The following is a 57671-nucleotide window of genomic DNA, read 5'->3' as shown; positions in this document are numbered from 1 at the left end:
ACACGATTAAAGGTCTGTCGATTAGGAAAGGTACAATTATAACAAACAGGAGGAAAAGTATTTCCTCCTGTTTGTTATAATGGCAGAACGAATTAGGACACCAGAACTGTAGTTTCTATTTTAGGTCCTGCTGCGTGCACCGAAGGTGGCATCTCATTATTGAATTTTTCAAAATTCGAAATAAACACCTTCGCCAGGCGTTTTGCCTGCATGTCATAAGCCTCGTCATTGTTCCATAAGCCTCGCGCATCTAAAATTTGTGCAGGAACATGCTCTCCACAGCTCGTCGGATACTCCAGTCCAAAAATATTGTGCTTGTTGAAGTGAGACTCGAGCAGTGAGCCATCCATTGCTGCTCGAATTAGCGATCGCGTATAATTTAGCTTAATACGTCTGCCTATTCCGTAAGGACCGGCAATCCAGCCCGTGTTCACTAGCCAAACTTTGATATTGCGATTTTGCTCTAGTTTTGAACGCAGCAAAGCCGCATATTTTGAAGGATGAAGCGGCAAAAATGCCTGTCCAAAACAGGTTGAAAATGCTGCTGTAGGCTCCTTTACCCCTACCTCTGTACCCGCAACCTTTGCTGTATAACCACTAACGAAATGATATACTGCCTGATCGATGGTCAACAATGAAATGGGAGGAAGTACACCAAAAGCATCTGCCGTCAGGAAAAAAATATTTTCAGGTTCACGACCAATACCGCTCATTTCCGCATTTTCCATGAAATCTATTGGATAGGATACGCGGGTATTTTCCGTCTTGCTAATATCGTTGTAATCAGGTCGATCAAATTCATCCAAAACAACATTTTCAAGCAGAGCCCCAAAACGAATTGCGTGAAAAATCTCAGGCTCTTTGTCCTCCGATAAACCTACACATTTGGCATAGCAGCCACCTTCGAAATTGAATATTCCCTTTTCGCTCCATCCATGCTCGTCATCACCGATCAACTTTCTATTTCTATCAGCTGACAAGGTCGTCTTCCCTGTACCCGAAAGTCCAAAAAACAAAGCAGTCTCCCCTTCTTTCGAAGTATTCGCCGAACAGTGCATAGAAAGCACATTATGCTGGAATGGCAAAATAAAGTTCAATATTGAAAAAATGCTCTTTTTAATCTCCCCTGTATAACCGGTCCCTGCAATCAGTACTATCTTTTTTGTAAAATCAATCGCGACAAAATTTTCGTTGATAATGCCATATTGATGCGGCTCTTCGATAAGCAGCGTCGGGGCAGCTAAAATCGACCAGGCAGGCTGAGCATCCAAATTTGGTTCCGGCCGCAGAAACAGGTTATTGGCAAATATACTTTGATAAGCTGTCTCCGTAACAACACGCAAATCTATTTGATAAGCTGGGTCAGCCCCTGCAGCACAATCTCTTACATAGATGATTTTATTACTTAAGTGAGCAGCTACTTTCGAAAATAGTGCTTCAAAATTAGCCGGAGACATCCGTTGATTGATTTCTCCCCACCAAACGCTATCTTTTGTTAAAGAATCTTCGACCAGAAACCGATCTTTTGGCGATCTCCCAGTAAATTTTCCCGTATCAGCAGCGAGTGCTCCCGTATCAGAAAGTCGACCTTCGTGATTTGCTAAGGCATGTTCGACCAATTCAGAAACAGGCAATTGATAAAATACATTTCTTGTACTATCAATTTTTAAATATTTCAAATCAGGCGCGTTTCCAATGTTACCCTTTTTCATATTTTTTGTTTGTTTTAAAATGTGCCCAAATTTAAAGGCATTTTTCGCTAAAAACAAAACTTAATCATCTAAAAATCAAGCTTATTGTACAAAAAACACAAAAACAAACAACTCATTAACAACAACTTACGCAAGTAAAAAAAAATAAACTTTTTAGCATATTTTTTTAGCACACCAATTTATCACTATCAAAAAATATCACGTATTTTTCGTAAATTGTTCCAACCTTTACAAATATTAATAAGGTAAAAAAAACAGACAGTGTAACGTCCATCAGCCATTGATCATTGAAAGTGGTAGCAATCTCCAGGCCGACGGACTAACATGAGTAAAGATAAAGAGATGAAATAGCTACAATTGTAGCACGAACACGGAAGAGCACAGGGTGGCTTTCATGCTATCTGACAAATAATTGCTTGTGCTTAAAATAAACTGGATATGCTATATAACCATTAAAAGACACATAATCTGCGAATGAAATTACATGCTATAGAAACGGGATTTTTTAAACTCGATGGCGGTGCAATGTTTGGCGTTGTTCCAAAGAGTATCTGGAACAAAACAAACCCTGCCGACTCAAACAATATGTGTACCTGGGGAAACCGCCTGCTCCTCATCGAGGACAGTAATCGATTAATGCTGGTCGATACAGGACTGGGAGACAAACAAAACGAAAAATTCTTCAGCTATTATTATCTTCACGGCGATGCAACGCTGGATAAATCATTAAAAAATATTGGATTTGACAGAAGTGATATCACCGATGTCATCCTTACACACCTACACTTTGACCATTGCGGCGGCGCTATAGTCCGCGAAGGTGAACAGCTGGTTCCGGCTTTTAAAAATGCTCATTTTTGGAGCAATAGTGACCATTGGTCTTGGGCGACCGATCCTAACCCGCGCGAAAAAGCTTCTTTCTTAAAAGAGAACATTTTACCGATACAGGAAAGTGGACAATTAAAATTTGTCGAAGATCATAAGAATCCTTTTGGAAACAATATCGCTGTCCGTTATGCACACGGCCATACAGAAGCTATGATGTTGCCACAGATACAGTATAAAGGCAAAACAATCCTCTATATGGCGGACCTATTGCCTTCGGTGGGACATATTCCCATTCCTTATGTTATGGGTTATGATGTCAGACCCCTCGTGACCATGGAGGAACGCAACAGCTATTGGAATGAGATCGTCGATAATGAATACATCTTATTTTTCGAACACGATCCCATACATGAATGCTGTACACTTCAACGTACTGAAAAAGGTATCCGGGTAAAGGATATTTTCAAACTGGGCGAGATTTAGCTGGTCTTTTTAAAGAAGATCAAATAGGATATGAAAAAGGATAAAAAAAAGGCTACTTTGAATGTAGCCTTTTTTTTCATGAATATGTTTAGAATCTAAAGCCCAAAGCCCAATAATTCTCAAAAAACCATATTTGTTGGGATGCTTTATCTACCCCTCTTCTTCCTGTTGTACGAATGTTTGTTAAATCAGTCCAGCCCGTTTTGAAGTTCCCCTGAAGATAGAGTCCTTTATAAAAACGGTAGTGCAAACCTACTTTTGCCGAAGCACCATAACCCGCAATGTTCCAAAAGTGGTTGGCCCCTTCGCCAAAAAGATGCACGTCGGAACGAGGAATCAATAGACCTACATCCACACCAGATTCCATTGTCAGCACCTGTTGACCTTTGCGATTATTGATGATGTCATCATAACGCTCCAAACCTACTGAGGCAAAGTTATAACCATCTGTATGCTCAAATGTCAGCATGGCAGAGTCTACAGTAATCAATTCACCGTTATATTGACCGGCGCGGTTTCCCGTCGGGATACCAGGATTAGAAATCTCTTCACCGATAAAACCGGAAATTTTCACCTGCTGCGGAATATCGACCACATATTTCATATGATCCCATCCCAATGAAATGGAGTAATTATCCTTGATATAATAACCAAAGTGTAGATTAAATTGTGGAATAGTTAACCGGCTTGGATCAAAATACGTCGAACCAAATTTAGTTGGCCTGTCACCCGCTTTTACATCATGGAGTATAAAGTCATAATTAGGACCCGTAAAATGAATATCTGATTTCGCGTAAGAAGAGAAGTTGTACCCCCAAAAGAAGAAGAATTTGCCCTTGTTACTTTCTGTTCTCAAATTTTTCGGTTTGAAAATGCTTTTTCCTATCTCAGGATTTTCTTGGGCAAATAAGGCAGAAACACTTAATGCAAGTGCTCCAATCGTTAAAAATATTTTTCTCATATCGGTGCTAAAAACGTTGGGCAAAAGTACCCGCATTCTATTTTATAAGCAAATAAAATCAATGGAAATTGGAAAAATATGACGAAGATCACAGAAATGTCATTCCACGCCAGAAACAAAAAAAGCTGCCTTCAAGGAAAGCAGCTTTTCATTTATTTTATTTCCAAGGAATTGTTACCCTTGATTTTTACGAATGATATTCAAAGCCCCACCAGCTTTAAACCATTCAATTTGTTGCGCATTGTAGGTATGGTTCGCCAAAATCTCTTCTTGCGTTCCGTCTGCATGATGTAATACAAGTGTTAAAGGCTTACCTGGTGCAAATGTTGTCAAGCCGATAATATCAATGGTATCATTTTCCTGAATCTTGTTATAATCGTCTTTGTTTACAAAAGTTAATCCCAACATACCTTGTTTTTTCAAGTTCGTTTCGTGAATACGTGCGAAAGATTTAACTAAAACAGCACGAACACCCAAATGACGAGGTTCCATCGCAGCATGCTCGCGGGAAGAACCTTCACCGTAGTTTTCATCACCGACTACAATTGAACCAATACCGTGTGCTTTATAGTCCCGCTGTGTTGCAGGAACAGGACCATATTCGCCTGTGAGTTGATTTTTAACGCTATCAGTCTTCTCATTGAAGAAATTCAAAGCGCCAATCAACATGTTGTTTGAAATATTATCTAAGTGACCACGGTATTTCAACCAAGGACCAGCCATTGAAATATGGTCAGTAGTACATTTACCTTTTGCCTTAATCAATAATTTCAACCCTTTCAAATCCGTACCTTCCCATGGCGCAAAAGGCTCCAACAGTTGAAGACGATCAGAAGTAGGAGCTACATCAACCTCCACCGAACTACCATCAGCCGCAGGTGCTTGATATCCAGGATCATCTACCGCAAAGCCTTTCGTTGGCAACTCATCCCCTACAGGTGGATCTAGCTTCACTTGTTCACCTTTATTGTTTGTCAAGGTATCAGTTACCGGATTGAAGCCCAAATCACCGGAAATCGCGATTGCAGCTACCAATTCTGGCGATGCAACAAATGCATAAGTATTTGGATTGCCATCTGCACGTTTTGCAAAGTTACGATTGAAAGAATGAACGATTGTATTTTTCTCTTGTTTGTCGGCACCTACACGATCCCACATACCGATACAAGGACCACATGCATTGGTAAAAATTGTCGCATTGAGGTCTTCAAAAGTTTTCAGCAAACCATCACGATCAGCCGTAAAACGTACTTGCTCTGACCCTGGGTTAATACCAAATTCAGCTTTTGTAATCAATCCTTTATCAACTGCTTGTTTTGCAATGGAGGCAGCACGGGATAAATCTTCATAAGAAGAGTTTGTACACGAACCGATCAATCCCCATTCCACTTGCAATGGCCAGCCATTCTTTTCAGCTTCTTCGCGCATGCGTGAAACTGGTGTATACAAATCTGGAGTAAAAGGACCATTTAGAGAAGGCTCCAGCTCAGATAGATTGATTTCTATTAACTGATCGAAATACTGCTCAGGATTAGCATAAACTTCGGCATCCGCTGTCAAGTGCTCTTTAATCACATTTGCCGCATCCGCCACTTCCGCACGACCGGTAGCACGTAAATAACGCTCCATGGATTCGTCGTACCCAAAAGTTGAGGTTGTCGCACCAATTTCAGCGCCCATGTTACAGATTGTTCCTTTTCCTGTACAAGATAAAGACTCCGCACCTTCGCCAAAATACTCAACGATAGCACCTGTCCCGCCTTTTACAGTCAAGATACCTGCAACTTTCAAGATCACGTCTTTTGCTGCAGCCCATCCGCTGAGCTTACCCGTCAATTTTACACCGATCAGCTTAGGAAATTTAAGCTCCCAAGGCAAACCTGCCATGACATCACAAGCATCAGCACCACCCACACCGATCGCAACCATACCTAAACCACCGGCGTTCACCGTATGCGAGTCTGTTCCGATCATCATACCGCCTGGAAAAGCATAGTTTTCCAAAACAACCTGGTGAATAATACCTGCTCCGGGTTTCCAGAAACCGATACCATATTTATTGGACACAGAACTCAAAAAGTTAAATACTTCAGAGCTTTCGTTTTTAGCTCGTGCTAAATCTTTGTCTGCTCCTTCTTTCGCCTGAATCAAGTGATCACAGTGTACAGTAGAAGGAACTGCCACCTTTGGACGACCCGCTTGCATAAATTGCAATAATGCCATCTGTGCAGTTGCATCCTGCATAGCAACGCGATCTGGAGCAAAGTCGACATAAGAAACGCCACGTTTGTAATCTTCAGTAGCATTGCCATCCCAAAGGTGGGCATACAAAATTTTCTCAGATAAAGTCAAAGGTTTGTTAACCACTTGACGAGCCGCAGTAATGCGCTCGTCATATTGGCTATAGACCTTTTTAATCATATCTATATCAAAAGCCATATCTCTCTAATTTATGTTGTTTAATTAAGTTACTAAACCCTAATCACTCATTATTTTGTTGGAATAGGCGCAAACTTTGTTAAGTTAATGCCTTCCACAGCAGCTTTATATTCTTCGATATTCGGAATACGGCCCAAGATCGCTGAAAGAACAACAACTGGAGTTGATGCTAATAAAGACTCCCCTTTTTTACCATCCCTGTCTTCAACAACACGTCCTTGGAACAAGCGCGTTGAAGTAGCCATTACCGTGTCACCTTTAGCTGCTTTTTCCTGGTTACCCATACAAAGGTTACAACCAGGGCGTTCCAAGTACATAATGTTCTCGTATTCAGTACGTGCAGTACTTTTTGGTAAAGCATCGCTAAATTCAAATCCAGAGTATTTTTGTAAGAATTCCCAATCGCCTTCAGCTTTCAGTTCATCAATGATATTGTACGTTGGAGCTGCAACGACCAAAGGAGCTTCAAATGTAACGACACCTTTTTGCTGTTCAATGTTTTTCAACATCTTCGATACAATTTTCAAATCGTCTTTGTGAACCATACAAGAACCGACGAAACCTAAGTCTACCTTTTTGTTTCCACCATAGTACGAAAGGTCGCGAATTGTATCGTGCGTATAACGTTTGGAAACATCTGCATTATTCACATCCGGGTCAGCAATCATTGGTTCTTCAATGATATCCAGATCAATAACAACTTCTGCATAATATTTCGCATTGGTATCTGGAGTTAAAGCAGGCTTAGCACCAGATTTAATTTCCTCAATACGTTTATTCGCCTTGTCAATTAAGCCTTGCAAAACGTTGTTTTTGTTTTCCATGCCTTTATCGATCATAATCTGGATACGGTTTTTAGCGATCTCCAATGATTCGATCAATGTATTATCCTGTGAAATACAAATAGAAGCTTTCGCCTTCATTTCTGCAGTCCAGTCAGTAAAAGTAAATGCCTGATCGGCTAAAAGCGTTCCGATATGAACTTCAATAATTCTGCCTTGGAAAACGTTCTCGCCAGCAAATTGCTGCAGCATCTGTGCTTGTGTAGCATGAACCACATCACGGAAATCCATGTGTTCTTTCATACTGCCTTTAAATGTAACTTTTACCGATTCTGGGATTGGCATAGAAGCTTCACCTGTCGCTAAAGCTAGCGCCACCGTACCAGAGTCAGCACCAAAAGCAACACCTTTAGACATACGGGTATGTGAATCACCTCCGATAATGATCGCCCATTCATCAATTGTAATATCATTTAATACCTTATGAATAACGTCTGTCATCGAATGGTATACACCTTGAGGGTCACGAGCTGTGATCAATCCAAAGTCATTCATAAATTTCATCAGTTTTGGAATATTCGCTTGTGCTTTTTTATCCCAAACCGATGCCGTATGACAACCCGATTGATAAGCGCCGTCTACAGTAGGTGCAATTACAGTCGCAGCCATTGCTTCAAGCTCCTGCGCTGTCATCAAACCTGTTGTATCCTGAGAACCAACAATATTTACTTTAACGCGAACGTCAGAACCGGCATGTAACACTTTACCTGGAGTTACACCAACCGCATTTTTATTAAAAATTTTCTCTACAGCAGTCAAACCTTGTCCTTCAATCGTGATTTCTTTTGATGGAGCAAACACTGTAGGTGCCTGAATTCCCAGCGTAGCAGCAGCAAAAGTCTGGATCTTTTTACCGAAAACGATCGCATAAGAACCACCCGCTTTGATAAATTCCATTTTTTGTGGAGTCAAAGCTTTGGAAATATCGATCAGCTCCTGCTCGCCATTATATAATTTTTTAGTCTTAGTATTGATTGTTAAGACAGTACCTGTAGCGACAGAATAAGCTTCTTCAAGGATTGGCTCATTTTTCTCGTTACGGATTACGTTGCCATTTTCATCCACTTTCTTCACCCAGTTTTTAAGGTCTATACCGATACCTCCGGTCACATCCACTGTGGTCAAGAAAATAGGTGAGATACCATTCGTACCGCCTACAATTGGTGCGATGTTCACAAAAGGAACATAAGGACTCGCTTGTTTACCCGTCCATAATGCAACGTTGTTGACACCCGACATACGAGATGACCCCACACCCATTGTTCCCTTCTCAGCAATTAACATGACACTTTTACCAGGATGTTGCGCCTGTAACTCAACGATATGTTGCTGTGCTTCAGGTGTGATCATACATTTTCCATGTAATTCACGATCTGAACGCGAGTGCGCCTGGTTACCTGGCGACAATAAATCTGTCGAGATATCACCTTCACCAGCGATAAAAGTAATCACCTGAATTTCCTCAGCAACCTCAGGCAGTTTTGTGAAAAACTCTGCTTTTGCGTAGCTTTCTAAAATATCTTTTGCAACCTCATTGCCCTGTTCAAAAGCTTCTTTCAAACGAGCGGTATCCGCGTCATATAAGAAAACTTGTGTTTTAAGAACCTCAGCCGCCTGTTTTGCAATAGCTAGGTCTGTACCCAAAGCCAGGTCCAATAAAACCTTGATTGAAGGACCACCCTTCATATGTGACAACAATTCAAAAGCGAAATCAGGTGTAATTTCAGCAACAACTGATTCACCCAAAACAATTTCCTTTAGGAATTGTGCTTTAACACCCGCTGCAGGCGTAGTGCCCGGCAACGTATTGTAAATAAACAATCTTAAAGATTCAGCTCTATTTTCATTGTTTAAATCTTTAATCTGGGCAATTACCTCACTTAGTAATTCTGCTCCGTCAATAGGCTTAGGATGTAATCCTTGGCCTTCTCGTTCTACAACCTCTTGTACGTAATCGTTGTAAATACTCATAGATATCTATCTTTCTATTTTATGGGCAGCATAAAAACACCTATGTCTTTCTACACTACCATGTCTGTAATATAATTAAGCTAATACGCCATCTATCAGGCCCTCCCTGACAAATCACAAATTAGCCCTTCCACTTCATGTTTTGAAGCTGATCTATTTGTCGTAAATCAACTTGTATGACTAATTACAAAAATAGTGAAAATCCAACTTTAAACGCATGCATTCCATTTATTTAAATCAATTTGGAATTGTTCTAAACAGTATTTATGCAATCCTGCCATCTTTTTTTGAAATCCGCTATATTGTATTTATTTCTTTCAAAAAAAAAGGTGATTTATATTATTAAATCACCTTTTTTTTTATATACTTTCTACAGTTATATCAATGTCTTTTAATGCTTTCACGGTTTCCAGAGGATCTGTCGCGTTGAATACAAATGAACCTGCCACCAGCACATCTGCTCCGGCTTTCAATAACTGTGCTGCATTCGCAGTCGTTACTCCCCCATCGATTTCAATCAGCAGACCATCATTCACTCCCTGTGCCATGGTCCTTAGTTCCTGTACCTTGGCATAGGTATTTGGAATAAATTTCTGACCGCCGAACCCTGGATTAACCGACATAATACAAACCAAGTCGAGATCCGCAAGAACATCTTTTAAAAGTGCGACTGGCGTATGTGGATTCAATGCAACGCCTGCCTTACAGCCCAATTCTTTAATAGCAGCCAGTGTACGATGCAAATGTGTACAGGCCTCGTAGTGCACGGTAATGATTGCTGCACCCGAGTCTTTACATACCTGCAGATAACGGTCTGGATCAACAATCATCAAATGTACATCCAAAGGTTTAGCAGCATGTTTTGCAATAGCCTGCATAACTGGGAATCCAAAAGAGATATTTGGAACGAAAACACCGTCCATAATATCAATATGAAACCAATCTGCCTCACTGTTGTTTACCATGATGATATCATCGTATAATTTTGCAAAGTCTGCAGCAAGAACGGATGGTGCAATTAGATGTGATTTTGTTGACATGTTGTATTTTTTTTGCAAAGATAACAAGTATTTTTTGTTCATCACAGCGTTTACCCGATTTAATACCTATAAACGACAATTGGCAGAAGCTACAGAAAATAAATTATAACTACATTTGTATATTAACATTATATCAAAAATATAGCTCGCAGTGGGAAGACTAAAAATAAAGTACAAAAGAGAATTAAATACAACGGAGAACCTCGTCCGAAAAATTGGATTAATACTTATCACCATTATTCTGATCTGTATATTCCTTCCCAAACAACCTCGTTTTCGCTATGAATTCCAAAAGGGAAAAGTATGGAATCATGAGAACCTGATATCACCCTATAATTTTGCCATATTAAAAACGCAGGAGGAATTGAATGCGGACAAGAAAAGTATATTAAACACGATTCAACCGATTTATAATGCCAATACGACAACAAGCAAAGAGCAAATCGATCAGTTCAACACGGATCTGGCCGAAAAGTGGCAAAGCAGCAAATTGGATACAACGCATGAAAATATAGTAGATTATAGAAATGCCGGTAATGCCATCTTAAGCCATCTCTATGGCAAAGGCATTCTGTCATTGAACAATCGGTTTCAGAACCGCAGTAATGACAAATCCCCGGCTTCCAAGCATTACAACTTTACACTGATCCAGGACAAAGTTGCCAGCCAAAAAAACACGGCCGACTGTTACACCATCGAAAGCTCTTATGGTTATATGGATGAGATTATGCCCAAATTGACCAAGATAAAGCAAAAGAGCTGGCTGGAGGAAACTTTAAAAAATTACATTACCATTAACTACATCTACAACGATCAACAAACAGAAGCTTTAGAACAAAATGCCATTGCAAACATATCTGCTACGCGCGGCGTGGTCCAAAAAGGAGAACTGATCGCCGAAAAAGAGAAAATAATTTCCAATGAAACCTACCAAAAACTTGAGTCATTACGCAAGGTATATGAAGATGAAGGCAAGATCAGTGGAAATCAAAACTATGTGACCTTAGGGCAATTTCTGATTATCTCGCTCGCCTTGTCTATTTTGATGGTATTCCTTTTTCTTTTCCGTAAGGACATCTATTTTAACAATAGGTTGCTGGTCATTATCATGATTGTAATCATTGGTATGCTCGCTGTCCTATCTTGGGCGATCAAAATCAAGATTCCTAATCTCTATTACATCCCATTTTGCGCCGTCCCCATTATTATTCGTATTCTATTTGATACACGTGTAGCACTCAATATCCATCTGTTGATGGTTCTGCTGGCAGGTCTTTTTGTACCGAATAGTTTTGAGTTTGTCTTTTTACAATTTATGGCGGGGATAGTTGCGATCTATAGTATTAAAACATTGGTCAAACGAGAGCAGCTGTTCATTTCCTCGGCTATTATCCTCGGTACCTATTGGATTGCTTACATTGGCTTGGTCGTTACGAGAAATGGATCTATAGACACCATTTACTGGTCCGACCTCCTTCCCTTTTTCGTAAGTGTCATGATTACCTTGTTGGCTTATCCAATGATCTATGCATTCGAAAAGTTATTTGGTATTGTATCTGATCTAACACTCATGGAGCTTACCAATAGTAACTCCAAGTTATTGCGGGAGCTCTCTTTTAAAGCTCCGGGAACATTTCAACACTCCTTACAGGTGGCTAATCTAGCGGAAGCCGCTATCTACAAAATTGGCGGGAATCCGCTGTTGGTCCGCGCTGGAGCCCTGTACCACGACATCGGGAAATTGACAAACCCCCAGTTTTTCATCGAGAATCAGAAGACAGAAAAAAATCCGCATGATGAGCTTTCACCGGAACAAAGTGCGCAGATTATTATATCACATGTCATCAAAGGCGTCGATATCGCCAAAAAACATCAATTGCCTGACGTGATCCTTGATTTTATCCGCACACACCACGGAACAACGCGTGTTGACTATTTTTATAACGTTTTTGTCAAGAACAATCCCGATAAACTGGTTGACGAGTCTTTATTTACCTACCCCGGACCTATTCCTTTTTCCAAGGAAACAGCTGTACTTATGATGGCGGATTCGGTCGAAGCCGCATCCCGTGCATTAAAAGAACCATCTGAAGAATCTATCAATAACCTTGTCGATAAAATTATCGAACATAAATTGATGCGGGGGCAGTTCAATAATAGTAACATTACGCTTAAAGATATCACCGAATCTGCAGTTATTTTTAAGGCAATGCTCAAAAGTATCTACCATGTTCGGGTAGATTATGATTTAAGCAAAAAAACAATGTAATTTTAATTGTCAAACAACAAATTGAATTTCAAACGCTTATTGCAACGTTACATTTTTTTTGCATTTTTTTTAGTATTTAGACTTTGCAGAATCAAATAATTGCCTTATGTTTGCAATGTCAAAACGAGGAAGGGTGCCTGAGTGGCCGAAAGGAACAGTTTGCTAAACTGTCGTACTGGAAACGGTACCGCGGGTTCGAATCCCGCCCCTTCCGCAAAATACTCCCTGATAATCAAGCTGGTAAGACCGTACCTGACAGAAAACGGACAGCATTGGTAAACTACAAGAATTTAAGAATGTATGATGCAAATTCCGATCTAACAAAAGATTGGTTTGTATCATATTACTTTTTGAAGCCAATTGAACTTCAAAAAGCTAATGAACCCCAATATCAAAGATTTAAAATTTTTGATTCCATCAACTCTATTAAATCCCTCCGAGAACGCCGTTCACAGCTCAAAATAGTGAATCAGGCGTTATCTGAACTATTAGAGGAAGGATTTTCCCCTTTCGCTAAATTCCAACAGCATAAGCTATCCAAATTCAATATTTGCGAGTGCATTGAAGAATATTTGAAAAATGTTGAAGGAGAATTAAAACCAAAAACCTATAAACTTTATAAAGGGAGGTTGAATTTTTTCAAAAGCTATTTATAAAATGTTGGATTGGGTAATATAGATATATCGAATCTAACCAAACAAGATATTTTTGATTTTGTAAAATATTTCCAAACAGAAAAATCGTGGAGTAATAAAACATACAATCATTATTTGCAAGCTATACATACCTTTCTACAATATTATATTGACAATTACGAGGGTTATCTGGAAAATAATGTTTGTGGAAAGGTAAAAAAACTCCAAGTCTTTAAAAGAGGTAATCGCCCTTTCTCAAATGTCAGTTTCAAGAATACACTAGAATGGTTAAAGGACAATGATCCATATTTGTACAACTTCTGTCGTTTTATATACTATAGTTGCATGCGTCCAGAGGCGGAGCTTAGATTGCTGCAGATAATGCACATCAATCTGCACGCCCGTAAAATTATGGTTCCCTGCAATAATTCAAAAAGCAAAATCACGCAATATATACCGATTGATGATGAATTTTATGAAATAATTAAGTCGATGCGGTTGGAAAGATTTAATCAATTTTTTTTTGTATTCGGATTAAAAGATGCTCCAGCAGAAAAGCCGGTATGTGAAAGATATTTCCGGAAGCGGTTTAATAAAGTACATAAGCATGTTTTTATTGATGATTTGGTAACAATGTATTCCTTCAAACATACAAGATGTATTCATCTAGTAGAAGATGGTGAAAAACTTCACAATATAATTAAATTGACCAGGCATAGAAACTTGGTAGAACTAATGGATTATCTAAAAGACATGGGGGTCATCCTTGGCGATGAAGTGAAATTTAGAAGTAGAAGCATTTAGAGTAAATTATAAAACGCCTAGACGAGATTATTTGGTGCCAGGATTATTGTTTAGGTAACTTTTGTTAAAGTTATTGTTATATTGGATAAAATACTCATTATGCCAAATCTATTTTATGCTCAAGAAGAATTGAATCATGCTAAGGAAGCATTTAAACGATTCAAACAAACAAACGGACCACATCATCCACTTAATAAAGATTTCCAAGATTTTGTAATTCATCTTGACCTGGTTTTTATTAAAGCTGAAAGAGGTTGTCAGGATATAAGAAATAAATTTGAACCATTTCAAGGTCAATACAAAAAACTTAGAAGAGAGGATCCGCTCCTATCATATTTGAAAAACGCTAGGGATGCTATCAACCATGGGATGGAAATTATTTGCGATTTGCAAATTACAAGCGAACGTAAAATAACAAGTTATATTGATATATCACATGTAGATAAAGAAGGTAGTACAATTACTGAAAAAGTTCCCATGTATGCTGCTGAAATAAAACTACAAAAATTCAATATAAATGGTAAAGATTGGCTTCCCCCTATTTCACATTTGGGAACACCACTTTATTGTAAAGGAGATCCTAGCGAAGTTGCAGATTTAGCCTTCCAATTTTACGAGGACTTTCTAAGTGAAATTAAAAGAAAATTTTGTAAATAAATTGATTAAAAGCCTAGGCTAACAATCTAGGCTTTTCTATACCCCTACCCAACACACTTTTGTGTAGAACTTTCCAACCAAACACACTCTTAAACATAAAATTATTTATCTTTCACGCTAATTATATTACCAAGTGAAAAGATATTTAGTATTTGTTGCGCTGCTAGGGCTAGGCTTTGGCGCGTGTAAGAAAGAGCAGGCTGCTGAGTCTGAAAAGCCAACTGTTGAAACTATCAAAATTGCAGGCCACTATTATCCAAAAGACTCCACTTTTACGGTATTTGCCCAATATTCGGGATTACCGAAAGAAGACCTTAAATTCCTTCAGGATGAGGAAGTTTTCATTTATAAGGATTTTTTAAAAGTATTGCCATCGGATTACTTAACACTTAAGAAATAATGAGAAAATTAATTTTATCAGCAATTTATATGTTTATTACCCTTCTGACTTTTGCACAAACTAATCCTGTAAAAGTAGCTGATTTTTTTGCTGATTTTGAAATTAAACCATACAATGGAAATGTTATGGATACGGTGTACAATACAGGTGTTGATGTTGTATTACCCGTTTTTGTGCGATTTAAATTAAAGGGAGCTTATGGAAGTGGCATTTTTAGCATGGTTCCTCAAAAAAGTTACGCCTCAATATTGTACGAGCATGCTAATGGCTTCGATTTTAATCCTTTGCCAAACGGTATTGACCTTAGTCGAAATGAATGGATTCCATCAATTGGCAGTATCTATTCACCATATGTAAAAGTTGATCTTACATTACATAAAGAATATCTAAAATCAGGAAAATTAAAAACTTATTACATGTCAGAATATGACGCAGTTAATAGGGGTTGGCAAAATCGTCTACAAGCCAGTTTTACGAGAAATATCACCGTAATAGACGTTGCCAACTTCATAGGCCCTGATGCGATATGTAATGAAGGTACATTTACAATTGAGCGCCCTGGCACAATTACCCTTGAAAATGCAACTGGTATTGCGACATTAACTGCACTTGGGAATAATCAATGGAAAATTACTAAGACCAATAGCTTGGGTGGTGTAGTGGTATTAAAAAGCCAATCGGGAACAAAATCATTCACTAAAAGCATAAAGATAGATCCTTCCTACCTCGATGGTATAATAAACGGTCCAGTTATGATTAAACAGACAGATGCCGATTTAAACTTTGTATTCGAACCAAGCAACAATGAAGTAGACTTTACTGATCTGATTTGGTCTACGAATAATCCGTATGTTAAGCTTAATAAGGTTAATGAAACTACTGCTACGTTAACTTTCTTACCTGGATTCAACATTCCGAGTGGTCAAACAAACTTAAATTTAGAGATAACAGCGTCTAAAAGTAATTCTTGTGGCGTAATTTCAATTTCGACGATAGTAAAAGTTAGGAAATAAAAACAAACAAGCCTAGACCAAAAATCTAGGCTTTTGTTTTTCTCCTCTCCTTCACAACCCATTTTATTGCCGCGTCCAATTCGTCAGGCCATTGCTTTAATCCTTCTTCCAATATCTTAGCGCCAGTCTCTATACCAACATTTTGCGCAGCCAATAAGGCCGACTCCCTTACGTGATTTACATACCCATCCGGTGGTTGTTTGCTTAGTTTCATAATTCAAATTTAAAATTATTCTTGACAATTTACTAAAAATGTTAGTATTTTTGTTTTATGAAACCTCTTGAAATCTTCTGCCGTAATCGTGTCATGTACGTTCAAATCAGCGTACCAGATAAGAGCATGGGCATGAAAGACTATCATCTTTACAACAAAAACGGTCTTGCTTTTTATGTTTTCAGGAAATCTCAAGGAGTTTGGGAATTAGCTTATGGTGAACTTGCTGATGATATAAAGGAGGCGTGCATTGACGCCCTTATACTTCGCTTTGATACAGATGTACCCGAGCTGTTTTATCATCATGGAAAACGCCAAGTAGTCGAAGTTCGCGCGAAAAAATATAGCCTTTGGCATATCTATCTCAATAATGCCTATGTTGGAAGTATTCAGTATTACAACTTCACCAAGCAATTCAATTACCACCTTGAGGACAAGGGCTTACTGACTGACGATCATATACAAAAATACATTGCAATGATCCAAAGGGGTGAACTAAAGTGGATAAAGGATGATATTCGATAATTTTGAGGTCGATGGTGTGCAGCAAGTAGTTGAGTTCAAACCGTTGTATGGGGGCTATTTTCACGTATATATCAATAGGTACTTCGTAACTAGTATATCTTACACAACCGAAGGCTGGCGAGTTCATTTCAATAATAACTCTTGGTTGACAAAGGATGAAGCGGATATAATGATTGAGTTGATTGAGTCGGGGGAGATTCCTACGTTATAAAAAAAAGGCTGGAACGATCCAGCCGATATATATTGATCCCTTTTCGGGAAAGAATTGTCAAAAATGCAGGCCTGATAAATGCGATAAAATCAAGCCTGCAATCTATTAATTAAATATCCAAAGTAAGTACAACCCAACTTCAGTAATAGTTTACAAAAAAATAAAAAAGGCCGATGACATGAATCCCCGACCTTTATAACTACTAAAACAAACTAACTTACCCTAGTGAAGAACATAATTCTGAAAGAATAGTTCATTATTTTTCAAAAAAAGGACTAATCTTTCGATTAGCCCCTTAACTAAATTATAGACAGATCCATACTGGACTGGAATATACACCAGAAAAAATGACCAGGCCTTAAACCTGACCATACAATTAAAATCACTCAAACAGAACTGATACAGTTTGAACGATATTCAATAAATGGACAATACCTAAAAGGGAATGGTTTGATTAAAATGAAAAAAAGCCTTGAATGGGGGAACTCAAGGCTTTTACCTTTATTAACCTATTTTTGAAACGTACTTGTCTAACAACATAAAAGGACATTTCGTTTTGATTATTTTATAAAATATCTTCCTGCTTTATCTTAATAGCGTCGTAAATTACATTTATAGTTTTAAATCCTTTATTACCCATATCGATATAAAAAGCTTTAATGGTTTGATTTGGCAATGACCAATTTAAGCTTTCCCCAACTAAATGATAATTTCTACCGTATTTCTTTATTAGATTACTTTTTGTAGTTTCCCATAATTTAACGTACGCATTCACCTCATCACGATTCAAAGGAGTGAAATTATACATTCCTCCTATCAATTTACCGTTTTCAAATAAATAAGTGATTTCTAATACTGAGTTATCTATCGTAACGGTTTGTGACATGTATAAATTACCTCTTTTAGATTCATCCAGAATTTCTATTTTGGGCTTTGATAGCTTCTCAGCAGCTTCTACTTGATAAGTTGTCATCCCCCATGTTGTATTCCTAAATTGACTAAAACTTAGGGTGCAAACGAAAACAAGAATAAGTGTTAATATACCTTTCATATGGTCAAAATATGGAGTTAACACTACAAATATAGAGTATTCCATTTATCTACTAAAGGGTCTAATAAACAAAAAAAAGCAGGAACCTCGAGATCCTGCCGATAACTACCAAAACTACTTATATAAAATTCCATCTGGAATGAAAGATTCAAAAATACGGGCCTCATCTATGCAAAATGAAGCCCGAAAAAGGATATTTTGTTTACTATTACTAAGACACCGGTAAACCAAAAACAGTTTTAATAAAATAAAAAAGGCTTTGAGCGGAGAACCCAAAACGTTTAGACCTTTAATTTGAAATTATTATTCAAGAAGTATAGTATATTAAAACTGCTTACTAAAAATATTTTCCAACTCCTCGATTCGTTTAGCTTGATCATCATAAATTCGGAATCTATCTCCCTTAACTAGAAATTCCCCTAAAAATCCGCCTTTCACAGAGAATTTGTACCTTGTGAAATCTACAGATTCATCATTGAACTTAAATACTTCTGTAAAAATTTGAGGATTTCCCGAAACTTGTAGATCATTTTCATAATCGTTTTCAGACAATGCTTTTAAATGGTCTTCTGTTATCTCAAGACTATGAAGTTTTGATCTTTCTTTTAAATGGTCAACTTCATAAAGATAGTTATGAGGTGTAATAAAAAAACACTGTTTGGATGTGTTTAAATACTCTATCGATATGATGCCTTTTTCAATTCGCAGCATTTCATCGTCAAAAACATGATAAAGTTCTATATCTCTTAAATCCATATAAAACTTCTTTTGAAGTTTAAGTTCTTTCCAAGAAACCTTACTAAGGATATGGTTTTGGATTAAATCCGTTATACTAATTATAGCCACCTTATCATAAGAAAACATATCTCTTTCAACCTTTACTTACTTACCAGCTTTATGCGCCATATTTATTACAAAATCAGAATTTAAGATAAAATTATGTATGTAACGTTCAACTTCCACTTTTACTAAAGTTTCCCATTTCCTATTCAATGCAGAGTGAATTGACAAACATTCAATACCATAACTTTTAGCCTTGTTAAGAGCTGCATGACTAAATCCATTCGCGCAAATTAATATTCCTTTATTTGCACCAGTATATTCAATAACTCCGAAATAGAGAAAGGTTCAAAAAACATAACTGAGCGATTTTTATTATCACTTTGTGATAAATACAATATAAGGATGGATTGGCTCCTTACTGGCGAACTTCCCATTTTTCAACCTGAAAAGGAAAATAATGGAAAAGCCATAAGTGACATCTTCCGAGTTGATAAAGAAATCTCACACAATAAATACATTGAAATTGGTGACGGAACAATGTTAATGTTAACCCCTCTTGTTGAGGAGTACGCATATGCGGGATATTTAGCCGGATATTCTGACAGAGAATATATAGAAGAATTACCCACGCGCCCAATTTTTGTGAACAAGTATCATAAAGGAAATTACCAATCATTTCAAGCTGTAGGGGACAGCATGACTAGTTTAGATCCTAATTTAGTTGAATATAATATCTATCACGGCAATATTGTAACTGGCCGAGAAATCATCCGCATCCATTGGCAATCAAGATTACACACTCATGCTTTCCTGGATTATGTTATTGTCCATAAAGACGGGATTCTAATAAAGAGAGTGATCCATCACGACGTTGAAAAAGGCGTCCTTACATTACACTCCCTAAATGAGAATAAGCAAATGTACCCAGACTTTCACGTAAAGCTAGATGATGTATACAAAATATTTTCAATTGTGGAAGTAAGCCAAAAACGAAAAAGATAAATGTCAGATAAAAAGAAAAAGTCCGATTTCGAAAAAACTGGCATATCTGTAATATCCTTTAAGATTAAAAAGGAATTAACATACGAAGATTTAACCAAAGATTTGATAAAAGAAGTAGGTAATAAGATTAATGTTAAAAATGACAAAGGAAGAGAATCAAATAACTGAAGAAGCACGACGCTTCAAAGCTTTTCGAGAAGCCGAAAATTTAACCCAAGAGGAATTCGGGGCATTATTAGGGAAAACTAAATCCCATATTAATAAAATTGAAAAAGGTGTTACTGGTGTTCAATTGAAGGACGTAAAAATGCTACATGAAAAAAAAGCAATGTCCTATGAATGGTTTTATCATGGAAAAGGTAAACGACTTTTTACCAAAGAAGACGTTAATACTTTTGAATTCACTATGGACCTTCGGAACAAAATTGATCTCCTGGTTCAGAAAGTAGCCGAACAAGATCGCGTCATAAAGAAGCTAGTCCGCGATTTTTACGATAAAACAAAATAAATATTCCTGACAATTAACGGACAAAATGAGCAAAAATTCGGCTAAAATAGACCCTTATCAAAACATTAAACACCTGATTATCAATAACAGAAAAAGCATAAAGGACATGTACCGCGGGTTCGAATCCCGCCTCTTCCGCCAAGACAAAAAGGCTTTCTGAGAAATCAGGAAGCCTTTTTTTGTTTTTAGAGCAGGGGCCGCACCAAAAACAACGTCACGTATAAATTCCTACAGAAAGCGGCTCATGAGGACAAGGCAGTTCAAGAACCTGCGGTTCGTCAGGGACGAGATAGATTACCTTTGCCAGGAGTTTGCTACACAAGATACCTTTTTATTCGTACCTGCTTCGTACCTGCTTCGGATCATCAACAGATATTGTACAAATGCTGTACAGATGTTGACCAGTCTCCGAACAGGAAATACCTGTACAATACTTAGTCAACATTCGCATCCCGACTGTCCGTCTCCGAATAAGGTACGAAGCAGGTACGAACAACATACGAACAAAAGGTAAATGAAGTGCCGTAGTCATCTTGCTTACCATTGTTATTTAACCTTCTTTATTTACTTCCGGCCCATAGAACTGCATTCCTGAACATCGTTGTAAAATCTTTAGACGCAAATAAGGATCCGCTATGGCCAATCAGAAAATATACGTTTCTGGCTTTCACTTTAGGGTTGCTCCAAATAATGGGATGGTCGCCCATTTTAATCGTTGAAAGGGGCTGGTAGCTATCTTCATCGACATGCGCCAAGACCTTGACATGAGGTCTTGGATTTTTATCAAAAACATAAAACTCATCATTGGGAATCAAAAAATAAGGATTTACACCTTTCATAACGGGATGCTTTCGATCTTCGACATAAGCTGTCGCAGATGCTGTTTTAGCGATGTAATTTTTAAAGCGTATTCCACCCATAAAGTTGGAAAACCAGTTCCACATCTTGTAGCCATCAAATTCCCCTAACAATGCCGCATGGTGAAAACCGACCCAGCCTCCTCTTCCATTTTCTATGTAATCTATAAACGCCTTTTCAGCCTCTTCTGTCCATCTATAGGGCGGATAATCCAACTGTATGATTACCTTAAACTGCGTCAGGTATTCCGCTGTTATTTTTTCTGTATCATGAATTTCTGTTATGTGAAAGCCGTCTTTCTCCCCTGTATTCTTTAACCATTCCAATCCAGTATCTGTAAATGAAGCATGTTGCCCACCCCTTTCAGTCAGTACGAGTACAGCAAAGGGACTACGGCCTTGAGCAGATAGCGCGCTTATCGTCCCGATCATCATAAAGAAAAGGAGCACGATATTTAAGCATGAGATTGTCAAGTTTCTCGGATTTGACACTTGTGTCATAAGTATGCGGTTTAAGTATATTAAAAAGTTTAAAATTCCGAAGTTAGTGATAGCCACTTCCCTGCTGTTGTCATCCATACCTCCTTATACGTCGCGTTGTTAGCCTGTGGCCAATAAGGAACATCTTCATTGTACCGGGTTTGTATACCTACAGGCATTTCGCCCACCATTTCACCCGGAAGCGGACAATATTGCTGTGCAAAATTTGCGCCCTCACCATAAATAAGTGACTGTCCAAAAGGATTCTTACCAACGGTCCAATAAAGTTGTTCACGTGCGATCTGTAGAAGCGTCTCATTTTTCAGGTATTTACCCAATATCGCTGCAGCCTTGCCCTGGCTCAAATGAATCGCCGCATTTCCCCGGAAAGAAAACCAGACAGGAAAACGCTTTAAATAATAGGATTTATCCAATTGGATACCTTGTTTGAGTTGGGCTACATAATCATCCTTGGCTTTTGCTCCTGCAAAAAGATGCTGCCGTTGAAAACTTACTGAGTCTTGGACTTCGTCAATATGATAGACGCCTGCAGGAGCCATGCCGTAAGGTGCTGTATACTTCATAATTTTTGTTAGGTAACTACCATAATCAAGCAATGCCTGTTGCCATAACCTGTGTTTGACATGCTGTGCTTGTCCTTCGGCGAGGGCAACAAGCGCCTGAGCATAGATTTGCTCACGCGATTGATGGTTGGCATGCACAACGACCTTCTGCGTTCTATCTCGATAGAAAAAACCTTTTAATCCGTCCATATCGCCTAATGGTTCCTTACGCTGCGCCAATAATACCTCATCCATAAAATTAACAGCATGCTGTGCGTATGTTGTATTGCCTGTGAGTTTATACAGCTGACTGGCAGCCCAAGAAGCCGTCGCCATAAATTGACTTTCGGAAGTGCCATAGCTATGTTCCCAAAAAACGGGAAAATGATCATAACCCGTTTCCTTCCATTTGGCAAGCGCAAAATCAAAATCCTCCATCGCTGTCTTTTTCAATTTTTCACTTAGTGCCGGATCTTGAACCATGCTCATGGCCGCATACGCTTCATAGGCTGCAAATAAAAAATTATCAAAAGGGCTATCATGAACACGTGCTTTCATATCATCTTTATTACCGATCAGGCCGTCCGTCCAGATCACAATTCCGGCACTACTGGCCCTGTATCCTTTGCCAAGGCGGGTTTTTAAGATAAAATCTATCCCCCAAGCTGCTTCCTCCATAAGCCGCTGATATAGGGCGGTATTGCTTTTTTTAACCTTATTGGCCATTTCCAGCAGCGAGAATACCACGTCTCCGGTCTGTAAGCTCTGCTGGGAAAGGTCGCCGGCATCATGCCAGCCTCCGTTATAGGCTAAACGAAGTCCTTCAAAGGTCGCACCGATATCGGCATGACATGAACCATGCTTCTCTGAAACAGGATGGCCACAGCGTTCACAAAAAATAAAATTTAGCACACGCCATATGGAGTTTTGCCATATATTTTCACCTATCGCAAAAGGTTGGGTTTCCTGTCCTTCTGTCGTAATGATATATTGCCCGAACTTTGTAAAGTCACTGAAATCCAACACATCAAATTCGCCAATACTGGTAGTTACACTTTTCTTCTTACCGGTATAAACTACAGCCCTATCTTCGGCGCGAAGTAACTTAAACAAATCATCCCCTGCTTTGTTATGCTTCAAAATCGCGGTCTTTTGTCCCTGAAGATCATACCCAGTGGATGAATAGATAATGCGTCCCTCGACGGGTTCCCAGCCCAGCATCCGTTCAGGTTTTTCGACTTCCTGTAATTCAATCCCATCGATATAAAAATTTAACGAATCCCCACTGACCCGATCTTTTCCAAAGCCGGGTACCCCAAATGCGATACCTGTTATACGATCCCTCGGTAAGTCACCAATCTCCAAAAAACAGGTATTCCATGTCCTGTTGACCAGATTTATTTCGTGGGTGCCCTCCCGAAAATATTCATCTGGAATTTTCTGTTTGCCATCATTGTAATAATGTAGGTTGAGATGAATATTTCGGCCGCCTTCACAGTCCGGATAGATACGAAAAACAATACGATTGTATTTTTCCCAATTTTCTCCTGCCAGGTCAAATACCGCAGATGCACCACCATAGTTCGCATAGTCTCCATCCGCAGGCGCTCCAGGAGCCCATTCTTTGCGAACTGTCGGAACCTGCAATTTTATAGTCCCGGCACCTAACTGCCCCTCCTTCTTCGCGAAGAAAATTTTGCCAACCCCCTGTTGGCGCCAACGGGCAAACTCGGTGATTCCTTTGGGTTGATATGCTCGCAAAACTTTCTTTTTCATGCCCAGATTTTCTAAAGACAATGTTGTATCCAATGGTAGCGGACGGTGCAGAATTCCGCTCTGCCAAATTGCTTCATTCAACTTCAGGTCTGAAGTGAGTTTGGGTGTCTGAGCCACAGCTCTGGTTACCATAGCGCAAGAGACCATCCCAAAGAAGAGTAATTGTAGCTTATTCATACCTTTATTTTGCATTGAAAGGGGTTTTGAATTCTTTTCTAAACGTCTGTACGCCTTTGGAGGGAAAATCTTTTGGAATAGCCTGCGTCACCTTGCCCGTTACGGCCCATTCACATCCTCGCAGCAAAGTAACCTGAAAGCCCGTGCATTCCATGGCATAGCGCAGTTCAGGGTCATTGCCCACATGTCCCATTACCGTCACAAATACTCTTCCTTTTCCATAGTTGACAGTCCACATCAGTGGTTCTTCACGACCTAGCCCTTGTGGACGTGTGTCGTCTATGGTCGTTGCCAATACTTCCATATGTTCAGCAGGACCGCGCAGGTATGTATAAAGTTCGTCTTTGAAATGACTCCAGACAGTAGGCAGCCCCTTTAGAATAGGATGATCTGTTGCCTTATGGGTCACATCAAAAGGATGCTGTAATCCATGATGTCCTGCGGGACCGGGGCTGTAATCGTAGACGATTCTATTGTTTTTAAAATAGACATAGGGACCTACCGTCTCATCTCTACCATCCCAAGCACCCAGCGCTGTCATCTTGTTGTATTCGGGCCAGTCGGCCATGGGTACAATGGCTGAATGAATGACGACAAGAGCTCCCCCATTGGCCATATACTGCTCCAGATCCTGTCGGGTTTCTTGACTCCAGGTCGTCCCCCCGTAATTGGAAATAATCAAGCTATAATCACGAAAGTGCGGGCGAAAAGTAGAAATATCCTGACCGTATGGTGGACTTACGGCGACATGCACATCAAAAAGGCCACTGTTTTCAAGTATTTTTTCTATGGCATCGGTACTACCCTTCCACCAATGCGACCCATCTTGCCCCGTGACAATAAGTGCTTTATGTTTTTGTTGTCCCATCAGTGTTGTCCAGCCTGAAAGAAGGGTGAGAATCAGTAGCAACACTTTCATATTATTTTTCATTATTTTTATATTCTACGCGATCAAATCGCCATTCTGTCTTTAAATTATTCCCATTTTTATCCACGGAAAATTTACCATCTTTCATATAGCGCCTGTACAATTCAAATTTTCCGTCGTTGTTCCGGTCCTCTAGGAGCAGTTCACGCTGATCAGAAACGGTAACTTCGGAGATATACTTTACGTCCTTTGAATAATAGCCAATGATCACGTAATAACATTTGAAAAGATCAAAATAAGGATAGTGGCCATTGTCTGACGCGAAAAGTAATACGTCCTCAAGCTCGCTTGAATCGTCCATCTGCACACGTTGGCTTTTATGGAGACCAAAACCCGGCTTTTGAACCTCCGCCGGATAGCGATCCCAATTCGTTGCTTCTGTAACCCTAAACTGCGCATATCCTGTATTTGTTAAAAACAGAAACAGGAATACGTATAAAATATAGTTAATGTTCATATTCCATCTTTATAATTAATCCTCATTTTTCGCTTTGTCATTTATTTAAAAAATCGTTCTAATTTTTATGTAAAGGCTCCGATCTCCTTCACGCGTCCTTCAAAATCTTCCCTTGATACACGCGATCTATTCTTCATCTTTGTTCGATAATTATAGATCGTATTAATAGAATATCCAAAAAAGTTGGCAATCTCCAGGCTATCTACAATACCCAAACGAATCAAAGCAAAAATGCGCAACTCCGTATTCAGCACTTCACCTTTCTTCAAAACAATTTGTTCTTCTTTGGACAACAACGAATTTACCTGATCAACAAAATCAGGGAATAGATTAATGAACATCTTATCAAAATTTGCAAACAATTCCTTCAATTCTTCATCTTTCAACGAGTTGTCACGTGTCATCCGGGCGAGCTCTTCGTATTGTCTTTCTTGCATTTTCTTGTTGACCATCTTCCGATAGTTATCTAACTTGGTTATATAGATTGAACACTCGCCCAGAAAATAGGCAATATATTCTTCTTTGAGATGATTTGCTTCCGCTACCTCGAGGTTACGGCTGGCCAGTTCCTGATTCATATCATGCAGTTTACTGTTAAAGCTCGCCAGTTCCTGATTTGCATCAGCCAGCTTATTCGCATAGGCTCGTCCTTTCTTCAACTGTTTGTACACATACAGAACAGAAATCACCAGCATTACAGACAAAATGGAAACAAGCAGCAGCAGTCCTTTTAGCTGCTGACTTTTCTGTTCGTTTTTACGCTGATATTCCCGATCAATAATAGCTTGAATATTGAGAATCTCCGAGCTGCGAATCCGGGTATTGTAAGCTTTAATATTGTCCAATGAAAAACAGATGTAATGGTAAGCCCTATTGATATCATCCTCCTGCATTAAAATATTGGCCAAAACCGAGATAGAGGCATTATCTCTGATCGCAAGCTGTATATCCGAAAGCGCGGAAAGCGCTAGATATTTTTTTTCATTTTCCACGTCTCCCTGCTCTCGGTAAATCAATGAACGATGGAATGTAACTAATGCATAACCAAGTTGGTTGGGCGACGTGAGTCTGAGGCGTTCATCGTTCACTTTTAGGGCATCCATATATTGCTTTTGCAGGCGAAACTTCTTTTCTACGATCCGTAAATGCTCTTCCGACATTGCCGGTGCCAAATTGCGTACCATATCGTTAAAACGGTTTGCCTGGGTCCAATAGCTATTTCTAGCCTGCGTATGCTGCGTATATTTACCCATACCAAGATAAAGCTCCCGATAGGCAATTGCATAAGGCAATCTTAGATCATTTTCCAGCGTGGCCGATTGTATACTCCCCAATAGATCAGCGGCCTCCATATGCATCCCCAACCCCACAAAAAGATTTGCCAGAGCTATTGTAGATTCATGCCACTTATATTCGTCTTTCAGTTCTAAAGCGATAGTTCTGTTCATATTCAGATAGTGAATAGCCGAATCCGACACATAGTTTCTATATTCATTAAACAGGGCAAAGTTAAAGTGATAACCTTTGTCTGAGCTTTTTATTAACGCATTACGCTGTGCTTTCAAACCAAGTATCCGATCTTCTTTTTGCTTAAAAAACAGATCTTTATCCTGAATTTTACGATCCAGCACTTGCAATAGCGAATCTATTCCACTTTGCGCATGGACAACAGAACTGGTTACGATACACAATACGGCAGTCAATAGGTTTATTTTCATATAAATTGGTTACTAAAATCATCCAGCCATGGCTATGCCGTATGTTTTGCATTTCAATGAAAAACATATTTGAGGTGTTTATAGGTTGGATTGAATGATTAAATATAGCAATTTTACTAAATTCTATCGATTGTATTTATCATCTCTTCTATTCAAAACCGAAAATGATCGGTTCATTCCCACTAATTCTGTCTATATGCGCCTTGTATTTTTAGATTTTAAATACTTGCGTCCCAAGATCAAAAGCTGCTTATTTTAATTTATCAAATCGTCTGCCCCATACAGAAGTCGCAAGCGATCAGTCTTATCTTCCTTGGCATAACGTCGGTATAAAACCTGGTTTTGTTTCTGGCTGGGATCGAGCGCTAAAACCCGAATCAGATCACGGCATATATCCTGTTGCTTGGCCTCCCAGCCGCTAATCTGCGTGTAAGGCCAGCTTGCTACACTTTTTCCCAAAAATGTGGTTAGGTATTCCACCCCTTTTAGAATTGACCGTCCATCACTGGAGCTTCTGCCAAGCAAATCAATACGCAATGTCCTTGCGGTTTCACATACATCCAACATATGAGTCAGATTGTATTGCGAATAATGGTAAGACAAGGTGCGCCACAGCTCATTTGGCTGTTTTCCATCGGGTTCAATCTGGGCAAAAATTCTCTTTTTAGGGAAATCTGCAATTATTTTTCGTCCTGCTTGCTCATCTCCCGAGAACAACAGATAGGTCATTAGCTGAGCGTCATAAGCAGTAGCATGGTTGTTTTTAGCGTTTCTTTCTGCTACACCCTGTTTGCTTTCCTGCATCCAATGTGCAAATTCGCTAAACCATTGTTTTAGGCTCTTATCATCCTGTGTACTATAGCTTGAGGATGTTTTCAGCAGCTGTATACTACTTAGCATTTCCACAAACGAATAACTGTCAATCAGTCCCTCCGGTCGGCCTTTAGAGTCGTCTCTACCCGGAATAAATTGAGCGTAGTCCAAATTAGGGTTCATGCGCGTATCGCTATCTAAAAACCAGGTCCGTAGTAACAGTACAGCTTTTTGAGCATACTTTTCATCAGCGCTATAAAAAAAAGCAAGACAAAGCGTATTCAGGTCAGCACACATATTGCCCAACACCTCGCGGTCATATTTACCTAACTCCGGATTGGACTGACCATCTTTATTCACGTAGGGCAATCCATTTGCTGTAGCTGGATTAGGCCACCAGTACCTGCTCAGGCTTACATAATCGTGTTTATCTCCACTCGGTGCAATCGCTTCTTTGTGTATAACGGAATACACTGGCCTCAACATGGCCTCCTCCGCTTGCTGTAGCAATTTTTTATAAGCCGGGTTATAAGCTGCGGTCTCTAGACGATCTTTTACGAAGTTCATTCGTTTTTTATTCCACAGCCATTGTGCAGACAGCCCAAAGTTCATGACGAAAAGAAAAAGTGCTGTCGTGTATATTCGTATTATCATATCTACTAGTTTTATGAGCGTGTTAGTCCCAACGATAGGAAACGACTGATTTAGGTGGTACCGTATAGGTAAATTGTGTTCTTTGATCCGAAATGGTAATGATTTTTTCCATTGCTGTTTTATTTAACAGCACCAGAGCCATCGTACCATCACTGTTCTGAAACCCCGCGTGTATAAGTCCATCTGCCGCTACAGCCTTCGTCCCAATACGTGTCGCTCCCGGTTTCACAACAGCGGAGAGGTGACTTATGACATAGTAATGAGAGTTTCTGGAAATTGATTTATAGTTTTTACGGTCAATATCTACCGCGCCATAACAGGTTTTGCATCCTCCTTCTCTCCATGGTCCCCTGTCCGAATCCAGCATCAGATTCCAAACCATAACTCCGCTACACCAATTATTTACCGTCCCCAAACCTACCTCTTCCATATCTTCGATCAGACGCAAAGCAAAATCCTGTCCCTTATTCCAGGTGCCGATGGAGGTTTCGGTAAATAGAAGCCCTTTATCAGGACGGGCAGCATGTATGCGCAACAGCTCCTCTCTTTTACCCCCATAATTATGATATGCCGCACCGGCAAGATATTTCGAAGCAAGGGTATCTGCATAAATATGTAAAGGATACCCCTGTTGATCTTTCATGTTATCGTAATTATAGTTATGATCAAACGCATATATTTTTGTTTGGAGACCAGCCGATGCTATCTCCGCTCCCAAGCTTTTCACAAAATCCCGCTGTTCCATCCAACCCATAAACAGAGACGCTGAATTTTTTCGATTAAGCGGTTCATTTTGCGGCGTTATTGCATATATCTTCACCCCATTTTCCTCAAATGCACGAATCCACTTAACAAAATACTTTGCATAATCTGTATAATAACGGGGATTTAACTGACCACTAGTCCAGGAGTTAAATGGAAGCAGATCAACGAGGTTGTTAACCTTCATCCAACGGGGGCTCGTCCATGGAGATCCAAGAATTTTGATATCGGGATTGATCTTTAAAATTTCTTTCAACACCGGTAAAACATAATGCACTTCTTCATTCTGTAAAGCAAAATGCTCCAAACCTTCCTCATCACAACAGGTATATTCACTGAGCGAAAAGTCCGAACAGCCAATGGAGATCCGGATATAGCTATGATCAAAACCTTTTCGGGGGTTAAAAGTTTCGTTTAGAAAACGCTGACGATCTTTTTTCTGCATCTGCATCAAATTATAACAGGTAGATCCCGTTATTGCCGCTCCAAAACCATCCATTTGCTGAAAACGGACCTGTGGATCTAGCACAATGGTGGTAGCGACATCTTTTTGTACCCTTGCATTGATGCGTATGTTCTTCAAATCTTGTTTTTTATCCTGTGTGGTCACATACAATTCAACTTGTTCCTTAGCACGTCCTGGTGACGCTTGCACAAAAGAATAACATAAGCACGAAATCAGTAATGACAGTAAACGGCAATTGCGTTGTTTCATTTTTTAGTTTTATCGAGGTTTAAAATTGATAGTATTGATTGACACAAAAGTTTAAATCAATCCGTTGCAGACAAATTTATCATTTCAGGGACCTTCAACATATAGACCTAAGAAAAAATGAGAAAACCAGTCTTAAAAATTAAACATAACCAACTTACTACAAACAGTTTAAATATTAAATGAAATCAAAAAAAAGTAGATCGCAGCATTTATTTTTAGCTACGACCAACAACAAATCCAGGTATTAGAATATAATCTAAACTGTTTTTATTTAAAGGTCAAACCTCACTAATCACTACTTCTTTTTCAAATCAAACAAAACACAACAGCCTAAAAAACAAAACATTAGATAAACAACAACAACAAGAAAATCTCACTTTTGTTTTAGTTCATCTCCATTTCATTTTCGAGACCATTAGTTTTGTACCATAACCGTTGCAAAATATTTTCAGGTCAACAGCACTGTCCCCTGAAATATAAATAGCCAATTTATAAACGCAAACCTACAACATCCATATGAGAATTAAGGAACCATAACATCCTGGAGAAGGCTGTTACTACAGCTTATATGATAACCTAAGATAAACTGAATAAAACAACCAATTTATTAACACATGTCATGAGAAGAAAAACAAAACTTTTCCTACTACTAGGGATGTCGTCCGCGGTATACGCCTGCAAAGAAGACATCCAAATTGACACGCCAAGCATTGCTTCATACCAAACGGTCGAGGTCGCCTACATGGGCGACAGTATCCCAGTGGATATTACAGTTGATGGTGCATACCCGTTGAATACGATCAAGACGACTTTTTTTCGAAACGACGAACGGATTGCCGAAGGTATTATTCCGGCCAATAAAGCTGGTATCTATCATAGTAAATTGCTGGTACCCTTTATTAAAGATATCGCTGATGGTCCAGCTGAAATACAGATTATGGTTAAAAACAAGAATTTTAACTACACTACTATCATGGTTCCCATCCAGATAACACGCCCTAAATTCCCCTATTTGACCCTCAAAACAGCCTATGGTGACTACAAGATGGAACCCGTACCCGGAGAACCGTACAAATATGCCGTTACTGAAGCTTTTCCCAATACAAAACTCAACGCTTTAATTGAGGCTCCCCCCTACGGAAAAAATGGGAATAGCTTTTTATTTGGAGGTGCAACTATTAGCGCATATGCCACCAACAAGGATTCTATTCCTTTTCAAATCGTCCGGGCGCCAGGCAGTACATTTACCGTGTCCTTCGATACCCGTAGTTTCGAAGCTGCTCCCTTCCTTAAACCTTACTTTGGTGGTATTGAATTTCCGAATTTTGCGAATAACATCGCTGTCATCGAAGCAGAATTTAAACAAAATCAACTTATTGGATTAGATGGGATAGTTGATATTGCTAACTGGTGGATCAATCCAAGTTTTCTTTCAAACAATGGCGACGGCACGTATAAATTCCGGGCCATTGATGGTAAATATCGCATAACAGCCGATCAAGCACTGAAATATTTTAAGATCGAACCGATGGCGGGTGACGCGCTTGCCAATTTTGATCCGGTCCGCAAAACAGGTGGAGTATGGGTAAATGGTGGTATCGGTGATACAGATGGCTCCGCTCCCAAAGAACGTTTTGGTATTCCGTCCATGGCAGCAAATCCATCCCTATGGAACCCCCAAAAAAATGTCGCCATGGCACCGCTTGGAAATGGTGTCTATCAAATTAAACTAATTGCTGGTCAAAATCTATTTCTGAGCAATGTTTCAGGAAGTACTGTTGGTATTTCCTTCTATCAAAACAGCCGGTCATTCGACAACTACTTTGCACTCAATTTAGTGCAGAATCTTTACGGCAGTCCTGGACAGCCCACATCTGCAGGTGGTACAACACGTTTTGAGTTAAAAACTTCTACCGGTAACGTGAGTAAGGATGCACCTATTATTTCAACCGTCAGTAACCGGACTTTGGGAGCCAACCGAACCTATGTATTCACTTTAGATACCAAGGTATCTCCTGCCGCAGTAACCATCACCCTAGAATAATGAAGATCACAAAATTATGAAGATGAGCGAAAAAACAATATTTGCAACTAGCACCCGCTTTATGCACCGAAATCTGCTATCACTCTCCCTACTTTGCGCCCCTTTTGGCTTATTCGCACAACAGGTAAAAGTATCGGGTCTTATCACCGATAGTAAAGGAAATCCGGTCTCGGGTGTCACTGTTTCTGTCAAAAACCAAACAGCAAAAACAAATACCAATGCCTCAGGACAATATAGCATACAGGCTGCACCTGGAAATACCCTTGTATTTACTTATGTAGGGTATATTACAGAAGAACATATCTTAAAACCTGAAGAAAACACGGTCAACATCCGCTTGACAGAGAGTGCATCCAATTTGGACGAGGTTGTCGTCGTAGGCTTTGGTAAACAAAAAAAAGAAAGTCTGGTGGCCTCGATCAGCACCATCACTGCTAAGGATCTCGCGGTTACCGGACGTTCGCTATCTAACTCCATTGCCGGGCAGGTTCCGGGCATTGTTGCAATACAGCCTTCGGGAGAACCAGGATACGATGACTCCAATTTTTGGATCCGTGGGGTAAGCTCTTTTGCAGGTGGTACTAGCCCACTGATTATTATTGATGGTGTACCGCGCAGTAAATCCGATATGAGCAATATACCCGTAGAAGATATCGAGACGTTCTCCGTGCTTAAAGATGCTTCAGCTACAGCAGTATATGGAGCCGAGGGTGCCAATGGCGTGGTACTGATTACCACAAAACGGGGTATGCCACAAAAGACAGTTATCTCCACCGATTTACAGCATGCCATCCGTAAGCCACTACGTTTGCCCAGTTCACTGGATTCGTATCGAACCCTAAGCTTGTATAATGAAGCAACCTGGAACGAAAAAGGAAATCCAACCTCGGGCTGGTTACCAACTTACGACGATAAAATGCTAGAAAAATACTTAACAGGAGCCGACCCAGACTTATATCCAAATACCAATTGGCTGGATCTTTTAAAACCAAACACGAATGTTTCAAGATATACCATAAATTTTCGTGGCGGTGGTGATCGTGTCCGCTTTTTCACCTCAGGAGCCTACTATACGGAAGACGGTCTTTACAATTCACATACGGTCGAAAATTACAATGCGAATCTAAAATACGAACGCTTCAATCTACGATCCAATATAGACATGGACTTGACTTCGACAACAAAAATGTCGGTCGATCTAGCAGGTTTCTTTGTTAAACAAAATGCACCGATACAAACAGCGGATAATCTATGGAGCATTATTACCTTGGCGCCACGCTATCTGTTTCCAATGGTCTATTCAGATGGTACTTTTGCCGAACATCCAGTCTACTCGGCAGGATCAGTTGGAACCGGGGAGCGAGCCAACCCCTACAACTTACTGAACAACATGGGTTATAGCCGAAATCAAGAAGTGACCCTACAGTCCAAAATCAACCTGACACAAGCGCTGGATGTGATTGCTCAAGGATTATCCTGGCGTGGAGCAGTTGGTTTCGACAACCTCTCACAGGGTCGTACCAACCGCACTAAAGAGGCTAGATCCTATTATGCCAATTCAAGGGATGCAAACGGGAATCTCGTCTTTAGCCAGATTCGTGGTGGTGCGGCACTTTCCAATCCCGCAGCAGCAGGAAGTTCGGGTGAACGCAATATCTATCTGGAAACAGCCCTGGATTACAAACATAAATTTGCGAAGCATGATGTATCGGGATTAGTCCTCTATAACCAAAAGGAAAAACAATACCAAAATCGAGGCAACGGTCTTGAAATGCTTCCGTACCGTAAACAGTCTATTGTCGCCCGTGGTACCTATGGTTATGATGGTCGTTACCTACTTGAAGCGAGTATGGGAATGACTGGAAGTGAGAACTTCGCCATGGGCAATCGTTGGGGTCTATTTCCTTCCATAGGAGGTGCTTGGTGGGTAAGCCACGAAAAATTTTGGGAGCCTTTGGAGCAAATCGTCAGTAAATTGAAATTTCGGGTATCGTATGGTAAAACGGGAAACGATGTGTTAGCGAATGATCTTTCGCGCTTCCCCTACCGAGAAAAACTGAATGAAGGAGCGGCGGGTTATAACTTTTCCTGGACTGGCGGTGCTGGTGTTGGCGACGGGCAGGGATCAGGAAGTCCCGGTGCTGGTATCGTGGAGAGCGACTATGCCACCCCAACACTTAAGTGGGAGGAGGAAAACAAATTTAATACAGGAATTGATATTGGCTTATTCAAAAACCGGATCGATGCGACCATAGATTTCTTCTACAATGAACGTTTTGATATTCTGATGCGCCGTCGTACATTGCCAACATCTGCAGGTTTGCAGGTTGCTCCGATGCAGAATTTTGGACGCACAAACAATCGCGGACTCGATATGAATATAACCGGGACACAAAAGGTTAATGAAGTCACCTTGAGCGCCCGACTAAACTATACTTATACCAAAAATAAAGTCGTTGAGTTTGATGAAATTCCACCGTCTTATACCTATCAAGCCTACACAGGCCAAAGCATCGGCAAACCCTTTATATATATTGCCGATGGCTTATATACTCCGGATGATTTCGACATTACAGTCAACCCAGCGAATGGAGCGCAAACGTACCAGCTTAAATCGGGCCTCGCAAACCCTGGTTTTGCGGTTGCTCCTGGAGACATCCGATATAAGGACCTGAACGGAGACGGTTTGATTAACAACTATGATCAGACGTACAACAGTCTATTTTCTTCCAACATTACACCTGGAATAGTGTATGGTTTTGGACTTAATGCAGAATGGCATGGATTGAATATTGGTGTATTTTTCCAGGGAGCTGGTCGCTTTTCGACAAATCTGTTGGGAAAAACAGAAAACTTTTTTCCGTTCGCACGTTCGGTCAACGACGCCGCGTTGCGCGAAGAGGCGATGGACCGATGGACATTTGCCGACCCTTATAACCAAAACGTACTGTTTCCTAGATTGAGTACTGCCAACAATGGTAATAATACACGCAACAGCACCTGGTGGTACCGTGACGCGTCGTACCTCCGTCTCAAAAACATCGAATTGGGCTATACACTAAAATCAGAATTTGTCAAAAAAATGCATCTGAATACTGTCCGTTTGTATGTGCAGGGCGAAAATCTACACACCTGGGATAAAGTTAAATTTTGGGATCCAGAGGTCACTGAACGCTCGGGTTCGCGTTATCCGATCAGCTCAACATGGACTTTTGGTTTAAACGTTACTTTTTAATTTGTTTAATACAATGAAAATATTTAATAAGGCTCTTATCTGTCTCGCAATAGCAACGACTACATTATCTACGTCCTGCAAGAAATACCTGGATGTCTCCTCTGAACTTGCCGACAATCTGACGATTGAAGGAGTATTTGAAAATGCCGCATACACTAGACGTTGGCACGGAAATATCTTTAACTGTATCATTGAATATTCCAAAAACTCATCCTCTGCAGACAGAATGAGCAATCCTTGGTCCGCAATTTCCGGGGAGATTGTCGCTAACTTTGCCCGCAATCTGATGGTATCGGGTTATACCGCTGGTAATGCTGGTTATCACCGTTGGGCGACTCAAAATATGCAAATCCGTCAGGCATTAATTTTTATCCAACGTGCACATGCGATCTCGGGTTCAGGCAATAATGCATTGCCTCAGGCTGAAGTAGATCGCATGAAGGACGAAGCGCGCTTTTTTGTCGCTTATTCCTATTTTACCCTGCTGGAACTGTATGGTCCTGTACCATTAATAACCGATCTGGCGGATCCGGAAGATCAGAATCTCGACTATGCCCGTGCCCCGATGGATGATGTGATCAACTACATCGACGGCCTACTGGCAGAGTTGATCAATACAGGGAATCTACCTGCCACCATCAAAAGTAATGTCAGTGCAAATCAATATGATACGGGCAGTATGGTACGCCCTACACTTGTAGCAGCACGTGCATTGCGTGCTAAGCTCTGGGTATATGCTTCTTCCAAACTTTTTAACGGTGGATTTACCGAAAGCTTAGCCATTGTCAATCCCGATGGGAGCCGTTTATTCCCAGACTATAATCCACAAAAGATACAAACCGCAAAACAACGTCTAGAAGAATTTTTGGACTATGCGCATGGTCTCGGTCACAAATTACATATCGAGTATTATCCGGCCGACCCCGCTAACCCCGGCGTGCAGGAGATCAATCCCAATGAATCTATTTATCAACTATTTCAAAAGTACAATGATGAAATTATTTGGGCAACGGGATACAACGATTATAGCAATCCCAATAATCAGGAGCGCCGCTCTAATCCAGTAGATCTCTATGCAAGCCCCACAAATTTTGCTAATGTAGGCATCTCACAGGAGTCTGTAGACGCATTTTTTATGAGCAATGGCAAAACGATTTATGATGCCGGATCGAATTACAAAGAAAATGGATTCACGACAGTCAATAACCCGACCCATGTCAATAATCATGCGGATCAAAACATTTTCAATATGTATGCCAACCGGGAGCCGCGGTTTTATGCTACAGTGGGCTACAATGGAAAAAGTTGGCATATTCATGCAAATGAGCATAATAATCCAAATGGTATATACTATCAATGGTACGGTCGCGGCAAACCTTCGGGAATCGCCGGTGGCGAGAATTGGCCAAGAGCAGGGTATTTACTATATAAATTTAAAAACAGACGTATCGCACAAGGAATTAGTTCCATTAACGTCGCCGGTGCACCGGGTACTCCATTCACCGTTTACACTTCCTGGGCACGACCTTCTATTTTGTTCCGTTTAGCCGATTTCTACTTGTATTACGCCGAAGTCCTCAACGAAATTAATCCCAACGATCCAAAAATTATCGAATATATAGACAAAGTAAGGCAACGCGCTGGGATACCGGGCTATGCAGAAATGGAAGCAAGCGGTATTAAAACCGGTGTTATCGGTAATAAAGCCGGACAGTTTAAAGCGATTGTTCAGGAAAGACATGTTGAATTATTAGGCGAAGGACAGCGTTGGTTTGACATGCGCCGATGGATGATCTGTGACCCTGTAAGCGCAAATCAACCAGACAAAGGTGGAGTTGATGGTGATATGACACGTATGACCGGAATGAATATGAACGGTTTTGACAATGTGCAACAAACTTACGGTCAGAATACCACAACAGTAAAACCTTTAGGTGACCCCGATTCTTTCTACAAACGGACATCCATAGAAAACCGGCGGTGGGTAAAAGAGTATTATTGGTATCCTGTTCCTCAAGATGAAATCAATAAAAGCAAGGGCCGTTTACTCGTTCAGAACCCCTTATGGCCTGTGGTGATTGGAGCGACACAGTAAACAATTATAGAAAAACCGAGATAGATTACCATATATTTCAATCAACTGTTGTCTTTACCATCAAAGGAGCTTATCAATCAACTTTGGTGGTAAAGACAACATAAAAAATTAAACACTCAAAGGCGAAAATCAATAGTTAGCGACTGTATTTTTTAGATTAAAACAACTAAGCGTTTGCCTCCATCGATGCCCATTTCCCAAGCTTTTTCAATGTTTTTAAGTGGAATATTTACCGTTTCAATTTTTAATTTTCCGTCAGCAGCAAGCTGAAACATTTCGGGAAGTATTTCTGTAATCAATAGTTTTAATTCTTCTGGCGTCCAGGTTCCTAAGCCCGAACCGGAAAGCTGAATAGCTGTACTGCGTAAAATGGAAGATGACAATGTAATTGAATCGCTCATCATTCCGCCAACAGTAACGTATCGCGTATGGTGCGAAAATCCCCCATTGCCTTTTAATGCCGATAAAATCAGTTCTGCACTTTTTCCCCACAGGTAATCAATAACCACGTCAATTGGACTTTGCTGCTGTAAGATTTTTAGTCGTGTAATAAACGCTTCATCGTCTTGTTTCAACGAAATGATCTCATCTGCACCTAATGATAATAATTCGTTTAAAGACTGTTCGTTTCTCCCTGTCACTATCACCTTTTTCGCACCGTAATGTTTGGCAATTTGCACAGCAATTTTGCCGGTAACACCTGTCGCACCGTTAATAAGTACGGTTTCCCCTTTTTGCAAACCCGCTCTGAAACGTAATGCCAAAGCTGAGCCCATCACTGCATTTGGTAAAGCTGCTGCTGTTGCATCATCAATACTTACGGGTAGCCTTACCATACGGTTTTTTTCAACAATCGCTTTTTCGGCAATCATTCCGCCAACGCCAATTCCATAAACACGTGTACCATCTGCAAGTACCCCAACACCATCTCCACCGACCACTTTTGCTGTAAACACTTCGTTTTGCGAGGAATAATGTTTTCCACTTGCCTGCATTTTGTCCAGGTTTTTCACGGCAGATGCTTTCACCAAAATCAATAATTCATTTTCATTTTGCACTATTGGCTCTGCAAAGTCTACTACATATTTTGGCATTTCGCCTTTTTCCAATACTACTGCTGCTTTCATTTTATATAATTTTATGCAGCAAAATTAAAAACCGATATTTCAGCAGTTGATAACATTTGTTATTAAATCCGTTTTTTTGCCAATTCGCTTTTTATACGACTTAAATGGACCGTAGAAATCCCAAGATAAGAAGCGATATAATGTTGCGGGACACGTTTTATAATTTCGGGTCTTTCTTTTAGCAAATTGATGTAGCGTTCCTGCGGCGTATTCTTAACCATTGAGAAAAAATATTTCATATAATCGAATGTCCGCTCAAAAATTTTGTCTATAAGCATATCCCGTAACTGTGGAATTTCTTTAATTTCTTCAATTATCCTGTTTAGGTCGGTTTTGTGTATCCACCATAAAATGCTTGGTTCAATGGTTTCTATAGTGGTCTGACTTGGAATATTTTTTCGGAAGCTTTCAATAGAACCCACCGTTTCATTTTCAAAGAAAAATTGAGAAGTGATATCTTTACCATTATTATTGAACCACGCACGAATCCCCCCCTTTTCAATCAGAAACATTTTTTTGGAAACTTCTCCTTCCTTCAAAAGTATGGTTTTGGCAGGAACTTCAATGCGATGGAAGCAATCTATATATTCGTTCCATTTATCGTCATCAAGTTGGAATTTATTTCTGAATTGTTCAAACATTTACTTGTCGTAATTGCACTGTCGATATATAAAATAGCTCTCTTTCACTTCTACTAACCTACAAAAAATTACAGGTTTATTTTCTAAAATTTGCATGATGCAATTTGAATGTCTCCGGTGAAACTTGGGTTTTCTTCTTAAAAAAACGGCTAAAGTAGGCCGGATCTTCAAAATTAAGCTCAAAAGCGATTTCCTTTATGGTTTTTTCACTCGTGATCAGCATTCTTTTTGCTTCTAAAACTAATCGTTCATGAATTAACTGCGAAATTGACCTATTCATTTTAATCTTTAAAATCTGGTTTAAGCGTTTTGTCGTAATACCTATTTCCTTCGCATAGAATTCAGTAGTGCGCTGCTCCATATAATATTGATCCAACAGGACTATAAACTGATAAATTCGTTTTTGATTCACATCCTGTTCTAAAAAATATTCTTGATTTAAACGGATTAGATTCAACAAATAAACTTTTATGAGAGCTTTCAAGATAAGATAAGTACCTTCGGGGTTATTGTATTCCTCTTCTATTAAATTCACAACCTTCGCAAGAATATCAGCATCCCGAGGCTTGACGATCAAATGTGTATATTGTCCTTGCATATTGAAGAGATTGAAAACATCCAAAGCATATTCTTTGTCATCTTCATCCAAATAATCTCGTTTGAAAGCGAGAAGATATCCAGTATTCAAATTGCTTAACTCTTCCATACGATAAAGTGGAATCAGATAAATATCAACATGAGAATCAGGATCACCGATATTGTTATATTGACAGATAATTTCGAAAAACGAGTTTCTATCTTCATTTTTTAGATAGCTCTCCGGGCGACATTCCAATTCAAAATATATCATTTTGAGCGGATCAATCTGGTGGCTGACTCTCATGTGATTTTTAATTTAATTTAGTCAATCTTTTTTATTTTGAAGTATATATTTTACCAGTCTCTTTTTCGTAAAGCTCGGGAAGAAAAATTGTAAAATTACTCATTTCCTCGTGACAATGTTTACATAGTCGTGCACCTACATGATCGGGATAGATTTTAAGCCGTGTCTCCAAATCATTTGCTAGATCATTACCTTCAAAATAACCCAACCAAAAACGACTTCTCATTTCACAGCCATAGGCAGTATCCCGAATAAAGTGTACCATTTTGGCGGCATAGCCCTCTTGGCCATCTATACCCAATCTCGCGTGAATAGCGGTTACACGCTGTTCTGGAAATCTACTTATATCCAAAATATTTGAGGGATCTAAAAAATTAATCTTCAATTTATGAATTTCATTTCCACCCAATCTTTCGTGGGCAATATGGGTTCCCCCAATATACTTTCCAGTCCCCCTCTCACCGATCCAGTCACTATAAACATGGTCTTCTTTATGCCACAGTAAATACTGTTGCGTATCCTGAAAATAGGAAAACCACCATTCAATCATTTCGCCGTTTATATTGGCCAGTGAAGACCTTGCTGCAACAACAAGTAAACCGTCTTCGTACCGTTTCCACCCTGCTTCAAACGGTAGATACCCAGGCTCTAAGAGCTCATTTGCTTCTTCAATTCTCATGTTATTCTATTTTAGTCGTTATAAATTATTATTAAATACATGTATTCTATTGATGCTTGCGATGATATATAAAGCCACCGAAATTGCACAAGCCAAAACAGCAGCGATTAAGAAGGTTGTTCTCATTTCATAATTCAGTTCCGTGATAAAGGATGAAAGGAACTGTCCGCCAAAAATCGCCATGGAATAATAGCTTAGGTACCGCCCTAGATTACTACTGCTGCTTTCTTCGACGGTCATATGATTTAGCAATGGAACAGTAAAGCCAAAACCTGTGCCCATCGCTACCGCCCCTATGAATAAGGTGATGTTGGATGTGGTAAGAAATAAAATAGTAAGCCCAATGGCAAATGCAAAAAATCCCATTGACAACGTAAAGTCTTTTGATAAATACCTGGTGACGCGAGGCATCTGGCTCGCTGCTATAACGGCCACAATCGAAATAAAAGCCATGAAGTATCCCGTTTCAGCCTCACTGTAGTGAAACGAAGATGGAAGAAATAATGGAAGACAAACAAATGCCACAAAAAATAGCATCATGGCAAACGCAGCAGACAAAATTATTATCAATAAATGTCTACTGATTTTAGTTCTCTCTGTTGACTCAACAGCAACCACTTTTTTGCGTAAAGTATCAGCGTTCCTCTTGACACTTATGGAAATTAATAATGCACATACCAACCCCATTAGATAAATTAAAAAAGGATATTTCCAACAAAAGGCCCCCAAAAGACCGCCAAAACTCAAAAATACGACCCCACCCAATTCGATGGACATACCTTGCCAGGCTATCATTTTCAGTCGGTCGTCACCAATGAATAATAGTGCAATTAAACCTGTTCCAGCGGCCTGTATTGACGCCGTAGCAACACCTAAAAGAATACGATCTATCACAACCAAATAAGGGTTGGTAAGAAGCCCCCCCAACAGCCCAAGTAAAGCATAAGGTATCAAACCCCATCTAATCATCAGATATGGTCCCTTTCGGTCAATCAATTTCCCAACGAAGGGTGCAAAAATTACTACGCCGAGCGAAGGCAACGTAATCAACAAACCTGGATTTTCTTCAAATCCTAAATGGACTGAAATTTCTTTTAACGACGGCGCTATAACAGTTCCAACCATAATTGTTAAACTGCTGCTCAGTAGCAAAGCAAAAATTCCAAATTTTGATACCTGATTCATACTATTGTTTTTATTGACTCGACAAATTTCAATATTAAACAATGACGCAAATGGTATGATTATCGTATTGTCTTGTACTTTTAGGAAATCGGTCCACATAAAATCAACATCCAATAGATTATTGAAACCCATTCTTTGCTCGAATCTAAATTCCAATGCTTATAAAATGTTTAGCTGGTAAACGTTTTTTGGTAAAGAAAATATCTTATGCCTCCTTTCTTCTTCTGGAACACTCTACAAAAAATACCTGAAACCAGTGATAAGGGTTATGGACCAATTCGGCTATTTTTGCAGGAAAGGAGAGTGAAAAATGAGAAAACTAATGGTATGCTATTTAATCATCTTGGTCATCGGACCATTTTGCTCGAAGGCACAGGAAAATTTAAAATTTGACGATAATTTCAACTTATGGAACATACAAAAGGGTCAATCGGCAACTGTTTTTGCCACAAAAGCTTATGTGCGTGCTCAACCTAGTCTTAAGGCAGCAATCGTAGATTCTTTATCGGTAGGAAATGTTGTTACGATCACCAGTGTGCCTTTCAAAGGAAATACACTGAAAAATTTTTATGCTCCTTGGTATGAGATAAGTTATTCCGACGGTAACAGTAAAAAAAATGGTTTTATTTGGCTCGGACTATTAGCGCTCGGAAAACAAACCGCTTCGGACGGTTCGCAATATATTTACGGTTTTGAACGTTTTACCAAAAGTATCAACGAACAGGAACAGGATCATTTTTCAACAGTGGTAAAACTTCTCGACGCAAAAGGAAATTTTCTAGCTGAACACACCTTCCCTTTCGCCTATTCAGAACAAACCTTCTCTCAGAGTAAATTGCTGCCGGCAATGGGCCTTCAAAATGTCCGACAAATCATCCGCATCGAATTTCTGGGGGAAGCCTGTGGCATACCTTCTGAGTACAACTATGTGGCCTGGACGGGACAGCGGTTGGTTGATCTTCCTAGCCGGTATTCGGTGAGTGATGCTGGTGTGTTCTATTACGATGAAAAGATTCTTTTCCCTTCCGAACACGGAAAAAATAATCAGATTATCTATAAATACATTGAAGAGGGAGAAGCTATTGACGACAATGCAGAAAATCCGAATTTCAAGATTATAAAAAAGAGTGAAGAATTTCTATGGAACGGTACTAGCTTTGAAAAGCTTCCCACGGCTAAATAGTATTTTTCAAAGATTCTAACATACTCGATACATATAAAAATCAATAAATGGAAGAAAAGAATATATATAATTTGTTCTACAGCGGACAACTAGACTTATTTATCATTGAAGGAGAAAACCAACTGCGACAAAACGATCAAGATGTTACGCTTTGGACACACCTTGCGATCGCCTATCATGATCAGGCATTCTATGAAGGCCACGAAGCTATTTTCGATGTTATTCAGAAAAAAATGATCCCCTATTTTCAAAAAGCATTGGCCATCGAACCTGATAATGAAACGACCCTATATCATATACTGAATTATGTTTTGGACAATCAAGCGACATTAGCACAAATTGGTCGACCAAAATTCCATATTACTGAAGGCAATAAAGGTCTATTCATCGAATACGCAAAAAAACTAATCGATTCCCCCAATATGTCCGGATATGGGCACAACTATTTAACCAATATCTACGAAGGGCTCCAGGACGATACAGCGATGCTTCCAGTTTTGGAGGCGAGCATTGATTTCGTTAAAGAAACATTCAAGGATGAGCGGGAAACCTTGGATCATAATTTTTCCATCTTTTGGATAAAGAAAATATACCTGCTTGACCGTACCAAACAGATCAATGAGTCCAATATTTTAGCTTTAATGGAAGCGGATTTTAAGCATTTCATCAGCAGCAATGAAATGAATTATGTGGATCTCGCTGAAATTGCTTACGAAAATAAAGCAATCGACCTAGCACTGCAGATTTTACTTAAGCTTATCAAAGGGGAAAACTCAGCCGTGCATATCCATCAGGAGTTGGTCAAATGGCATACTCGATTTGACGAATTGATTGCCGAGGGGTATGAACACCCTGAGGTCTTTTACTATCAGCTTATCATTGAGCGCAATTACTCAGAAGAAATCGGAATCCCGCTTGACTATTATTATCTCCATGCACTCAAATTGGTCGATGCCTATCCTGATTCTTACGTCGGTTACCATTTTGCGGCAGCCTATCTCTATGACGAGGGACAGTATGCTGCGGCTATTCCATATCTGGCCATGGTAGGTGAACGGAATTGGAATGCAACATCCTGGCGACGTATGATCGAATGTACCCTTGAAGCCAATGGAAAAGTTTACGATCAGGTTCCCACTTTCCATGACCTTCCCCGTGAATGTTATAACGAAGCTGTCACGCTATCTGATTTTATTCACGCCCAGGACAACTTAACCACAGTTGATCAATCTGCACTACAATTGCTCGTCCTTGAACTTTATCGTCAAGCCTACGACGCTTTCAAGGAGTATTTTGAACAAAATAAGTACGAAAGTGACTACTTTGGCGGCTCCCACAACCGGGCCATGAATTGTAATAATCTAGCATTAGCGTATAAAGAAGCTGGTGAACTAGAAACCTCCTATGCTATCGCCACCGAAGGATTAAGCTATTCCGACTTTGAAGAACTTCATTTCACCCGAGCCGATACCTTGTCAGCATTGGAAGATTACGTACGCCTGGAGGAGGTGCTTCAACAGTACTTTGACACCTATCAGATTTCGTTGGAAGCCACCCTTGAGCAGCAAGAATTTACCTCCGAAGAAGATGAAGAAGCTGAAGATATGGAGTCTGTTGTATTTCCTCCTTGTTACCGCATGCTTATGCATCAAATCGATGTTGAATACCACCTAGGTCGATCAGCGAATATTCAATCCCGGGCCCAACAGCTCCTCGAGTTTATTTACAAATTCTATATTGATCATCCCAATTTAGATGATTATCATTATCGTGATTTTGAAGCGTCAAAAAATGGGATAGAACATATTATCTATCAGATAATCGAGCCGGATAATTTTGAGCAACGTGTCTCCTATTACGAAAATATGGCACAACGGTACCCACATGAAGCACAGCCTCAATATGTGTTGATGCAGCTATATAATGAAAAGAGCAATTACAAGTCCATGAACCTCGCTGCGCGGAAATACCTTAAAAATAAACGGGAATTTATCATCGATAATTTCGATAAAGCAAAGACGCTCTATCTCATTGTTAAAAGCCATTACTATCTTACGGAATTTAGCGCGGGTATAGAAACATTCCAAACGTATGACAACTGGGTACAGTCAGTCATGGAGCCTAATGATTATGTCCTTTGGTTAAAATTTGGAATTGAACTTTTCGCCGAAAATGGAGATATAAATGAAGTAAATAAATACGTCAATGTTTTCAACGGTATTTATCAGCAATGCGATTGGGGCTACGACGATGATGTCGAATCGGTTAAATTAGCAGAGGCATATGCAAACTATAAAACAGGGAATCTGAAAAAAGCACACAATTTGCTTGATGAAGTGCTCGCCTATTCGGATCATTCTCCTTTAGCTGATGAATATAAACGTACCTGGAAAAAGCCCGGCTTTTTTTCTGGCTTTAAGTTTTAAGTATTTCTTTACTTTCAGAAAAAAGAATTCCAAACGTCGCTCCATGTTATCTGATCCTCCCAAACTCAAATAACATGGAGCGTATAAAAAAGTCCATAATGCCAAAAAAAGTTAAAAGTGGAAGCAGATTCTACCCAAAACAACTATATTTGAGCTGATATGGTACTTAAGCGACTTATACTACTATTTTTAACCTTCGGTTTCCTTTTAAGTGCACCCGACGCTTTCGCCTGCCATAAAATAAATGCACACAGTAGTCACACAAAAGGTAATGCTACCACTAACAAAAAGGACCAGTGTTGTTCAAAATTTAAATCTTCCCAAAAAAAAGCTTTTTGTAAACATCACAAACCATGTAAAAATTGCAATTGTCAATGCACGTATAGCGGTACATTTTTGGCAATTTCCAATCCCCTTGAACAAGGTCATGAACTTTGCGGTATAGCAATCAAAAAAAATTATAAACCCATAGCGCCAACATTTATTTCTGAGGGATATTTTTGTCCTTGGGTCCCGCCAAAAATAAGTTAATCCATACAATCCATACATTGATCATTTATCAATCATTTTTGATTACTTATTTTTATTTATTCTTTCATCCAATCATATGAAAATCAAACATTATATTATAACAGGGGCTTTAATACTATCCTCTTTGACAAACTATGCACAAAACAACACCGTGAACACCACTGTTAAAATCGCTGGAAACTGCGGTATGTGTAAAAAAACAATAGAAAATGCAGGAGCCTCCGCTCAGGCTAAAGTTGAATGGAACGAAGACAACCAAACAGCAACAATAGCCTATGACGCAAAGAAAACTTCCTTAGATGCTGTATTGAAAAGTATCGCAGGAGCAGGCTATGACAATGAAAAATACCTTGCCGCGGAAGATACTTATGCTAAACTACATGCTTGCTGCCAATACGAAAGAAATTTAGCTCCTCCAGCTTCAGATAGCCCACAAGACGCAAGCATTGAGCCGGTAGCTTCAGTAGATGACATCAGCAACGCAAGCAATTTTCAAAAGATCTATGACCAATACTTTCTGCTTAAAGATGCACTTGTAGCTGCGGATAGTAAACAAGCTGCAGGCCTAGCAAACGATCTTGCCGATGCAATCGCTAAAATACAAACTGCTGATCTAACGAAAGCGGAACAGGAGGTCTGGAAAACCAAAACAACATCACTCAAAGCGACAGTGAAGAGCCTACAACAGGCAAAGGATATCAGTAAACAACGAGAAGCCTTCGCGCTATTGTCAGAAGATATCTATAGTTTGTCCAAAAACTCGAAACCGTCTTCTTCTGTTTATTACCAAAAGTGTCCAATGTTCAACAAAGGCAAAGGTGCGACTTGGTTAAGCCGTCATAAAGAAATCAAAAATCCATACTACGGCGCACAGATGCTAACATGTGGCAGCACAATCCAAACGCTTTAACAAATAACGTCGTTTAATCGACTCTTAAAAGGTTTATCTCCCCACGAGATAAACCTTTTTTTGTAATTGCTGCCGCAATGGTCGATTTTTATAAACCAAAATAGTATATTTAGTATCAACAGAAATTGGTTCGCTTAAATGATAACAGGCGTATATTATAAAACAAGGTTCAATTCATGGAAAAAGTAATTATTACAGGTGGTGCTGGAGCTATAGGCCTTCATTTAACAAAGCTATTGGTTGCCAATTTCTATGAAGTTATTATTTTTACCAGAAATCCGAAGTCTCATCCCATACAAAACAATGTCCGTTACGTACATTGGGATCCCAGTAAACAGGAGATTGATGTCAAATCAATTCAGGAAGCCGACTATATCATCAACTTGGCGGGTGCAAACCTCAATTCGAAACGCTGGACAAAATCATATCAACAAGAAATTATTGCCAGCAGGGTAGAAAGCGGGCAACTGCTCTATCAAAGTCTAAAACAAATACCGAATCAAGTAAAAGCAGTCATATCGGCCTCCGCTATAGGTTGGTATGGAACAGACGATCAGTACCAAAAAAAACCTTTTGAAGAAGGAGATCCACAAGGTGGAAATTTTCTGTCCTGGGTATGTAACCTCTGGGAAGGAAGCGTGAAACCTATCGAAACATTGGGAAAAAGACTCATTGTCTTCCGTTTTGGAGTAGTTATCAGCAAGGATCAAGGCTTACTCAAGGAAATTAACCGTTTCCTACCCTTTCATTCAATTCCGGTATTAGGCTCTGGAAAACAGATACTCAGTTGGATCCATATGGATGATCTCTGTCGGATGCTGCTCTTTGGCATACAAAATGATACCATAGCTGGAATTTATAATGCCTGTTCATCCGAACCACTTCCCCTCGCGGAGTTTGCAAAAAGAATAGCCAAACGTAAATACGGTCCATTCTATATTCCCCTACCCGTCCCGTCATTTTTGATTAAATTTATGCTTGGAAAAAAAGGGCAGGAAATGGTGCTCAATGGTACCTGGGTAAGCAACAAAAAGATAGTACATGAAAAATTCCCTTTTAAATATCCTCTTTTGGACAATAATTGTATAGATAATTTACATATTGATTAATTGTTAATTCGCGTTAATTTCTGCCCTTTTTGGGACAAAATCCGTATATTTGCGGCTTATGAAGATTTTTAGATATGGCGCAAAGGGCTCCGAAAAAGCGGGAGTCATTTTAAACGAAAAGAAATATGATGTTTCAGAGGGAAATTTTCAATACAACCGCGATTTCTTTGCGGATATTGCAAATTTAGAAAGACTTCAAACATATATAAATGAAAAAGGCGATACGCTTAAAGAGATAGCCGACGACGAGCGTATCGGTACACCATTGGAAGCTCCGTCCAAAATACTTTGTGTAGGGCTTAATTTCGATGATCACGTCAAAGAAACCAAATTGCAACAAGCTTCAGAGCCTATCGTATTTATGAAATCTGTATCTGCATTCAATGGCCCTTTTGATGGAATCACCCTTCCGAAGTTCTCTGTAAAATCTGATTGGGAAACCGAATTTGCCATTGTAATTGGGAAAAAAGCTTCTTATGTTACTGAAGAGGAAGCTTTGGACCATGTGTTTGGCTATGTGTTACACAATGACGTTACAGAGCGTGAATTTCAGATCGAGCGTGGCGGAACCTGGGATAAAGGTAAAGGATGTGATACTTTCGCTCCTATTGGCCCATTTATAGCAACCAAAGATGAATTCACAGATATTGATAATTTAAAAATATGGCTTAAACTCAATGGTGAGCTTATGCAAGATGGCAATACAAGTGATTTTATCTATCGTGTGCCCAAATTGATTTCTTATTTAAGCCATTTTATGAGCTTACTTCCAGGCGACATCATTTCCACAGGATCACCTGCAGGATCTGGCATGGGCAAATCCCCACAAAGATTCCTGAAAGATGGCGATATCATCGAATATGGCATCGATGGACTCGGATCTGCAAAACAAGTGATTTCGGCTTATCAAGCGTTGTAAAAAACATATATCTGGGTTCTTTCATTCTTTTTCGGTCTGAAAGAACCCATTTTCTTTCACTTCATTTTATTTTATCCCTGGCATTTGTGTACATTTATATCAACATCATCCATTTGTCCAACTAAAATTGCTAAATCCCTACAGGGTCAATGATTCAACTAAACAACATATCCAAATCTTTTGAGGTAAAAGCGGTACGTATTGATGCCTTAAAAGACATCTCACTGTCTATTGAAAAAGGTGAAATTTTTGGTGTAATAGGCGCTTCCGGAGCCGGGAAAAGTACTTTGATCCGTTGCGTAAACCTTTTGGAAAGACCAGACAGTGGTCAAGTAATTATAGAAAATGACGACTTGATGTCGCTATCTTCCACTGGTCTGATGTTGAAAAGAAGAAAAATTGGTATGATTTTCCAGCACTTCAACTTACTATCATCACGAACAGTGTATGGAAATATATCCTTCCCGCTCGAACTTGAAGGTAAATCGAAAGAATTTATCAGCCAAAAAGTGTTGGAACTATTGCGTTTAGTCGGGTTGGAAGATAAAGCCGACGTGTACCCTGCAAATCTCTCCGGAGGCCAAAAACAACGTGTTGCTATCGCGCGTGCATTAGCCAATGATCCTTACATTCTACTTTGCGATGAGGCCACAAGTGCCCTAGACCCCGCAACTACAAAATCCATCCTCAAACTGCTAAAAAAAATCAATAAGCAGCTTGACCTTACGATATTGTTGATTACTCATGAGATGGATGTTATAAAAAATATTTGCGATCAGGTTGCCGTATTAGACCACGGAGAATTAATTGAAACCGGCCCGGTAGAATCAATATTCGCCAATCCTCAGGAAACAACAACTAAAAACTTTATTCAGTCTTCACTTGAAGTTGAAATTCCACTAAGTTTTCAGGAACGCTTAAAAAGCGCTGGAAACCCACTCGTAGAGATCTATCTAACTTCAAATGAAGAATCCATCCCATTTATACAACATTTGGAACAACAATATCAAGTCAAGACAAATATCATTACCGCTCAAATAGACTATATTGGCGAAATGAAATTTGGTGTTATATTGGCCGAACTATCGGGTGAAAAAGAAAACGTAACGCGTAGTCTATCTTTCTTAAAAGAAAAGCATTCACAAACTAAAATATTAGGCTATGTCTGATCAGGTATTTAATCTTCTGCTATCGGGTACTTTAGAAACCCTAACCATGACTTTCTTATCAGGCTTCTTTGGTTTTATCCTTGGTCTCCCACTCGGAATATACCTTTTTTTGACCCGAAAACATCAACTGCTCGAAAACAAAGCCATGCACCAACTTGTTTCATTGCTGGTGAATGTGTTTAGGTCTATCCCCTTTATCATACTTATCGTATGGATGATTCCGTTTACACGCAACGTTGTCGGAACATCAATCGGTATGGCCGCAGCATTGGTCCCCTTGAGTATAGGCGCGGCCCCATTTATAGCAAGACTTGTGGAAAATAGTCTTCTGGAAATTCCAAATGGCCTGATTGAAGCCTCAAGAGCAATGGGTGCAAATGCACAACAGGTAATTTTCAAAGTTTTGCTTCCGGAGGCTCTCCCGTCACTAGTAAACAATGCGACAATTACCTTGATAACACTTGTTGGTTACTCCGCAATGGGCGGTGCTGTAGGTGCTGGTGGACTTGGACAGATTGGCTATCAGTATGGTTATGTCGGATATGATACTTTTATCATGAATTCTGTTCTAATTTTATTAATTTTAATAGTATTCCTGTTACAATATACAGGAGATTACATCTCAAAAAAAGTAAACCATCGTTAACATAAATTATATCATATGAAAAAATTGAACTATGCATTTGCAATCTTAGCCTTCAGTCTCGTATCGATTGTAGCATGCAATAACAGAGAAAAGAAAGAGAATATCCTCAAAGTCGGTGTTGTGTCCGGCCCAGAAAAGGAGCTTGCGGAGACGGCTAAGAAAGTTGCAAAAGAAAAGTTCAATCTTGATGTTGAGTTAGTGGCTTTCAACGACTATGTCGTACCTAATGAAGCCTTAAATCAGGGTGATATCGATGTAAACGTATTTCAGCATCAGCCCTATCTACAAGAGCAATCCAAACAACGCGGTTTCACGAAATTAACCATTGTCGGAAACACGTTTGTATTCCCCATTGTTGCCTATTCAAAGAAAATAAAAACAATCACAGAATTACAACCTGGAGCCGTTATTGCCATTCCAAATGACCCTACCAATGGTGGACGCTCTCTTTTGCTTCTCCAACGCGAGGGAATTATCGGTCTAAAAGAAAATGTAGGTATCCAACCTAAAGTAACAGATATTGTCAGCAACCCTAAACAGGTTAAAATCATAGAGATGGAAGCCCCACAGTTACCTCGCGTCCTAGATGATCCTCAGGTTACAATTGCTATCATCAACAATAGTTTCGCCTCTCAAGCTGGGTTGGATCCCGAAAAACAAGGCTTATTCACAGAAGATAAAGAATCGCCTTATGTTAATCTGATTGTTGCCCGCTCAGATAATAAAAACGATGAGAAGGTACAACAGTTTATTCAGGCGTATCAGTCACCGGAAGTAGAAGCGACAGCAAAAAAAGTCTTCAAAAATGGCGCTATTAAAGGCTGGTAAAATTTTAAACATTCAAGTGATAGAATCAGGTCAATTATGCCCTTGTGGCTCTGGCAATACCTATGGGGAATGCTGCCAGCAAATTCATCGTTTCCATGCCAAAGCAACCACAGCAGAGGCATTGATGCGCGCACGTTATAGCGCCTTTGTAGCACAACAGATCGATTTCCTATACGATACGTTTCATCCCTCAACACGACGGTTCCAAAATAAACAGGCAATCGGACAATGGGCGCAGGAGAATAAATGGATGCAACTCTCTATCCTTAAATCTACATTCCACACAGTCGAGTTTGAAGCACATTACCTGGATCCACAGATGGAAGTTCAAATTCACCATGAAAAGTCTACTTTCAAAAAACAAGGTGATTTATGGTACTACGTTGACGGACGTTGATATAACATATTTCGCTTGCAAGCTATTGTAAAGGATACCAGATCGTCAACAACAGCTTGCAAGCAGCTCTTTATTTTATAAAAGAAAATATTGCATCAACAAAGGCTTTATTTTGCTCGTAATACAAGACATGCCCACCTTCGATGAGCACAGTTCTTTGGTGCGGAAATTGAAACTTTCGGTAGTGATTCACCCCAATAGCATAATCCTTTTTACCCGCAATGACCAAAACTGGCACTTTAATCTCTTTTGTTTCTGGCCTAAAATCTTCGCAATAAATTTTATAATCCCACACATGTTTCCCAAAATCATAAGTTCGATCAGGACTCTCATCGATATGATCTAGTTTATCGACCGTTTTCTTATCGTCAGAGAGCATTTAATAGCTCAAGTCTTTCGCTGAAAGTGCTCGCCTCGCCAATGAAAAAGTTGTTAAGATGGAATCCCTGGCTGCAACCTCGAAGTTACTCTGGATTAATTGGTTAACATACCCTATCTGATCTTCCAATGAACTATTGAGGTCCAAAGTCGAATTTGCCAACATTAAACCAAACAAATGATCTGGATATTTTTTCGCATAATTTACAGCGATTACCCCACCAAAGGAATGTGCCAATAGATAGATTCTTTCTACCCCTAGGGCATGACGAATAGCTTCAATGTCTTCAACCATGCGATCTAACGAATAATTTCCACTAGTAGACACCTCGGACCTTCCACAACCTCGTTGATCCAAATACACCATCCTTAGCCGCTTTTCAAGACCACGACCTCCCATCTCTTCAAATGATTTACTCCAGGCACCTGGTCCTCCATGTACGAAAATACAAACCGGACCATTTCCAGCAGACTTCGCAAAAAGTTTGACCCCATCCTGGGTTGCAATATAAGCGGATGAATCACGATCGACAGCAGTCGTCTTTGTTTGAGCAAATGCCATATTGATCGTAATCATTATACAAAAAAAATAAAATATAGATCGTCTCATTTCCCTGTACGGATTTGGTTTAAAGTTCTATTTGGTTTAAAGAACGGTATTTACAGCGCTAAATATAATAAATAGGCGCAGCAAAATCATCAACATGAGCTAAAGACAATAAAAAAGCAGTCTTAACGGAATGTCAAGACTGCTCTCTTCAACGAATATTCGTTAGTTATTTCTATTAGATCGCCTCTTCAGTATCTTCGCGGTAAGGAGCTTCTTCATCAAACTCGCCTTCCCATTTCGCAACAACAACGGTTGCCAAACAATTTCCGATTACATTGACAGAGGTACGCGCCATATCCATGAGTTCATCGATACCTAAAATTGCAGCAATGACAAATGTTGGTAAACCAAATTGATCCGCTGTCGCAATCAAAATAATTAATGAAGCCCTTGGTACAGCAGCAACACCTTTAGAGGTGATCATCAATGTAAATGCAATCATTAATTGATGTCCAAACGACAAATGGATACCAGCCGCCTGAGCGACAAAGATCGCCGCCAATGATAAATAAAGTGAAGTACCATCCAAGTTAAAACTATATCCTGTCGGAATTACAAACGAAACAATCTTACGTGGTACACCAAATTTCTCCATCGCGCTCATTGCTTTCGGTAATGCCGCATCTGAACTTGTAGTGGCAAATGCAATCGAAACAGGTTCCTTAATCGCATTAATAAAACGTTTCACAGGTATTTTTAGATAAAGTGCTACCGGAAGAAGAACCAGACATAAAAAGCACACCAAAGCAAAATACAGCGTCGCCAAAAGCATGAAAAGATTCTTTAGAATATCGACACCGAGATGCCCCACCGTGTAGGCCATAGCGGCACCAACCCCAATAGGCGCAAAGTACATAATCATGTTCGTAAACTTAAACATCGTTTCAGACATACTCTCGGTAAAATCAACCAAGGGTTTACGCTTTTTCTCATCTACCATTGCCAATCCAATCCCAAACAAAATTGAAAATACAACAATCTGTAAAACTTGATTATCAGCAACAGATTTGACGATATTTTCAGGGAACAAGTCGCGTATAAAAGAAGTGAACTTGTATACAGGATGTACATGGTCCGGAAGTGTTTTGAGGATATGCTCATCCATACTTTCTTTCGGTACAGGAAGTTCTTCATGTGGCATATGTGCAACATCAACGCCCACTCCTGCCCGAGTCAGGTTTATCGCACCTAAACCAATAAAAATAGCACATGTTGTTGCGCAAAAGAAATAAAGCATAGATTTCCATGCCATACGTCCCACCTGTTTCAAATCAGAATGGCCTGCAATTCCATAGACAAGCGTAGCAAAGAGAATTGGGCCCACAATCGTCTTGACTAACTTGATAAAACCTTTACTCAAAGGTTGCAGGGAAATCGCTAGATTTGGAAAATCCAACCCGACAAATATCCCCATAATCATACAGGTTAAAATCCAGGTGGTCAAATTTTTCTTAAAGAGCGCATTTACAACCAAAACGGTAGCAACTATCCAACGGACAGCCATTAGAAATTCATGCGAAAAGCCTACAACATCAAATTCGTATAATACAGCAATGATACAAGCTAATGTAACTGTGATCAGGGTAATCAACCCTATTTTGGTTTTTAACATTTAAAAGATTTTAATGGTCAAAAGAACAAAAATAAAAAAATACTATGCTTTTGCAAATATTATTATTCCAAATAGCCAAGTTTCGCAACAAAATATCGATTTCGCCAAAATAGAAAGACACAAAAAAGGCAGGAAAATTTCTTATCCTGCCTTATATTTTAACGGAGTACTAAATTTATTCCGCGTGTAACCAAGCTTTTTTCGCTAATAGCTCATCGTTCGATTCACGTACATCTTCGTCATCCACACAACAATCCACAGGGCAAACCGCTGCACATTGAGGCTCATCGTGGAAACCTACACATTCTGTACATTTATCTGAAACAATATAATAGACTTCATTAGAGATTGCTTCTTGAGACTCGTTGGCATCTAGTGTAACACCATCGCCAAAATCGATAACCCCATCCAAAGCAGTCCCATCTGAGAATTTCCAAGTTACACCAGCATCGTATATTGCATTATTTGGGCATTCCGGTTCGCAAGCACCACAGTTAATGCATTCGTCTGTAATTTTAATCGCCATTTATAACCTCACAATTATGATAAATAAACTATTTTTGCATTATCAATATGAAACAAAGTCTGATTGAACAATAAGGCTAGTTGATTCACGTTGATTAATGTTAACAGCACAAATATAATACAAATTTGTGTATTCATCTTTTAAAATTTTAATATTTTGACAAAGCAACAACGAATAAATGCATTTGTAAAATTAGGCGAACAGCTGCACAAGCGCCCTGAAGATTTGATTCAAATCATTCAATTCGCCCAACATAAAAACCCCTGGTATACCCCTCAAAATGTTGAACGCGCCATTCAAGCTATTGCTGCCAATTTGACAATAGAAAAGCTGAATCACTGGTTGGCGCCTTATCCAGATCTTCATTCAACGAAAATTGTAGGTTTAATTCTGGCCGGCAATATTCCATTGGTTGGCTTCCATGATATCCTATCGGTACTGATCAGCGGCTTTACAGCAAAAATCAAAGTCTCATCGGACGATGCAGGATTGACAAGCTATGTGCTCAACCTTCTTAAACAAATTGACCCATACTTTAATGATGCCTTTGAAATTGTTGACATACTAAAAGATTTCGATCTGGTTATTGCAACAGGGTCTAACAATAGCTCCCGTTACTTTGATTATTATTTTGGCACCAAACCACATATTATTCGTCGCAATAGAAATAGTATTGCCGTTATCGGTGGCCAAGAATCTCCCAACCAGTTGGAATCACTGGGACACGATATCTTTGATTATTTTGGGTTGGGCTGTCGCTCTGTATCAAAGCTATTTATTCCAAAAGATTACCCAATAGCACACTTCTTTGAAGGTATCGCTGCTTTTAACAGCATGACAGAGCATTTTAAATACAATAACAATTACGATTACAACAAATCCATCTATCTGATCAATGGCGACAAGCATTTTGATAATGGTTTTTTATTGCTCAAAGAAGATGAGCGCACGGCTTCTCCCCTTGCTGTGGTTTATTACGAAACATACGAAACACTGGCTGAAGTTGAAAATAAACTCAAACTAGCCCAAGAAAATATCCAATGTATTGTATCAGAAATAGCATTAAATGTGCCGTCGCCGGTATTTCATTTTGGAGAAAGCCAATGCCCTGCTTTAGATGATTTTGCTGATGGCGTGAATACACTGGATTTTTTATTCGCAAACCAATAAGCTTCCTTTAAATTCATAGTAAATAAATTGCATTAAAAATACTAACTTTGAAATCATGTATATCATTAAAGTAAAAGGTGTCGCCAAAATCCCTGATTATGTTCAATTAAGAGATGATGCCTTCACCTTGCTGGCATATTTTAGAGTCGACCGCCCAGATAAATCACTCGATAAGATTGGATTAGGAGAAAAGGCAGAATATATCATGCAACTGGTTAAAGAAATGCCTTTTGGGCAAATTAAAAAATTAGAATTTTAGCTTCCATGATTGAAAATAAAGTAATTACATTAAAAAACGTTGATATCTTCCAACAAAAACATTTGGTATTGTCCAATGTCAATTTAAACATTGGTAAAGGAGAGTTTATTTATCTTATCGGTCAGTCCGGTAGTGGAAAAAGTAGTTTACTAAAAATCATTTACGGCGATTTATACATCGGCAATGGTGAGGGAATGATTGCGGGCTTTGATCTTAAAAAGCTGCACGAAAATGATGTTCCCTACCTGCGTAGAAAATTGGGTATTGTATTTCAGGATTTTCATCTTTTATCCGATAGAAGCATCGAGAAAAACCTCGAATTTGCACTGAAAGCAACAGGCTGGAAAGATAAGAAAATGATCGATAGCCGGATATTGGATGTACTGGAAAAAGTTGGGCTTCGTTCCAAACTCAAGAAAATGCCGCATGAACTTTCTGGCGGTGAGCAACAGCGTATTGTAATTGCCCGCGCATTATTAAATAACCCCGAAATTATTCTGGCAGATGAGCCTACCGGTAACTTGGATCCTGCTACATCAGAAGAAATCGTCTTATTATTACGTGACATTGCCAATTCGGGAACAGCTATTTTAATGGCAACCCACGATTATACCATTATCCGTAATATGCCATCCCGCATCATCAAAACCGCCGATGGAGTATTACAGGACAATGTCAGTATCTAGACGGAAAACTGACATATAGAAATTGAGATTCCGACAAATTGTTAGGCATTTTTAATAAAATCTGACAAGCTGTCGGAATTTTATTGTTTGGCAAAAACTTTGACAAACGAAGCATAGAGTAAATTTTTGAATCTAATTTTAGCATTGAAGATATGAATGAGCAAGATAATTATTA

The 57671-nt window shown here is 39.4% G+C and carries 51 protein-coding genes and 1 tRNA gene (1 of these 52 running past the window's edge); 28 read left to right on the top strand and 24 right to left on the bottom strand.

Translation table 11 applies throughout. From position 1 onward, the window contains the following. Positions 1-10, top strand: the 3' end of a protein-coding gene (gene ppk2 / locus ACHWSC_RS18695) for a polyphosphate kinase 2 (protein ID WP_120334118.1). Its footprint begins 800 nt before the window's first position; only the last 10 of its 810 coding nucleotides appear in the window; its start codon lies off the left edge, out of view; it ends in the stop codon at positions 8-10. 82 nt (positions 11-92) lie between these two features. Here the strand turns inward: ppk2 and pckA are convergent, their stop codons facing one another. Then, positions 93-1712, bottom strand: coding sequence for a phosphoenolpyruvate carboxykinase (ATP) (gene pckA / locus ACHWSC_RS18690; RefSeq protein ID WP_394677767.1), 1620 nt, complete (start codon positions 1710-1712; stop codon positions 93-95). Between the two features lie 474 nt (positions 1713-2186). Between pckA and ACHWSC_RS18685 the strand changes: the two genes are divergently transcribed. Then, positions 2187-3023 carry an MBL fold metallo-hydrolase gene (locus ACHWSC_RS18685; RefSeq protein WP_394677766.1) on the top strand — a complete coding sequence of 279 codons (837 nt, stop codon included), beginning with the start codon at positions 2187-2189 and terminating at the stop codon, positions 3021-3023. An 88-nt stretch (positions 3024-3111) separates the two neighbouring features. Here ACHWSC_RS18685 and ACHWSC_RS18680 read toward each other — a convergent pair whose 3' ends face one another. The 4 genes from ACHWSC_RS18680 to rpe all read right to left on the bottom strand — a co-directional run bounded on the left by ACHWSC_RS18680 (position 3112) and on the right by rpe (position 10276). Further along, positions 3112-3984: a hypothetical protein gene (locus ACHWSC_RS18680; protein WP_046672928.1), complete on the bottom strand. Its 873-nt coding sequence runs from the start codon at positions 3982-3984 to the stop codon at positions 3112-3114. A gap of 174 nt (positions 3985-4158) precedes the next feature. Next, positions 4159-6423 carry an aconitate hydratase gene (locus tag ACHWSC_RS18675; protein WP_394677765.1) on the bottom strand — a complete coding sequence of 755 codons (2265 nt, stop codon included), beginning with the start codon at positions 6421-6423 and terminating at the stop codon, positions 4159-4161. Positions 6424-6473: 50 nt separating this feature from the next. Next, positions 6474-9236, bottom strand: a complete 2763-nt coding sequence (locus ACHWSC_RS18670; protein WP_120334116.1) for a bifunctional aconitate hydratase 2/2-methylisocitrate dehydratase — start codon at positions 9234-9236, stop codon at positions 6474-6476. A 359-nt stretch (positions 9237-9595) separates the two neighbouring features. After that, positions 9596-10276, bottom strand: a complete 681-nt coding sequence (gene rpe / locus ACHWSC_RS18665; RefSeq protein WP_201671535.1) for a ribulose-phosphate 3-epimerase — start codon at positions 10274-10276, stop codon at positions 9596-9598. A 151-nt stretch (positions 10277-10427) separates the two neighbouring features. Here rpe and ACHWSC_RS18660 point away from each other — a divergent pair, with 151 nt between their 5' ends. The 7 genes from ACHWSC_RS18660 (at position 10428) to ACHWSC_RS18630 (ending at position 16054) form a co-directional block, all read left to right on the top strand. Next, positions 10428-12545, top strand: coding sequence for an HD family phosphohydrolase (locus ACHWSC_RS18660; RefSeq protein ID WP_394677764.1), 2118 nt, complete (start codon positions 10428-10430; stop codon positions 12543-12545). 127 nt (positions 12546-12672) lie between these two features. Next, a tRNA-Ser gene (locus tag ACHWSC_RS18655) sits at positions 12673-12759 on the top strand. A gap of 82 nt (positions 12760-12841) precedes the next feature. Further along, positions 12842-13201: a hypothetical protein gene (locus tag ACHWSC_RS18650; RefSeq protein ID WP_394677763.1), complete on the top strand. Its 360-nt coding sequence runs from the start codon at positions 12842-12844 to the stop codon at positions 13199-13201. A gap of 9 nt (positions 13202-13210) precedes the next feature. Next, positions 13211-13984, top strand: a complete 774-nt coding sequence (locus tag ACHWSC_RS18645; protein WP_394677762.1) for a tyrosine-type recombinase/integrase — start codon at positions 13211-13213, stop codon at positions 13982-13984. Between the two features lie 99 nt (positions 13985-14083). After that, positions 14084-14641, top strand: coding sequence for a hypothetical protein (locus tag ACHWSC_RS18640; RefSeq protein WP_394677761.1), 558 nt, complete (start codon positions 14084-14086; stop codon positions 14639-14641). Between the two features lie 133 nt (positions 14642-14774). Beyond that, positions 14775-15041, top strand: coding sequence for a hypothetical protein (locus ACHWSC_RS18635; RefSeq protein ID WP_394677760.1), 267 nt, complete (start codon positions 14775-14777; stop codon positions 15039-15041). Then, positions 15041-16054, top strand: coding sequence for a hypothetical protein (locus ACHWSC_RS18630; protein WP_394677759.1), 1014 nt, complete (start codon positions 15041-15043; stop codon positions 16052-16054). The genes ACHWSC_RS18635 and ACHWSC_RS18630 overlap by 1 nt, the downstream gene beginning before the upstream one ends. A gap of 25 nt (positions 16055-16079) precedes the next feature. On the opposite strand, the gene ACHWSC_RS18625 is transcribed toward ACHWSC_RS18630, so the two are convergent. Beyond that, a complete protein-coding gene (locus tag ACHWSC_RS18625; RefSeq protein WP_394677758.1) occupies positions 16080-16268 on the bottom strand; it encodes a hypothetical protein in 189 nt (62 codons plus the stop codon). A 57-nt stretch (positions 16269-16325) separates the two neighbouring features. Between ACHWSC_RS18625 and ACHWSC_RS18620 the strand changes: the two genes are divergently transcribed. After that, positions 16326-16793 (top strand): hypothetical protein, encoded by a 468-nt coding sequence (locus ACHWSC_RS18620; protein WP_394677757.1) that lies wholly within the window; start codon positions 16326-16328, stop codon positions 16791-16793. After that, entirely contained in the window at positions 16780-17004 is a 225-nt protein-coding gene (locus ACHWSC_RS18615) for a hypothetical protein (protein ID WP_394677756.1), read from the top strand. The genes ACHWSC_RS18620 and ACHWSC_RS18615 overlap by 14 nt, the downstream gene beginning before the upstream one ends. 565 nt (positions 17005-17569) lie before the next feature. On the opposite strand, the gene ACHWSC_RS18610 is transcribed toward ACHWSC_RS18615, so the two are convergent. Together ACHWSC_RS18610 and ACHWSC_RS18605 are read right to left on the bottom strand one after the other, a co-directional pair. Then, positions 17570-18055: a hypothetical protein gene (locus ACHWSC_RS18610; RefSeq protein ID WP_394677755.1), complete on the bottom strand. Its 486-nt coding sequence runs from the start codon at positions 18053-18055 to the stop codon at positions 17570-17572. Between the two features lie 324 nt (positions 18056-18379). Beyond that, a complete protein-coding gene (locus ACHWSC_RS18605; protein ID WP_394677754.1) occupies positions 18380-18811 on the bottom strand; it encodes a hypothetical protein in 432 nt (143 codons plus the stop codon). Positions 18812-19240: 429 nt separating this feature from the next. Between ACHWSC_RS18605 and ACHWSC_RS18600 the strand changes: the two genes are divergently transcribed. After that, positions 19241-19840 (top strand): helix-turn-helix transcriptional regulator, encoded by a 600-nt coding sequence (locus ACHWSC_RS18600; RefSeq protein ID WP_394677753.1) that lies wholly within the window; start codon positions 19241-19243, stop codon positions 19838-19840. A 139-nt stretch (positions 19841-19979) separates the two neighbouring features. After that, positions 19980-20348 carry a helix-turn-helix domain-containing protein gene (locus ACHWSC_RS18595; protein WP_394677752.1) on the top strand — a complete coding sequence of 123 codons (369 nt, stop codon included), beginning with the start codon at positions 19980-19982 and terminating at the stop codon, positions 20346-20348. 560 nt (positions 20349-20908) lie between these two features. Here the strand turns inward: ACHWSC_RS18595 and ACHWSC_RS18590 are convergent. The 7 genes from ACHWSC_RS18590 to ACHWSC_RS18560 form a co-directional block, all read right to left on the bottom strand. Further along, on the bottom strand, positions 20909-21706 hold the full coding sequence (locus ACHWSC_RS18590) for a ThuA domain-containing protein (RefSeq protein ID WP_394677751.1): 798 nt from the start codon (positions 21704-21706) through the stop codon (positions 20909-20911). Between the two features lie 29 nt (positions 21707-21735). Beyond that, positions 21736-24216: a glycoside hydrolase family 9 protein gene (locus ACHWSC_RS18585; protein ID WP_394677750.1), complete on the bottom strand. Its 2481-nt coding sequence runs from the start codon at positions 24214-24216 to the stop codon at positions 21736-21738. Then, complete coding sequence (locus ACHWSC_RS18580; RefSeq protein ID WP_205397923.1) at positions 24206-25132, bottom strand: ThuA domain-containing protein; 927 nt, start codon at positions 25130-25132, stop codon at positions 24206-24208. The genes ACHWSC_RS18585 and ACHWSC_RS18580 overlap by 11 nt, the downstream gene beginning before the upstream one ends. Further along, positions 25122-25586: a hypothetical protein gene (locus ACHWSC_RS18575; RefSeq protein ID WP_120334112.1), complete on the bottom strand. Its 465-nt coding sequence runs from the start codon at positions 25584-25586 to the stop codon at positions 25122-25124. Before ACHWSC_RS18575 ends, ACHWSC_RS18580 begins: the two co-directional genes overlap by 11 nt. A 65-nt stretch (positions 25587-25651) precedes the next feature. Next, positions 25652-27304, bottom strand: coding sequence for a DUF6377 domain-containing protein (locus ACHWSC_RS18570; RefSeq protein ID WP_205397922.1), 1653 nt, complete (start codon positions 27302-27304; stop codon positions 25652-25654). A 255-nt stretch (positions 27305-27559) separates the two neighbouring features. Next, complete coding sequence (locus ACHWSC_RS18565; RefSeq protein WP_394677749.1) at positions 27560-28771, bottom strand: alginate lyase family protein; 1212 nt, start codon at positions 28769-28771, stop codon at positions 27560-27562. Positions 28772-28793: 22 nt separating this feature from the next. Continuing rightward, positions 28794-30248 (bottom strand): glycoside hydrolase family 30 beta sandwich domain-containing protein, encoded by a 1455-nt coding sequence (locus tag ACHWSC_RS18560; protein WP_394677748.1) that lies wholly within the window; start codon positions 30246-30248, stop codon positions 28794-28796. 619 nt (positions 30249-30867) lie between these two features. On the opposite strand from ACHWSC_RS18560, the gene ACHWSC_RS18555 reads away from it, so the two are divergent. Genes ACHWSC_RS18555 through ACHWSC_RS18545 form a run of 3 tightly spaced genes read left to right on the top strand, consistent with a single transcriptional unit; the run spans position 30868 to position 37622 of the window. Further along, positions 30868-32292, top strand: a complete 1425-nt coding sequence (locus ACHWSC_RS18555; RefSeq protein WP_394677747.1) for a DUF5125 domain-containing protein — start codon at positions 30868-30870, stop codon at positions 32290-32292. A gap of 22 nt (positions 32293-32314) precedes the next feature. Then, positions 32315-35527 (top strand): SusC/RagA family TonB-linked outer membrane protein, encoded by a 3213-nt coding sequence (locus ACHWSC_RS18550; protein WP_394677746.1) that lies wholly within the window; start codon positions 32315-32317, stop codon positions 35525-35527. Between the two features lie 13 nt (positions 35528-35540). Then, positions 35541-37622, top strand: a complete 2082-nt coding sequence (locus ACHWSC_RS18545; RefSeq protein ID WP_394677745.1) for a RagB/SusD family nutrient uptake outer membrane protein — start codon at positions 35541-35543, stop codon at positions 37620-37622. A gap of 152 nt (positions 37623-37774) precedes the next feature. Here the strand turns inward: ACHWSC_RS18545 and ACHWSC_RS18540 are convergent, their stop codons facing one another. The 5 genes from ACHWSC_RS18540 to ACHWSC_RS18520 form a co-directional block, all read right to left on the bottom strand. Further along, positions 37775-38749 (bottom strand): zinc-binding alcohol dehydrogenase family protein, encoded by a 975-nt coding sequence (locus tag ACHWSC_RS18540; protein WP_394677744.1) that lies wholly within the window; start codon positions 38747-38749, stop codon positions 37775-37777. 62 nt (positions 38750-38811) lie between these two features. Then, positions 38812-39390, bottom strand: coding sequence for a Crp/Fnr family transcriptional regulator (locus ACHWSC_RS18535; protein WP_394677743.1), 579 nt, complete (start codon positions 39388-39390; stop codon positions 38812-38814). Positions 39391-39466: 76 nt separating this feature from the next. Beyond that, on the bottom strand, positions 39467-40273 hold the full coding sequence (locus ACHWSC_RS18530) for a helix-turn-helix domain-containing protein (RefSeq protein ID WP_394677742.1): 807 nt from the start codon (positions 40271-40273) through the stop codon (positions 39467-39469). A gap of 31 nt (positions 40274-40304) precedes the next feature. Then, on the bottom strand, positions 40305-40952 hold the full coding sequence (locus ACHWSC_RS18525; protein ID WP_394677741.1) for a DAPG hydrolase family protein: 648 nt from the start codon (positions 40950-40952) through the stop codon (positions 40305-40307). A gap of 18 nt (positions 40953-40970) precedes the next feature. Beyond that, positions 40971-42137 carry an MFS transporter gene (locus ACHWSC_RS18520; RefSeq protein WP_394677740.1) on the bottom strand — a complete coding sequence of 389 codons (1167 nt, stop codon included), beginning with the start codon at positions 42135-42137 and terminating at the stop codon, positions 40971-40973. 310 nt (positions 42138-42447) lie between these two features. Here ACHWSC_RS18520 and ACHWSC_RS18515 point away from each other — a divergent pair, with 310 nt between their 5' ends. The 9 genes from ACHWSC_RS18515 (at position 42448) to ACHWSC_RS18475 (ending at position 52255) form a co-directional block, all read left to right on the top strand. Then, on the top strand, positions 42448-43320 hold the full coding sequence (locus ACHWSC_RS18515; RefSeq protein ID WP_394677739.1) for a hypothetical protein: 873 nt from the start codon (positions 42448-42450) through the stop codon (positions 43318-43320). 47 nt (positions 43321-43367) lie between these two features. Further along, entirely contained in the window at positions 43368-45746 is a 2379-nt protein-coding gene (locus ACHWSC_RS18510) for a hypothetical protein (protein WP_394677738.1), read from the top strand. A 607-nt stretch (positions 45747-46353) separates the two neighbouring features. Then, the gene (locus ACHWSC_RS18505) at positions 46354-47187 is read left to right on the top strand and encodes a DUF3347 domain-containing protein (RefSeq protein ID WP_394677737.1); all 834 of its coding nucleotides are present in this window, start codon (positions 46354-46356) and stop codon (positions 47185-47187) included. Between the two features lie 176 nt (positions 47188-47363). Further along, on the top strand, positions 47364-48296 hold the full coding sequence (locus tag ACHWSC_RS18500) for a TIGR01777 family oxidoreductase (protein WP_394677736.1): 933 nt from the start codon (positions 47364-47366) through the stop codon (positions 48294-48296). Positions 48297-48354: 58 nt separating this feature from the next. Beyond that, positions 48355-49215, top strand: a complete 861-nt coding sequence (locus ACHWSC_RS18495) for a fumarylacetoacetate hydrolase family protein (protein ID WP_075992861.1) — start codon at positions 48355-48357, stop codon at positions 49213-49215. Between the two features lie 149 nt (positions 49216-49364). Continuing rightward, the gene (locus tag ACHWSC_RS18490; RefSeq protein ID WP_394677735.1) at positions 49365-50384 is read left to right on the top strand and encodes a methionine ABC transporter ATP-binding protein; all 1020 of its coding nucleotides are present in this window, start codon (positions 49365-49367) and stop codon (positions 50382-50384) included. Then, positions 50377-51030, top strand: coding sequence for a methionine ABC transporter permease MetI (gene metI / locus ACHWSC_RS18485; RefSeq protein WP_120334095.1), 654 nt, complete (start codon positions 50377-50379; stop codon positions 51028-51030). The genes ACHWSC_RS18490 and metI overlap by 8 nt, the downstream gene beginning before the upstream one ends. Before the next feature lie 15 nt (positions 51031-51045). After that, a complete protein-coding gene (gene metQ / locus ACHWSC_RS18480; protein WP_088161762.1) occupies positions 51046-51858 on the top strand; it encodes a methionine ABC transporter substrate-binding lipoprotein MetQ in 813 nt (270 codons plus the stop codon). After that, the gene (locus ACHWSC_RS18475) at positions 51836-52255 is read left to right on the top strand and encodes a YchJ family protein (RefSeq protein ID WP_205397914.1); all 420 of its coding nucleotides are present in this window, start codon (positions 51836-51838) and stop codon (positions 52253-52255) included. Before metQ ends, ACHWSC_RS18475 begins: the two co-directional genes overlap by 23 nt. A 70-nt stretch (positions 52256-52325) precedes the next feature. Here the strand turns inward: ACHWSC_RS18475 and ACHWSC_RS18470 are convergent, their stop codons facing one another. From ACHWSC_RS18470 to ACHWSC_RS18455, 4 genes are all read right to left on the bottom strand, one after another. Then, positions 52326-52634 carry an alpha/beta fold hydrolase gene (locus ACHWSC_RS18470; RefSeq protein WP_394677734.1) on the bottom strand — a complete coding sequence of 103 codons (309 nt, stop codon included), beginning with the start codon at positions 52632-52634 and terminating at the stop codon, positions 52326-52328. Further along, complete coding sequence (locus tag ACHWSC_RS18465) at positions 52635-53210, bottom strand: alpha/beta fold hydrolase (protein WP_394677733.1); 576 nt, start codon at positions 53208-53210, stop codon at positions 52635-52637. Between the two features lie 208 nt (positions 53211-53418). Further along, positions 53419-54855 carry a dicarboxylate/amino acid:cation symporter gene (locus ACHWSC_RS18460; protein ID WP_201668186.1) on the bottom strand — a complete coding sequence of 479 codons (1437 nt, stop codon included), beginning with the start codon at positions 54853-54855 and terminating at the stop codon, positions 53419-53421. Positions 54856-55030: 175 nt separating this feature from the next. Then, complete coding sequence (locus tag ACHWSC_RS18455; RefSeq protein ID WP_046672889.1) at positions 55031-55381, bottom strand: 4Fe-4S dicluster domain-containing protein; 351 nt, start codon at positions 55379-55381, stop codon at positions 55031-55033. Positions 55382-55537: 156 nt separating this feature from the next. Between ACHWSC_RS18455 and ACHWSC_RS18450 the strand changes: the two genes are divergently transcribed. The 3 genes from ACHWSC_RS18450 to ACHWSC_RS18440 are packed head-to-tail and all read left to right on the top strand — an operon-like array spanning position 55538 to position 57496. Then, on the top strand, positions 55538-56551 hold the full coding sequence (locus ACHWSC_RS18450) for an acyl-CoA reductase (protein ID WP_394677732.1): 1014 nt from the start codon (positions 55538-55540) through the stop codon (positions 56549-56551). Positions 56552-56606: 55 nt separating this feature from the next. Continuing rightward, on the top strand, positions 56607-56810 hold the full coding sequence (locus ACHWSC_RS18445; protein WP_070561119.1) for a fructose-6-phosphate aldolase: 204 nt from the start codon (positions 56607-56609) through the stop codon (positions 56808-56810). A gap of 5 nt (positions 56811-56815) precedes the next feature. Beyond that, positions 56816-57496: a cell division ATP-binding protein FtsE gene (locus ACHWSC_RS18440; protein ID WP_046672892.1), complete on the top strand. Its 681-nt coding sequence runs from the start codon at positions 56816-56818 to the stop codon at positions 57494-57496. The last annotated feature ends 175 nt before the right edge of the window (positions 57497-57671 follow it).

The organism is uncultured Sphingobacterium sp. (genome assembly GCF_964277905.1).
Lineage (GTDB): Bacteria > Bacteroidota > Bacteroidia > Sphingobacteriales > Sphingobacteriaceae > Sphingobacterium > Sphingobacterium siyangense.
The sequence above is the reverse complement of the archived record's forward strand: the minus strand, read 5'-3'. Positions and strand labels throughout refer to the sequence as shown.

Excerpts from the sequence above, each read along its gene's own strand:
- ACHWSC_RS18615 (WP_394677756.1), top strand. The coding sequence starts at position 16,780 with ATGATATTCGATAATTTTGAGGTCGATGGTGTGCAGCAAGTAGTTGAG.
- ACHWSC_RS18685 (WP_394677766.1), top strand. The coding sequence starts at position 2,187 with ATGAAATTACATGCTATAGAAACGGGATTTTTTAAACTCGATGGCGGT.
- ACHWSC_RS18600 (WP_394677753.1), top strand. The coding sequence starts at position 19,241 with ATGGATTGGCTCCTTACTGGCGAACTTCCCATTTTTCAACCTGAAAAG.
- ACHWSC_RS18590 (WP_394677751.1), bottom strand. The coding sequence starts at position 21,706 with ATGACACAAGTGTCAAATCCGAGAAACTTGACAATCTCATGCTTAAAT.
- ACHWSC_RS18445 (WP_070561119.1), top strand. The coding sequence starts at position 56,607 with ATGTATATCATTAAAGTAAAAGGTGTCGCCAAAATCCCTGATTATGTT.
- ACHWSC_RS18455 (WP_046672889.1), bottom strand. The coding sequence starts at position 55,381 with ATGGCGATTAAAATTACAGACGAATGCATTAACTGTGGTGCTTGCGAA.
- ACHWSC_RS18620 (WP_394677757.1), top strand. The coding sequence starts at position 16,326 with ATGAAACCTCTTGAAATCTTCTGCCGTAATCGTGTCATGTACGTTCAA.
- ACHWSC_RS18625 (WP_394677758.1), bottom strand. The coding sequence starts at position 16,268 with ATGAAACTAAGCAAACAACCACCGGATGGGTATGTAAATCACGTAAGG.
- ACHWSC_RS18555 (WP_394677747.1), top strand. The coding sequence starts at position 30,868 with ATGAGAAGAAAAACAAAACTTTTCCTACTACTAGGGATGTCGTCCGCG.
- ACHWSC_RS18440 (WP_046672892.1), top strand. The coding sequence starts at position 56,816 with ATGATTGAAAATAAAGTAATTACATTAAAAAACGTTGATATCTTCCAA.
- ACHWSC_RS18670 (WP_120334116.1), bottom strand. The coding sequence starts at position 9,236 with ATGAGTATTTACAACGATTACGTACAAGAGGTTGTAGAACGAGAAGGC.
- ACHWSC_RS18570 (WP_205397922.1), bottom strand. The coding sequence starts at position 27,304 with ATGAAAATAAACCTATTGACTGCCGTATTGTGTATCGTAACCAGTTCT.
- ACHWSC_RS18575 (WP_120334112.1), bottom strand. The coding sequence starts at position 25,586 with ATGAACATTAACTATATTTTATACGTATTCCTGTTTCTGTTTTTAACA.
- ACHWSC_RS18675 (WP_394677765.1), bottom strand. The coding sequence starts at position 6,423 with ATGGCTTTTGATATAGATATGATTAAAAAGGTCTATAGCCAATATGAC.
- ACHWSC_RS18580 (WP_205397923.1), bottom strand. The coding sequence starts at position 25,132 with ATGAAAAATAATATGAAAGTGTTGCTACTGATTCTCACCCTTCTTTCA.
- ACHWSC_RS18475 (WP_205397914.1), top strand. The coding sequence starts at position 51,836 with ATGGCGCTATTAAAGGCTGGTAAAATTTTAAACATTCAAGTGATAGAA.
- ACHWSC_RS18535 (WP_394677743.1), bottom strand. The coding sequence starts at position 39,390 with ATGTTTGAACAATTCAGAAATAAATTCCAACTTGATGACGATAAATGG.
- ACHWSC_RS18515 (WP_394677739.1), top strand. The coding sequence starts at position 42,448 with ATGAGAAAACTAATGGTATGCTATTTAATCATCTTGGTCATCGGACCA.
- ACHWSC_RS18610 (WP_394677755.1), bottom strand. The coding sequence starts at position 18,055 with ATGAAAGGTATATTAACACTTATTCTTGTTTTCGTTTGCACCCTAAGT.
- ACHWSC_RS18540 (WP_394677744.1), bottom strand. The coding sequence starts at position 38,749 with ATGAAAGCAGCAGTAGTATTGGAAAAAGGCGAAATGCCAAAATATGTA.
- ACHWSC_RS18560 (WP_394677748.1), bottom strand. The coding sequence starts at position 30,248 with ATGAAACAACGCAATTGCCGTTTACTGTCATTACTGATTTCGTGCTTA.
- rpe (WP_201671535.1), bottom strand. The coding sequence starts at position 10,276 with ATGTCAACAAAATCACATCTAATTGCACCATCCGTTCTTGCTGCAGAC.
- ACHWSC_RS18465 (WP_394677733.1), bottom strand. The coding sequence starts at position 53,210 with ATGATTACGATCAATATGGCATTTGCTCAAACAAAGACGACTGCTGTC.
- ACHWSC_RS18505 (WP_394677737.1), top strand. The coding sequence starts at position 46,354 with ATGAAAATCAAACATTATATTATAACAGGGGCTTTAATACTATCCTCT.
- pckA (WP_394677767.1), bottom strand. The coding sequence starts at position 1,712 with ATGAAAAAGGGTAACATTGGAAACGCGCCTGATTTGAAATATTTAAAA.
- ACHWSC_RS18630 (WP_394677759.1), top strand. The coding sequence starts at position 15,041 with ATGAGAAAATTAATTTTATCAGCAATTTATATGTTTATTACCCTTCTG.
- ACHWSC_RS18605 (WP_394677754.1), bottom strand. The coding sequence starts at position 18,811 with ATGGATTTAAGAGATATAGAACTTTATCATGTTTTTGACGATGAAATG.
- ACHWSC_RS18640 (WP_394677761.1), top strand. The coding sequence starts at position 14,084 with ATGCCAAATCTATTTTATGCTCAAGAAGAATTGAATCATGCTAAGGAA.
- ACHWSC_RS18680 (WP_046672928.1), bottom strand. The coding sequence starts at position 3,984 with ATGAGAAAAATATTTTTAACGATTGGAGCACTTGCATTAAGTGTTTCT.
- ACHWSC_RS18545 (WP_394677745.1), top strand. The coding sequence starts at position 35,541 with ATGAAAATATTTAATAAGGCTCTTATCTGTCTCGCAATAGCAACGACT.
- ACHWSC_RS18500 (WP_394677736.1), top strand. The coding sequence starts at position 47,364 with ATGGAAAAAGTAATTATTACAGGTGGTGCTGGAGCTATAGGCCTTCAT.
- ACHWSC_RS18490 (WP_394677735.1), top strand. The coding sequence starts at position 49,365 with ATGATTCAACTAAACAACATATCCAAATCTTTTGAGGTAAAAGCGGTA.
- metQ (WP_088161762.1), top strand. The coding sequence starts at position 51,046 with ATGAAAAAATTGAACTATGCATTTGCAATCTTAGCCTTCAGTCTCGTA.
- ACHWSC_RS18510 (WP_394677738.1), top strand. The coding sequence starts at position 43,368 with ATGGAAGAAAAGAATATATATAATTTGTTCTACAGCGGACAACTAGAC.
- ACHWSC_RS18550 (WP_394677746.1), top strand. The coding sequence starts at position 32,315 with ATGAGCGAAAAAACAATATTTGCAACTAGCACCCGCTTTATGCACCGA.
- ACHWSC_RS18495 (WP_075992861.1), top strand. The coding sequence starts at position 48,355 with ATGAAGATTTTTAGATATGGCGCAAAGGGCTCCGAAAAAGCGGGAGTC.
- ACHWSC_RS18525 (WP_394677741.1), bottom strand. The coding sequence starts at position 40,952 with ATGAGAATTGAAGAAGCAAATGAGCTCTTAGAGCCTGGGTATCTACCG.
- ACHWSC_RS18650 (WP_394677763.1), top strand. The coding sequence starts at position 12,842 with ATGTATGATGCAAATTCCGATCTAACAAAAGATTGGTTTGTATCATAT.
- metI (WP_120334095.1), top strand. The coding sequence starts at position 50,377 with ATGTCTGATCAGGTATTTAATCTTCTGCTATCGGGTACTTTAGAAACC.
- ACHWSC_RS18585 (WP_394677750.1), bottom strand. The coding sequence starts at position 24,216 with ATGCAAAATAAAGGTATGAATAAGCTACAATTACTCTTCTTTGGGATG.
- ACHWSC_RS18460 (WP_201668186.1), bottom strand. The coding sequence starts at position 54,855 with ATGTTAAAAACCAAAATAGGGTTGATTACCCTGATCACAGTTACATTA.
- ACHWSC_RS18565 (WP_394677749.1), bottom strand. The coding sequence starts at position 28,771 with ATGATAATACGAATATACACGACAGCACTTTTTCTTTTCGTCATGAAC.
- ACHWSC_RS18595 (WP_394677752.1), top strand. The coding sequence starts at position 19,980 with ATGACAAAGGAAGAGAATCAAATAACTGAAGAAGCACGACGCTTCAAA.
- ACHWSC_RS18530 (WP_394677742.1), bottom strand. The coding sequence starts at position 40,273 with ATGAGAGTCAGCCACCAGATTGATCCGCTCAAAATGATATATTTTGAA.
- ACHWSC_RS18520 (WP_394677740.1), bottom strand. The coding sequence starts at position 42,137 with ATGAATCAGGTATCAAAATTTGGAATTTTTGCTTTGCTACTGAGCAGC.
- ACHWSC_RS18470 (WP_394677734.1), bottom strand. The coding sequence starts at position 52,634 with ATGCTCTCTGACGATAAGAAAACGGTCGATAAACTAGATCATATCGAT.